This window comes from Niabella sp., from assembly GCF_030150205.1.
Classification (GTDB): Bacteria; Bacteroidota; Bacteroidia; order Chitinophagales; family Chitinophagaceae; genus Niabella.
The window spans coordinates 1-57,671 of the sequence record NZ_JASLGT010000024.1 but is presented as its reverse complement, the minus strand read 5'-3'; the positions used below and the strand labels follow the sequence as shown (position 1 = coordinate 57,671).

The 57,671-nt window shown below is 45.4% G+C and carries 46 protein-coding genes (1 of these 46 running past the window's edge); 36 read left to right on the top strand and 10 right to left on the bottom strand.

Annotated elements, in window-relative coordinates; genetic code table 11:
* Nucleotides 1-429, bottom strand: partial view of a VOC family protein gene (locus Q1V85_RS16965; protein ID WP_300601706.1) — the 5' portion only. Its footprint begins 12 nt before the window's first position; 429 of the gene's 441 nt are visible here — the first part of the coding sequence; the start codon lies at nucleotides 427-429; the stop codon falls past the left edge of the window.
* A 195-nt stretch (nucleotides 430-624) separates the two neighbouring features.
* Complete coding sequence (locus Q1V85_RS16960; RefSeq protein ID WP_300601705.1) at nucleotides 625-2,892, bottom strand: FUSC family membrane protein; 2,268 nt, start codon at nucleotides 2,890-2,892, stop codon at nucleotides 625-627.
* A gap of 272 nt (nucleotides 2,893-3,164) precedes the next feature.
* On the opposite strand from Q1V85_RS16960, the gene Q1V85_RS16955 reads away from it, so the two are divergent.
* The 7 genes from Q1V85_RS16955 (at nucleotide 3,165) to Q1V85_RS16925 (ending at nucleotide 9,527) form a co-directional block, all read left to right on the top strand.
* Complete coding sequence (locus Q1V85_RS16955; RefSeq protein WP_300601703.1) at nucleotides 3,165-4,640, top strand: histidine kinase; 1,476 nt, start codon at nucleotides 3,165-3,167, stop codon at nucleotides 4,638-4,640.
* 4 nt (nucleotides 4,641-4,644) lie between these two features.
* On the top strand, nucleotides 4,645-5,496 hold the full coding sequence (locus tag Q1V85_RS16950; RefSeq protein ID WP_300601702.1) for an alpha/beta fold hydrolase: 852 nt from the start codon (nucleotides 4,645-4,647) through the stop codon (nucleotides 5,494-5,496).
* Between the two features lie 73 nt (nucleotides 5,497-5,569).
* Nucleotides 5,570-7,069: a TlpA disulfide reductase family protein gene (locus tag Q1V85_RS16945; protein WP_300601701.1), complete on the top strand. Its 1,500-nt coding sequence runs from the start codon at nucleotides 5,570-5,572 to the stop codon at nucleotides 7,067-7,069.
* Nucleotides 7,070-7,133: 64 nt separating this feature from the next.
* The gene (locus tag Q1V85_RS16940) at nucleotides 7,134-7,385 is read left to right on the top strand and encodes a DUF6364 family protein (protein WP_300601700.1); all 252 of its coding nucleotides are present in this window, start codon (nucleotides 7,134-7,136) and stop codon (nucleotides 7,383-7,385) included.
* Nucleotides 7,354-7,800, top strand: coding sequence for a PIN domain-containing protein (locus Q1V85_RS16935; protein ID WP_300601699.1), 447 nt, complete (start codon nucleotides 7,354-7,356; stop codon nucleotides 7,798-7,800). Before Q1V85_RS16940 ends, Q1V85_RS16935 begins: the two co-directional genes overlap by 32 nt.
* 74 nt (nucleotides 7,801-7,874) lie before the next feature.
* Nucleotides 7,875-8,540, top strand: a complete 666-nt coding sequence (locus Q1V85_RS16930) for a LytTR family DNA-binding domain-containing protein (protein WP_300601698.1) — start codon at nucleotides 7,875-7,877, stop codon at nucleotides 8,538-8,540.
* 69 nt (nucleotides 8,541-8,609) lie between these two features.
* Nucleotides 8,610-9,527, top strand: a complete 918-nt coding sequence (locus Q1V85_RS16925; RefSeq protein ID WP_300601697.1) for a hypothetical protein — start codon at nucleotides 8,610-8,612, stop codon at nucleotides 9,525-9,527.
* Here Q1V85_RS16925 and Q1V85_RS16920 read toward each other — a convergent pair.
* Nucleotides 9,524-10,762 (bottom strand): pitrilysin family protein, encoded by a 1,239-nt coding sequence (locus Q1V85_RS16920; protein WP_300601696.1) that lies wholly within the window; start codon nucleotides 10,760-10,762, stop codon nucleotides 9,524-9,526. The genes Q1V85_RS16925 and Q1V85_RS16920 overlap by 4 nt on opposite strands.
* A 200-nt stretch (nucleotides 10,763-10,962) precedes the next feature.
* Nucleotides 10,963-12,249 (bottom strand): OmpA family protein, encoded by a 1,287-nt coding sequence (locus Q1V85_RS16915; RefSeq protein WP_300601695.1) that lies wholly within the window; start codon nucleotides 12,247-12,249, stop codon nucleotides 10,963-10,965.
* 206 nt (nucleotides 12,250-12,455) lie between these two features.
* Here Q1V85_RS16915 and Q1V85_RS16910 point away from each other — a divergent pair, with 206 nt between their 5' ends.
* Nucleotides 12,456-12,845 (top strand): DUF4488 domain-containing protein, encoded by a 390-nt coding sequence (locus Q1V85_RS16910; protein ID WP_300601694.1) that lies wholly within the window; start codon nucleotides 12,456-12,458, stop codon nucleotides 12,843-12,845.
* Between the two features lie 203 nt (nucleotides 12,846-13,048).
* On the opposite strand, the gene leuS is transcribed toward Q1V85_RS16910, so the two are convergent.
* Nucleotides 13,049-15,892: a leucine--tRNA ligase gene (gene leuS, locus Q1V85_RS16905; RefSeq protein WP_300601693.1), complete on the bottom strand. Its 2,844-nt coding sequence runs from the start codon at nucleotides 15,890-15,892 to the stop codon at nucleotides 13,049-13,051.
* A 330-nt stretch (nucleotides 15,893-16,222) separates the two neighbouring features.
* On the opposite strand from leuS, the gene Q1V85_RS16900 reads away from it, so the two are divergent.
* The 4 genes from Q1V85_RS16900 to hemL all read left to right on the top strand — a co-directional run bounded on the left by Q1V85_RS16900 (nucleotide 16,223) and on the right by hemL (nucleotide 19,143).
* On the top strand, nucleotides 16,223-16,474 hold the full coding sequence (locus Q1V85_RS16900) for a DUF3098 domain-containing protein (protein ID WP_300601692.1): 252 nt from the start codon (nucleotides 16,223-16,225) through the stop codon (nucleotides 16,472-16,474).
* 66 nt (nucleotides 16,475-16,540) lie between these two features.
* A complete protein-coding gene (locus Q1V85_RS16895) occupies nucleotides 16,541-17,377 on the top strand; it encodes an undecaprenyl-diphosphate phosphatase (RefSeq protein ID WP_300601691.1) in 837 nt (278 codons plus the stop codon).
* A 78-nt stretch (nucleotides 17,378-17,455) separates the two neighbouring features.
* Nucleotides 17,456-17,812: a four helix bundle protein gene (locus Q1V85_RS16890; RefSeq protein WP_300601689.1), complete on the top strand. Its 357-nt coding sequence runs from the start codon at nucleotides 17,456-17,458 to the stop codon at nucleotides 17,810-17,812.
* 38 nt (nucleotides 17,813-17,850) lie between these two features.
* Nucleotides 17,851-19,143: a glutamate-1-semialdehyde 2,1-aminomutase gene (gene hemL / locus Q1V85_RS16885; RefSeq protein ID WP_300601688.1), complete on the top strand. Its 1,293-nt coding sequence runs from the start codon at nucleotides 17,851-17,853 to the stop codon at nucleotides 19,141-19,143.
* Nucleotides 19,144-19,199: 56 nt separating this feature from the next.
* Here the strand turns inward: hemL and Q1V85_RS16880 are convergent, their stop codons facing one another.
* The gene (locus Q1V85_RS16880; protein WP_300601687.1) at nucleotides 19,200-19,778 is read right to left on the bottom strand and encodes an ORF6N domain-containing protein; all 579 of its coding nucleotides are present in this window, start codon (nucleotides 19,776-19,778) and stop codon (nucleotides 19,200-19,202) included.
* A gap of 150 nt (nucleotides 19,779-19,928) precedes the next feature.
* Here Q1V85_RS16880 and Q1V85_RS16875 point away from each other — a divergent pair, with 150 nt between their 5' ends.
* Nucleotides 19,929-20,393: an SRPBCC family protein gene (locus Q1V85_RS16875; RefSeq protein WP_300601686.1), complete on the top strand. Its 465-nt coding sequence runs from the start codon at nucleotides 19,929-19,931 to the stop codon at nucleotides 20,391-20,393.
* A 26-nt stretch (nucleotides 20,394-20,419) separates the two neighbouring features.
* Here Q1V85_RS16875 and Q1V85_RS16870 read toward each other — a convergent pair whose 3' ends face one another.
* On the bottom strand, nucleotides 20,420-21,109 hold the full coding sequence (locus Q1V85_RS16870) for an NAD-dependent epimerase/dehydratase family protein (protein WP_300601685.1): 690 nt from the start codon (nucleotides 21,107-21,109) through the stop codon (nucleotides 20,420-20,422).
* Nucleotides 21,110-21,366: 257 nt separating this feature from the next.
* Between Q1V85_RS16870 and Q1V85_RS16865 the strand changes: the two genes are divergently transcribed.
* The 6 genes from Q1V85_RS16865 (at nucleotide 21,367) to Q1V85_RS16840 (ending at nucleotide 27,206) form a co-directional block, all read left to right on the top strand.
* Nucleotides 21,367-21,585 carry a DUF4287 domain-containing protein gene (locus Q1V85_RS16865; RefSeq protein ID WP_300601684.1) on the top strand — a complete coding sequence of 73 codons (219 nt, stop codon included), beginning with the start codon at nucleotides 21,367-21,369 and terminating at the stop codon, nucleotides 21,583-21,585.
* A gap of 195 nt (nucleotides 21,586-21,780) precedes the next feature.
* Entirely contained in the window at nucleotides 21,781-22,101 is a 321-nt protein-coding gene (locus Q1V85_RS16860; protein WP_300601683.1) for a hypothetical protein, read from the top strand.
* A gap of 357 nt (nucleotides 22,102-22,458) precedes the next feature.
* Nucleotides 22,459-22,860: a nuclease A inhibitor family protein gene (locus tag Q1V85_RS16855; RefSeq protein WP_300601682.1), complete on the top strand. Its 402-nt coding sequence runs from the start codon at nucleotides 22,459-22,461 to the stop codon at nucleotides 22,858-22,860.
* Nucleotides 22,861-22,869: 9 nt separating this feature from the next.
* Entirely contained in the window at nucleotides 22,870-24,243 is a 1,374-nt protein-coding gene (locus Q1V85_RS16850) for a DNA/RNA non-specific endonuclease (RefSeq protein WP_300601681.1), read from the top strand.
* A gap of 234 nt (nucleotides 24,244-24,477) precedes the next feature.
* Entirely contained in the window at nucleotides 24,478-25,053 is a 576-nt protein-coding gene (locus tag Q1V85_RS16845) for a hypothetical protein (RefSeq protein WP_300601680.1), read from the top strand.
* An 89-nt stretch (nucleotides 25,054-25,142) separates the two neighbouring features.
* Entirely contained in the window at nucleotides 25,143-27,206 is a 2,064-nt protein-coding gene (locus tag Q1V85_RS16840) for a family 10 glycosylhydrolase (RefSeq protein ID WP_300601679.1), read from the top strand.
* Between the two features lie 68 nt (nucleotides 27,207-27,274).
* Here Q1V85_RS16840 and Q1V85_RS16835 read toward each other — a convergent pair whose 3' ends face one another.
* Together Q1V85_RS16835 and Q1V85_RS16830 are read right to left on the bottom strand one after the other, a co-directional pair.
* Nucleotides 27,275-28,000 carry a tRNA threonylcarbamoyladenosine dehydratase gene (locus Q1V85_RS16835; RefSeq protein WP_300601678.1) on the bottom strand — a complete coding sequence of 242 codons (726 nt, stop codon included), beginning with the start codon at nucleotides 27,998-28,000 and terminating at the stop codon, nucleotides 27,275-27,277.
* Nucleotides 27,987-28,637: a TatD family hydrolase gene (locus Q1V85_RS16830; protein WP_300601677.1), complete on the bottom strand. Its 651-nt coding sequence runs from the start codon at nucleotides 28,635-28,637 to the stop codon at nucleotides 27,987-27,989. Before Q1V85_RS16830 ends, Q1V85_RS16835 begins: the two co-directional genes overlap by 14 nt.
* Nucleotides 28,638-28,843: 206 nt before the next feature.
* Here Q1V85_RS16830 and Q1V85_RS16825 point away from each other — a divergent pair, with 206 nt between their 5' ends.
* The 4 genes from Q1V85_RS16825 (at nucleotide 28,844) to Q1V85_RS16810 (ending at nucleotide 33,622) form a co-directional block, all read left to right on the top strand.
* The gene (locus tag Q1V85_RS16825) at nucleotides 28,844-30,055 is read left to right on the top strand and encodes a DNA polymerase III subunit delta' (RefSeq protein WP_300601676.1); all 1,212 of its coding nucleotides are present in this window, start codon (nucleotides 28,844-28,846) and stop codon (nucleotides 30,053-30,055) included.
* Nucleotides 30,056-30,282: 227 nt separating this feature from the next.
* Nucleotides 30,283-31,614 (top strand): regulatory iron-sulfur-containing complex subunit RicT, encoded by a 1,332-nt coding sequence (gene ricT / locus Q1V85_RS16820; protein ID WP_300601675.1) that lies wholly within the window; start codon nucleotides 30,283-30,285, stop codon nucleotides 31,612-31,614.
* A gap of 127 nt (nucleotides 31,615-31,741) precedes the next feature.
* Complete coding sequence (locus Q1V85_RS16815; protein WP_300601674.1) at nucleotides 31,742-32,221, top strand: hypothetical protein; 480 nt, start codon at nucleotides 31,742-31,744, stop codon at nucleotides 32,219-32,221.
* 126 nt (nucleotides 32,222-32,347) lie between these two features.
* Complete coding sequence (locus Q1V85_RS16810) at nucleotides 32,348-33,622, top strand: pitrilysin family protein (RefSeq protein ID WP_300601673.1); 1,275 nt, start codon at nucleotides 32,348-32,350, stop codon at nucleotides 33,620-33,622.
* 93 nt (nucleotides 33,623-33,715) lie between these two features.
* On the opposite strand, the gene Q1V85_RS16805 is transcribed toward Q1V85_RS16810, so the two are convergent.
* Nucleotides 33,716-34,783, bottom strand: coding sequence for a DUF4421 family protein (locus Q1V85_RS16805; RefSeq protein WP_300601672.1), 1,068 nt, complete (start codon nucleotides 34,781-34,783; stop codon nucleotides 33,716-33,718).
* Between the two features lie 299 nt (nucleotides 34,784-35,082).
* Here Q1V85_RS16805 and Q1V85_RS16800 point away from each other — a divergent pair, with 299 nt between their 5' ends.
* The 13 genes from Q1V85_RS16800 (at nucleotide 35,083) to Q1V85_RS16740 (ending at nucleotide 57,452) form a co-directional block, all read left to right on the top strand.
* A complete protein-coding gene (locus Q1V85_RS16800) occupies nucleotides 35,083-37,068 on the top strand; it encodes a dehydrogenase E1 component subunit alpha/beta (RefSeq protein WP_300601671.1) in 1,986 nt (661 codons plus the stop codon).
* Nucleotides 37,069-37,217: 149 nt separating this feature from the next.
* Nucleotides 37,218-37,811 (top strand): Crp/Fnr family transcriptional regulator, encoded by a 594-nt coding sequence (locus tag Q1V85_RS16795; RefSeq protein WP_300601670.1) that lies wholly within the window; start codon nucleotides 37,218-37,220, stop codon nucleotides 37,809-37,811.
* Between the two features lie 373 nt (nucleotides 37,812-38,184).
* Entirely contained in the window at nucleotides 38,185-41,133 is a 2,949-nt protein-coding gene (locus Q1V85_RS16790) for a TonB-dependent receptor plug domain-containing protein (RefSeq protein ID WP_300601669.1), read from the top strand.
* A 30-nt stretch (nucleotides 41,134-41,163) separates the two neighbouring features.
* On the top strand, nucleotides 41,164-42,732 hold the full coding sequence (locus tag Q1V85_RS16785; protein ID WP_300601668.1) for a RagB/SusD family nutrient uptake outer membrane protein: 1,569 nt from the start codon (nucleotides 41,164-41,166) through the stop codon (nucleotides 42,730-42,732).
* 21 nt (nucleotides 42,733-42,753) lie between these two features.
* Nucleotides 42,754-43,428: a fasciclin domain-containing protein gene (locus Q1V85_RS16780; protein ID WP_300601667.1), complete on the top strand. Its 675-nt coding sequence runs from the start codon at nucleotides 42,754-42,756 to the stop codon at nucleotides 43,426-43,428.
* Nucleotides 43,429-43,449: 21 nt separating this feature from the next.
* Entirely contained in the window at nucleotides 43,450-44,493 is a 1,044-nt protein-coding gene (locus Q1V85_RS16775) for a DUF5007 domain-containing protein (RefSeq protein ID WP_300601666.1), read from the top strand.
* Nucleotides 44,494-44,521: 28 nt separating this feature from the next.
* Nucleotides 44,522-47,689 carry a SusC/RagA family TonB-linked outer membrane protein gene (locus tag Q1V85_RS16770; RefSeq protein ID WP_300601665.1) on the top strand — a complete coding sequence of 1,056 codons (3,168 nt, stop codon included), beginning with the start codon at nucleotides 44,522-44,524 and terminating at the stop codon, nucleotides 47,687-47,689.
* 11 nt (nucleotides 47,690-47,700) lie between these two features.
* Nucleotides 47,701-49,236, top strand: coding sequence for a RagB/SusD family nutrient uptake outer membrane protein (locus Q1V85_RS16765; RefSeq protein ID WP_300601664.1), 1,536 nt, complete (start codon nucleotides 47,701-47,703; stop codon nucleotides 49,234-49,236).
* A gap of 29 nt (nucleotides 49,237-49,265) precedes the next feature.
* Nucleotides 49,266-50,018, top strand: coding sequence for a hypothetical protein (locus tag Q1V85_RS16760; protein ID WP_300601663.1), 753 nt, complete (start codon nucleotides 49,266-49,268; stop codon nucleotides 50,016-50,018).
* Nucleotides 50,019-50,035: 17 nt separating this feature from the next.
* Complete coding sequence (locus Q1V85_RS16755) at nucleotides 50,036-51,706, top strand: DUF5008 domain-containing protein (RefSeq protein WP_300601662.1); 1,671 nt, start codon at nucleotides 50,036-50,038, stop codon at nucleotides 51,704-51,706.
* 114 nt (nucleotides 51,707-51,820) lie between these two features.
* Nucleotides 51,821-53,608 (top strand): DUF4983 domain-containing protein, encoded by a 1,788-nt coding sequence (locus Q1V85_RS16750; protein WP_300601661.1) that lies wholly within the window; start codon nucleotides 51,821-51,823, stop codon nucleotides 53,606-53,608.
* Between the two features lie 14 nt (nucleotides 53,609-53,622).
* The gene (locus Q1V85_RS16745) at nucleotides 53,623-55,668 is read left to right on the top strand and encodes a M60 family metallopeptidase (RefSeq protein WP_300601660.1); all 2,046 of its coding nucleotides are present in this window, start codon (nucleotides 53,623-53,625) and stop codon (nucleotides 55,666-55,668) included.
* A gap of 29 nt (nucleotides 55,669-55,697) precedes the next feature.
* On the top strand, nucleotides 55,698-57,452 hold the full coding sequence (locus Q1V85_RS16740; protein WP_300601658.1) for an alkaline phosphatase family protein: 1,755 nt from the start codon (nucleotides 55,698-55,700) through the stop codon (nucleotides 57,450-57,452).
* Nucleotides 57,453-57,671 lie beyond the last annotated feature (219 nt).

Below are 57,671 nucleotides of genomic sequence, written 5' to 3'. Positions count from 1 at the left end.
GATTGAGTGATGACCGATGGCATTATGCTTTTCATCTAAAGGGATGTATGTATTGTAAGCGACTTCAAAAATATTTCCTTCAATATCTTCAAAGTAAAAGAAACGGCCTCCAAAAGGAAGCGTGGCGGGCGCACCAAGCATTTTGACTCCTTTTGACCGGAGCTGTTCGTATAAGGATTCTACCTCATCTTCTGCCGGCACGTTGTAGCTGATAATGATCGGGCGGAACCCGGTGCCGGCCGGATCAACGCCCATGAATCCTGCCAGGTCTTTCCGCTTCCCGATACTTAGTAAAAAGCCATTCATTTTATAGAAGACAATATCCTGGTTCCCGGCCACCGGTTTCCAGCCTAGTTTTTCTTCATAAAATCGGGTCATAGCAGGCAGGTCATTTGCCGCGATGGTCAATACGCTGATTCTTTGTTCCATAGCAACTGGATTTATCCTTTTTATGATCAAACAAAATTATAGGGCTGCCAGGGATTGGCTTTGGAAAAACGCAACAATCTTAAAAACAGGGATGCCCGGCGTACTTTTATATCATTCTCTAAAAGGGATAGTCGCCACGGCCAGGCGTCCGAATGCTGTTCCAAAGCCCGTGAACCGGCAGTTCGCCGGGTATTGTTAGCCTGCTGCAGACAGCGATTCTATAGGCACTTTTTCTTTTTCCCCGGTCCTTTTAAAGCCGGTGATTTCTTCAGCCAGTTTGTTCAGGTCGCCCGAGGCGCGGCTGATCAGCAGGAACTGGTCAATGATGGGCTTTAATTCATTCAGGGTGATCTTGGTTTCGGTATCCAGCAGCCCCTGCTGAATTTCGTGCCGGCGTTTTTCCAGCAGCTCTTTTACGGCTGTTTTCAGGGATTGGGTATCCATATGTGCTGCAGGCTGTGTTATGTCTTCATCTGAAAGCATGCCGGCGGTATTTTCCAGTTCGTGGATGGTATTTTCAATAATGGGCAGGAAATTATAGGAACGGTATTTGGCAGCAAACTGGCGGGAGTAATGGGCGAGGGTTGCAATATGGGAGTTGATGGTAAAGATCATTACTACAAACTGGTGAATGGTTTTAATATTCCGCTGCTTGCTTTTGGGCTCGCTGAGCATCCGGGAAAAGGTGCCGGAAAGGTTGGCCTGGGCCACAAAGGCTTCCTTGCGGCTGAGTTTGTAATCCGGCGCCGGTTCATTTTTTACGTAGGGACCAGAAACCGTTTCAAAATAGATCCTGGTTTTTTCGAGGGCGGCGGCCATATAGCTTTTGACCTGTTTTTTCTCCCAGGATGGGATGATATAGGTGGTCATGAAGGCAATAAGGGATCCGATAATGGTATCCAGCACCCGGTTTTCGATCACCACATGAAAATTGCGGCTGTCCAGCAAAAAGAACATAATCAGTACATAGGCGGTCATAAACGTAACGCTTACCAGGTAGCGGGTACGCATAAAGCTGTAGGTGGCAATCATTAACAGGATCATGGCCGTAAAACGGCCGGTGCCCGTCTGGATCAGGAACAGCAGCCCGATGCCGCCCATTGCACCAATGATGGTACCCAATACCCGCTGGTAGTTCCGCTGTTTGGTAACGCTGTAGGTGGGTTTTAAGATCACCAGGGTGGTGAGCAGGATCCAGTAGCTGTATTCGAGTTTTAAAAGATGGGCTGTAATATAGCCCAGGGTCATGGCCAGGCTTAAACGCAGTGCATGCCGGAAAGTATTGGATTGCAGGGAAAGATTTTCGCGAATCAGCTCGCTGTCGAGGTCTGTTTTTTCCAGGAAGGATTGATAGTTCTCCGATAACCGGTATTCCTTTACTTCCTTCCGGTCGTACCGGGTATAATGATGGAGAGTATAGATGCGCAGGATCATGTCTTCGATCGACTGCATGATTTTGCGCATATTGATCAGGGCTTCCAGGTTTTCCGCGTTGCGATGGGTAGCCACAAAGCGTTCAAAATGCTGCTTCAGGTTCCGGAGCCCGTCATTCAGGCTTTTAGATACCCTGGAGCGGCGTCCTTCCTGTACCGAAACACCAATTTCATACAATTCGTCTACCATTCCCAGGATCACTTTTTGAAAATGCGGCAGGATATTGGTACCATCAAACCGCTTGTGCATCGATTCATAGTTGTAAAAGGTGGCATTGGCCTTTTCGAAAAGGTCGACCGATTCTACAAAGATCACCAGCAACCCGCGTCCGGTGAGGGTGGTAGATTTTACGATATTGCGGCTTTTAAACAGCATTTCCCGTACCAGGATCTGTTTATCCTGTACCTTTTGTTGCTGCTGCATCAGGTTTTTATAGGTTTTGTCGTAGTTGACCCCTTCGTTATAGAAATGCGAACGGGTTTTGAGATAGTCGGCCACGGAAACGATGGAGTCGCCCAGGGCCTGCTGAATTACTTTATAGGGACGAACGCCGTGCAGGGCCAGGCTTAAACCAATATACCAGAGCCCTCCGCATAGAAGGTATACGCCATCCAATACCACATTCCATCCCGTAGCTTTGTGATAAAGGGTGAGCACCATAATCAGCAGTCCGGCAAAGCCGATGGCATTGGTACGGGCATTGTAAACACCCAGCATGCTTAGGGAGAAACTAAAAGACAGGATAACGATCGCTGTAATAAAAGGGTTTACATGGGCAAAGCCGGTAATAAGGTCTACCAGGAAGATCAGCGCCAGGGCGGCCAACATGCCATTGCGCCGCTCCCTGATGGGACCCGGAATATCTGCTGCGCTTACCGCCATGGCTCCCAGGGAGGCGATCAGCCCGATTTCGAGCATCCCGAAAAAGTTCAGGATCACCGAAGGCAGGGTAATACCCACAGTGATCCTGATGGCCTCATTGAAATAATAGCTGCTTACAAACTGCCGGTATTCTTTTATATAATCCATGCCCTACAAATTTACAAACAAGAAATAGTTTAAGGAAATACGGTAGCACGCAACACCCTTTTTATGCGGGTGCATTCGGCCTTGGAAAGTGTCTGTGATGATCCGGCGCGGGAAAAATAAGCGATTCCTCGTAAGGCCGCTCCCTTTATCCGCCGGCATTCCCGGAAGGCGATTCCCGCAGGACAACCGGAAAATGAAAAATTCGCCCCAAAAAAAGCCGGTTCCGTAACAATTGTCCATATCCAATGCCGCATCTGTGTTAATCTTGTATTATGAAATCGAGAAGTATATTCCAAAAAGTGGAAATCCTTATAGCCACCCTGGTGGCGGGCTTTGTTATATTCATGATAGCAACGGACCGAACCTTTCCCCATCAGCAGCAATTGTTTGAAGACAATAACGTTGGGTATAGTTTTTATACCAACTACCTGCAGCCGTATATTGCAATTGTGCTGATCAGTTACCTGGTCTTTTTGTTTCTCACCCAGTATGTAGAAACAAAAACCCGGGGATTTTTTAAGATCACGCTGCTGATCTGCACCTACCTGTTCCTGGCTGTAGCGTTTTCGGTTTGTTTTACCTATACGTTTGCCTGGAAGTATGGTTTGGATTATTATCCTACGCAAAGAGATGTTACGGCATCCTTTTTTTCGCAGGGTTTTGCAGTGGCCGCCCTCTGCTACCTGTTTTACCTGATCTATTATGGCTTAAAAGCCCTGATCTTTAGCCCCTTGCTGAAAAAGAAATTAAAGGAAAGCAATGGTACCCGCCTTCTTTTTATCGGGTTAAGCGTGCTGGCCTGGCTTATTATCCTCATTATGCTGGTAAGCAGTAATGCGGCACCTTTTGCCATAATCCTGTGGTCCGTAGTACTGCCTTATGCGCTGCTGGTATTATATATCCATATTTATGTGCTGATCCCCGGACTGCCGGTAAAAAAAGCGTGGACGGGGTATTATTTATCGCGCATTATTCCCATTACGCTCCTGATCAACTTTATTGCCACGGTATTTTGTAAGGCGGCTTCCAACGGTGGGGCTCCTTTTCTGGGCATCTATGTATTGCTGCTTCTGTGGACCGGGATCGCGGTGATTCCGCTGGCCTGGTGGATCTATAAAAACCAGAAGGAAAAACTGGGTTTAAAAACGGCCCTTGGATCTTCTGAAGCCAACCTGAGCTTTCTACGTTCGCAGATCAATCCGCATTTCCTGTTCAATGCGCTCAATACCCTTTACGGTACGGCGTTGCAGGAACACGCCGACCGTACCGGGGAGGGCATTCAGAAGCTGGGCGATATGATGCGGTTCATGCTGCATGAAAATGTACAGGACAAGATCCTGCTGGTACGCGAGGTGGAATACCTGAATAACTATATCGATCTGCAAAAACTGCGTACGGTTAACTCGCCGGATATCCTTATCCAGGTAAAGGTCGACGAACCCGCATCAGGACTCCAGATCAGTCCCATGCTGCTGATTCCCTTTGTGGAAAATGCCTTTAAGCATGGTATCAGTCTGAAGGAGCATTCGTATATCACCATCGCGTTGCATACGCAGGATAATATATTGTATTTTGATGTACAGAACAGCATTCATCTGAAGCAGGATGGTGATCCGGAAAAATTAAAAAGTGGTATTGGACTGCCCAATGTGCGGGAACGCCTGTTGCTGGAATATCCCGACCGGCATGAACTGGTGATCCGTCAAACGGCGAAAGACTTTTTTGTACACCTTACCATCCATTTATAATTATATGCGATTTTACATCAAATCGCCCCTGTTGCTGCTTTTCATCCTGGTTTCATTTTGCAGGGCATCCGGTTCAACCATACAAAATGTAAAGTTTGTGAGCCAGGGAGACACCCTCGCAGGAACAATCATAAAACCGGATCATCCCTTTGCGGCCGTTGTAATGGTACATGGATCTGGCCAGGAAAAGCGAATGATGGAATTTGCGGCAGTTCTGGCCAAAAATAATATCGCTGTTTTAACGTATGATAAACGGGGCGTGGGGGCATCCGGCGGCGTATATGCGGGGCCTGAAGTTGGAACCAATAACATCGATTCTGCAAACCTTTCCCTTTTGTCTTTGGATGCAAGCGCAGCTGTAAATACATTAGTGAAGCATTTGGCAACCGACCAGGTTCCTGTAGGTTTGATCGGGTTTAGCCAGGCCGGATGGATCATTCCCTTGGCTGCGCGTAAAAATCCCAATGTGCGTTTTATGGTTCTCTTTAGCGGGCCGGTGGTAACCGCCCGTGAACAGCTGAGGTTCCAGTTTTTTACACAGGGAGATGCAGATTTTTGGGATACGCACACAGAAGCCGAAGCGCGTAAACACATCATCGGTGATGCAGACCGGTATTCATTTGCAGATACGGATCCCCGTGATGCGCTTTCCAAATTATCGATACCCGGACTTTGGCTTTTTGGGGGCAAAGACATCCAGATCCCGACAGGATTATCAATAGAGCGTCTGAATAAACTTAAATCGAACAACAAACGCTATGCATATAAATTGTTTCCTGCATTGGGGCATAACACCGCTTTTTCGGATGTGCAGGAACCTGTTCAAACAGCCATCCGGTGGATGAAAGCACATTAAAATACTTTAAAGGCAACGCACCTGATAAAAGTTTAGAGCGCTGTAAAAAGTTTTGTATAATATCTTTTAGACCATGATAAAAACAATTCAAATAGGATGGCTGATGCTGCTGGTGCTGCCGGCACAGGCGCAGTTTCGCCTGAGCGGGCGGATAGAGGGACTAAAAGAGCCGGTGATAAAGGTACAGGTTCCTTTTGTATACGATTTTTTTGCGCAGGAGCTGACGGTGCCGGTGAAAGCGGACGGCCGGTTCGATTGCCGGTTCCCGTTGAACGAGGAAAAACTGGTACGGGTGGAGTATGGGCGCAAAGCTGTTCTGATCTATGCCCGGCCGGGTCAATCGCTGCAGATCGGTAACCGCAATGCCGGTGGCAATTTAATGCCAACCGGAGGATCCCTGCTGCAGGAAAACCAGGTTTTGTTTAATGCTGATGTAATGGAATATCCGGGTTTCTTAACAGCACCGCCGCCCCGGGACTCCGTGATAAAAGATTCCGTGCCTGTAATTAATGCCACCTACATACGGCCCTGGATGCAGCACATAGAAGAAAAGGCCGCGGCCATCGCAAAGACGAACATTGCTCCGCGATTAAAGCAATTGTTTATCCAGGAAGTTCGTTCAGCCGCTTACTGCCGGGCCAATGAGTTTGCACGGGAATGTATGAATATGACGCAACTGCGGGCTTTTTACCCGGTACTCTACGGGTCTGTATCTCCAAAATCTGAGGTGGTGCATCCGGGCCCGTTTTATTACTGGTTTGTGCATAATTATACCGGATACCTTGAATCGGAAGCTATGGGACATATGAAGGCAACGGGAAATAAAAACACGGAGCCATTGCGGTATTATAATATCAGCCTCGATAGCGGAACGGTACTGATCCGGAAAATAGGAAAAGCCTATATTAACTGGCTGGCGGTAAAAAACACCAATAGTGCGGCTACTGCCGAGGCCTACCTGGCGCAACAGGTGTTTACCGCTGCTGCAGAAAAAGATCTGAAATATGCCGGTGCCCTGCTGAATGTATTGAAGAAAACATACCCGGCCAGCGCTTATTATCCGTTGCTAAAAAATAATGTAAAGGAGCTGGAAGCATTGCTGGAACAAAACCGGAATAATGCAGCGATACAGATCTGGAAAAACTATGATACCCTATCTTCTATTTACCCGGTTATTGACTCCTTAAAAGGAAAAGTGGTATACCTGGATGTATGGGGTACCTGGTGTATACCCTGTAAACATGAGCTGAAGTTTACCCCGCAGTTAAAAGACTATTTCAAAAACAAGGCAGTGGCTTTTGTATATTTGGATATGGATGATGATGAACGGGATGCTGCCTGGAAGGAGTTTATAAAAGTAAATGGATTAACCGGAATCCATTTAAGAAAGAACCGGCAGCAAATGGCTGCTTTTTGGAAGGAGCTGCTGGCCAATGCAGCGGATAAGGATGAATATTATCCGCAATATTTTATTTTTGATAAGGAAGGAAAACTGGTAGTAGCAAAGGCCGAACGGCCGAGTAAAAAAGAGGTGGTTTATAAACAGGTTGAGTCAGTGTTGAATGAGGAATAGACTATCGGATAACGACAAATAAGATGGAATGCGCATGTGATTTAATTATGCGTATATTTACAGTATGAAAGTAAGATTTAATACAACCATTGACGCGCAGCTTTTAGAAGCGGTAAAGATCGTTGCCATAAAGCAGCAGGTGAGTGTGTCTCAATTGATTGAAGATTATTTTAAAACCATTATCCGCCACAAACCGGCAAAAAAGAAAAACCTGCTGGATATGGTGGATCGATTGGTACCCAATGAAGCAGTAATAAGACAAAGTATGAAGAAAAAAGCATTTTATGAAGACCAACAGGAAAAGTATGGTTTCTAAGGTTTTTTTGGATGCCAATATTCTGCTGGATTTTACATTGAAACGGGCAAATTTTGATGTGGCCAGAAAATTGTTTGAATATATTGTAAACGGGAAATTTAGTGCTTTCATTACACCAGCCATCCTGCACATAGCGGCATATTGGCTTGCAAAAGCATACGGCGGTGAAAAAGCCAGGACCATTTTACAGGAATTATTGGTTGATATAAGAGTTATTGACGCCCCGCATGAAATTGCATTGATGGCGTTGAATTCAAAATTTGGGGATATCGAAGATGCATTACAATATTATACGGCCTTGCATCATGATATGAATGCTTTTGTAAGCGGAGATGCGGGACTGAAAAAATCCGCGATCAGCAGCCTGCCGGTTTATACACTAAAAGAGTTTATTTACCTGTTAGAAAATCAATAAAAAAGAGGGAGGTATAAAGGTCTTGATGACTTACAAAACTCCGGTGCTATTTTAACTATTAATAAACATTGCCCGTGAATGCAATTGCAATAGACGACGAACCCATGGCATTGGAGGTGATCAAAAACCTGGCCGTTAAAGTACCTTTTATAAAACTGGAAGGCAGCTTTACCAATGCGTTTGAGGCGATTGACTACCTGCAGAAAAATAAGATCGACCTCATTTTCCTGGATATTAAGATGCCGGATATCAGCGGGATTGAACTGTCTAAAAGCCTGGCCAATCCGCCGATGATCATTTTTACAACGGCGTATACCGAACATGCGGTGGAAGGTTTTGAAGTAAACGCAGTGGATTACCTGCTAAAGCCCTTTTCCCTGGCCCGGTTTATAAAGGCCTGTACCAAGGCCCAGGAGCTCTTCTCGCTTAAGAACAATAAAAGCCAGGAAATTGATGCGGTGTTTTTAAAGGATGGCTATGAACAGGTGCGGGTAATGCTGAATGATATCCTTTACATAGAAGCGGCGGGCAATTACCTGAACGTGGTATTGAAGCAAAAGAAGATCATGAGTCGCATTACGATCAATGAAATCATGTTGCTGCTGCCTGCCGAAAAATTTACGCGGATCCATCGCAGCTATATTGTGGCCAGGGATAAGGTGACGAAATTTAATAAACAGGCGGTATTTATCGATTTGCTGGAGTTTCCCATTGGTAATAGCTATGCGTTTGGAGGCTGAGATGCTTTTGAGAAGACCGTTTTGTAGTACAGATACCTTTATTTTGTACCATTATTAACAATGGGCATTATGGTAAAATACTACCCGGTTTCCTATGTGCTGAGCAAAATAACAATACGCGTTGTTCTTATACCCCTTTTGTTATTTTGCGCCGGGTCAGGGTGCGTTATTTATTTTGCTGATAAAAATAACGCGTCTCCTTTTATATGGATCTCCGGTTTGATACTTACCTGGATCCTCCCTTTCATTGTAGGGTCTTATTTGTATAACAAATGGCGTATATGGGCATACGGGCAGGTGGACGATCTGTTTGAGCTGATCCGCAGGGCCGATTCTGGCTTTGGATCTAAGCTTCGGGTGGTGCCGGGGAAATGGGCAGTGATCTCCGCAGAGGACCGGGAGAAGATCAATAGAATCCTTAGTGAGCGGGTACGCCATAACCGGGTAGTGGTTGATACGGAAGATGATGTTACGGTTCCGGAAGAAACGATTGTACAGGGATCGAAGAAACATTATCTGGGACTTTTTGCTTTCGGGATCCTGGTAATTCCATTTTTTGCCTATATCCGTTATGAGAAGGCTGGCCGGTTTGTTATTGATGGCGCAGCATGGTTTTCAGTTGCCGTATTTGTGCCGGTGGCTTTATACGGGCTGTTTAAATTTTTTAGTCCTACAGTAAAGTTTACGTTTTCGACGATGGGGTTTTGGATGCCGAAAAAAGGTTTTTTCCCCTGGAATACTATCGATAAGATCTATATTGAATATGATGATTTACTAAAAGATGTACACTCGAATCAACACCGGAAAGAATACCTTGTAGTAAGTCTGGCTGCAATTCCCGGGACCTCCGGGGAAGCATCCATTAATATTCTCCTGAAAGATAACAACCTCTCTCCGGCCGAAACGGAACGGCGTATAAAGGTTTGCCTGGCGCGGTATAACAAAAATGCTATAACCAAACTGACGTTTGGAAAAAAGACTGTTTAATGCTTTGCATGATAATACAACGTACTGCTGTTTTCCTCCCTGAAGATCTTTTGCGCGGTTTCCCGGATGGCCTGTGTGGTAACCGCACTATACCGGTCCAGCTCTGTATTCATCATGCCGGCATCGCCCAGCAGCTCATAAAAAGCAAGGCTGTTCGCGCGGTTCAGCAGGCTCATATCTTCAAAAGCCATCATGCTTTCGGTTTTGTTCTTTACCTTCTGTAATTCTGTTTCCTGGATGGGCTCCTCCTTTATCTGGCGGAGGATGGCTTCTACGGCAGCCTCTGCTTCTTTCATGTCGGCACCTTTTACCAGCTTGCCTTCGATGCAGATAATGCCCGGGTCGATACTGCCCATATGATAACACTGGATGTTTACAAAAAGCTGCTGTTCTTTTACCAGTTTTTCAAAGAGGCGGGATGATTCTCCTCCACCCAGGATATCGGTCAGCAGGTCTGCTACATAATATTCCGGGCTCAGGCGGTCGCCGATATGCCAGCATTTATAAAAGGCATCCAGCGGAACATCGGCCGTAACCGTTTCTTTCCTGGCTGCTGTTTGAGGTTGTTCAACCGGCACCTCCCGTTTTTTTGGGGCGCCTGCCGGTATATCGCCAAACCATTCTTCCGCCAGGGCTTTTACGCTTTCCGTGGTAATATTGCCGGCAATCACCATTATTGCATTGTTGGGGCGGTAATGTTTAAAAAAGAAGTTTTTTACGTCTTCCAGGCGGGCATTTTCAATATGGGATAATTCCTTACCGATGGTCATCCAGCGGTAGGGATGGTTTTTATAAACGAGCTCGCGCAGCTTGAACCAGGCATCACCATAGGGCTTGTCCAGGTAGTGCTCTTTAAATTCTTCACACACAACTTTGCGCTGCACTTCCAGGCTTTTTTCGCTGAATGCAAGGGAGAGCATGCGATCGCTTTCCAGCCAGAAGGCCGTTTCTATATTTTCTTTGGGGATCTGTATGTAATAATTGGTAAGATCATTCGTAGTGTAAGCGTTGTTCTCGCCCCCGGCCAGTTGCAGGGGTTCGTCGTACTCGGGGATATTTACCGATCCGCCAAACATCAGGTGCTCAAACAAGTGGGCAAATCCCGTTTGCTCCGGTACTTCATCCCGCGCGCCCACATCATATAAAATATTCATGACCACTGTTGGGGTTGCTGTATCCTGGTGCACAATCACGCGCAGTCCGTTTGCTAAAGTAAATCTGTCAAACCGTATCATTTGGCGAAAGTAAGATGAATTCCGTTTCCGGGAATAAAGAAAGCGAAGTATTCAAAATCCCGACATTGCCCGGCATGACGAAAAGAAAATGATTTCAAAATAATGGAGCATCTGTTATTGCCGGTGCAACAGGCTATAAGCGCTTCAAAAGAAAAGCCGCCTCCTTTGGAGAGACGGCTGTATTCAGGGTTTACATATAATTATTTTTTCAATAATCTTATGGAAGTTCTGCGGTCAGCTGCACGGGCTTCATCCGGGGCATTTTCATCTACCGTGGCCAGCTTTTCGCCATAACCTTCAGCTTCCGGAACCTGGGCGCCCACACCAGCAGCTTTTAAAGCTGCCTGAACGGCCTTGGCCCGGCCATCGGAAAGTTTCAGGTTTGCAGCATCGTCTCCTTTTTTATCGGTATAGCCGCCCACTTTGATCTTTACATCGGGGAAGGCTTTTAAGATAGCCGCAATATTGTCTAACTGGCGCCTCGATGAATCGGTAAGTTTTGTGGTACCAAATTCAAAGTTGAGATCATCAAAGTTGAACCATTTTTCTTTTAAGGTACTGTCAGTGGCATTTTTGTATGCATCCGACTGGATAAATTGTACCAGCTGGTCTTCAATACCACCGGGGTATGCCTGTAGTTTTACACCATTGGGTAAGGTGACTTCTGAAAGCGTTTTTACAGCAGGGGCCGGAGGTGCTTGAGGTGTTGTTGTAAGGGTATCTGCAGGTGCAACGGCTGTAGTATCGGCGCCCGTGGCTGTGGTGGTGGTTTTATTACAGCCCTTTCCAAGAAAATACCAGAGCGCCAGTGCTACAACGGCGAGCAGCAGCAGTGGCAACAGCCATTTGGCGCCACCGCCGGCATTTTGAGCGGTTTCATTTGCATAGTTATAAACGGGTGCAGCTCCTTCCTGAACATTGGAAACGGTTTGCTGTACTCCATCCCTGATGGAATTTAATCCCAGCGCCGTACCCAGGGTACCCAGTCCGGAGGGAAGTGCACTGAGAATATTGCTTTTCTGAGCGCCCATGAAACTGGAAAATGTGCTTGCATTCAGGTTATTGTCTGCTGCATGTTTTCCAAGCAGTCCCAGCACCAGGGGCACAATCATACTGATCAGCGATCCGGAAGAAGATGATTTGATGCCTGCAAAATTTGCGATGCTATCAATAATAGAATTCGTTTTGTCACCCAATAAGCCTTTAAAAAGACTGGTGCCTTTGGATAAAAGATCGGCATTGCCCAAAAGTGCATCGGTATTATTTAATATACCGCTGTTAGAAACCCCTTTGGCCGCATCGAGCACTTCAGCAGCTCCCTGCTCACTGGAGGAGGCTTTGGAAGCAAATAACCCCAGTACCGCAGGGATGATGCCGGAAACCGCGTTGGAAACATTTCCTTCGCCTTCGTTCAGAAACGATCCGGCCTTTGCAATCAAATCCTGTGGAACGTAGTTCTTCACAAGATCTACAATGTTGATTGACATAGTTTGAGTTTTTAGTTTGATTAAAAGACAGCGCCTTTGGTTTGCGCTATCCAATTCTATCTAAAAATATGCCATTTTTACAGAAGCACTCTATCCCGGCGTTTTGAGCGGAAATAGCATGTATGGAAAATGGCTATTTCTCCGTCTGCTCATAGAGCGCAGAAAAAGAGAAACCGTTATCTTTCAAGTATTAAAAATGTGCAATAATGCAAAAACGCTTCTTTTGGATCCCGGCAATTGTTTTGCTGATGGCATTGACTCCGAAGCCCGTTAACCGGTTAACCGGCATATGGGAATTGCAGATGGATGGGGCATCGACCGGTTTACTGAAGTTGTACAATACCGACGGCACCTCCACTAATATTGGTTTGGGCGATGACGGATTTGGCATTTCTATGGAAGGAACATATACGTTGCAATCGGAAAACAGTTACCTCGAAAAAACGGTTCGTTCATCTTTCCGCGAACAGGTAGGCGCAGAGAAACTGGTTCAGTTCAGGCTTGTGGGAGATAGCTTGCTGCATCTATCCTATAAAGTTTCCGGTGAAACCTTTACAGAGGAATATAAAAAGCTAAAGCTGATCAGCGGGCAGTAAACGGATGAATTCATAATGTGGCAGAACAACCGCTCCGGTTTTGAGGTTCCTTTTACGATTGCGGTTTAGAACAGTTCTGTCCCTGTTTTGTGTTTTTCGATCCTGCTATCCCGGGTTTTGCAGCAGAATGGCTGCGTAGCGTTGGGGATAAATTGAACAAATTAAAAGCCTGCAAGAAGCAGGCTTTTAAAAAGAAAGTGTATTTATACCACCAGGTTCACCATCTTGTTTTTTACATAAATGATCTTTTTCGGTGGTTTTCCGTCGAGCCATTTCTGTACGGTTTCGTTCGCCAGCACCAGTTGCTCTACTTCCTGCTGCGAGGCGTCCAGTGAAAGGATCATGGTGGTACGCATCTTCCCGTTAACGGAAATAGGATACTCTTTTTCAGATTCCTTTGTATACTTTTCTTCATATACCGGGAAGGGAGCGTCCAGCACGCTGGAGCTGTTGCCCAGTGCATGCCACAGTTCTTCTGCAATATGTGGGGCATAGGAAGAAAGCATAACCAATACAGGGTCCAGTACCTGCTTTTTATGACATTTCAGATCGTTGAGTTCATTTACAAGGATCATGAAAGCACTCACGCCGGTATTAAAGCTAAACCGTTCATTATCGTCCTCAATTTTTTTGATGCTTTTGTGCAGCACTTTCAGTTCGGCTGCGGTGGGCGTGTCGTTTGTCCAGATGTTGGTAAAGCTGCCATCCGTATTTTCCTTATAAAACAGGCGCCATAATTTTTTCAGGAAACGGTGCACACCTTCGATGCCCTTGGTGTCCCAGGGTTTGCTCATTTCCACGGGCCCCAGGAACATTTCGTACATGCGGAAGGTATCGGCGCCGTATTTGTTTACCAGGTCGTCCGGGTTTACGGTATTGAACTTGGTTTTGGACATTTTTTCGGTTTCCGTTCCACAGAGGTATTTCCCGTTTTCCAGTATAAAAGCAGCATCTGCAAATTCGCTGTTCTTCCACTTTTTAAAGGCTTCGAGATCCAGTTCCACTCCATCCACAAAATTTACATCCACATGGATCTTATCCAGCACCTGACCATTATAGGTATCATCAGCGGCAATCAGGCCCTGCGAAACAAATTCATTGGTACCATTAATCCGGTATACAAAGCGGCTGCTTCCCTGGATCATACCCTGGTTCACCAGCCGTTTAAATGGTTCGTCAAAACCGATATACCCCAGGTCATACAGGGCCTTTGTCCACATGCGGCTATAGAGCAGGTGCCCCACGGCATGCTCTGTACCACCGATATAAAGATCTACCTGGTTCCAGTAGTCTGTAGCGTGGCGGCCGGCAAATTCCTGGTTGTTTTTAGGATCCATATAACGGAGGAAGTACCAGCTGGATCCGGCATAACCGGGCATGGTATTGGTTTCCAGTTCCCGGGCTACCCATTCAGGAATATTAGCGAGGGGGCCTTCTCCTTCGGGTCCGGGTTTATAGCTGTCTACGGCTGGCAGTTCCAGCGGCAGTTCTGCCGCATCCATTGGGTAGGCCGTGCCGTTTTTCCATTGAATGGGGAACGGCTCGCCCCAGTAACGCTGGCGGCTAAAGGCGGCATCCCGCATTTTATAATTCACCTTCCGGGTTCCGATGCCTTTTTCTTCTATGGCCTTAATCACCCGTTCCATGGCTTCCCGCATGGGCACACCGTTCAGGAAGCCGGAATTTTCCAGCACTGCATCCTTGGTGGCGTTGGCGTCTTCGCCATTAAAATGACTGCCGATGATATTGGTGATGGGGATATTAAAATGTTTGGCAAATTTAAAGTCGCGCTCATCGCCACAAGGCACCGCCATAATAGCGCCTGTTCCATATCCCGCCAGCACGTATTCACTGATCCAGATGGGAATTTCGCGGCCATCGAAGGGGTTAATGGCATAGGCACCGGTAAATACACCGGAGATCTTTTTTTCCGCCATACGTTCCCGCTCACTCCTGCTTTTTACATAGGCGATATAAGTATCTACAGCCGCAGCCTGCTCCGGTGTTTTGATCTGGTCTACCAGGTCCAGTTCCGGGGCAATGACCATAAAGTCCACTCCAAAAATGGTATCGGGGCGGGTAGTGTAAACAGTAAGAGAAGCTTCTTTCAAAGATTGACCTGCTACATATTCTGAAGGATGCTCCTTCCCCTGCGGGGAAGGCTGGGATGGGGCCTGAATGCTGAATGTTATTTCTGCCCCGCTGGATTTCCCGATCCAGTTGCTCTGCATTTCTTTCATTGCTTCACTGAAATCCACGCGCTGCAGGCCTTCCAGCAAACGGTCAGCGTATTCCGTAATGCGCAGATACCACTGGCGCAGTTTCTTTTTTACCACCGGGTAGCCTCCGCGCTCGCTTACACCGTTTACTACTTCGTCGTTTGCCAGCACGGTGCCCAGCGCCTCGCACCAGTTCACTTCACCATAGCCGCAATAAGCCAGGCGGTAATCCATCAGGATATCCAGCTTTTGGGCTTCAGTATAAGATTTCCATTCATCGGCCGTAAAGCTGAATGCGGAAGGCTTAACACCGGGGGCTGCTGAGCCATGCTGCTCAAATAAAGCAACCAGGTTACGGATGGGCACTGCTTTTTGCTGCTGCCGGTCAAAATAGCTTTCAAACAACTGCAGGAAGATCCACTGCGTCCATTTATAATACTGCGGATCGCTGGTGCGTACTTCCCGGCTCCAGTCGAAACAAAAGCCAATATTGTCCAGCTGTTTCCGGAAGGTGGTAATATTTTTTTCGGTTGAAGCGGCCGGATGAATGCCATTTTCGATCGCATATTGTTCCGCCGGAAGGCCAAAAGCATCGTAACCCATGGGGTGCAGTACATTAAATCCCTTCAGGCGTTTATAGCGGGCATAGATATCACTGGCAATATATCCCAGGGGATGTCCTACATGCAGCCCTGCACCACTGGGGTAAGGAAACATGTCCAGCACATAATATTTGGGTTTCTTACTTTCATTCGAAACGGTGTAGGTGCCGTTTTCTTCCCAGAAGCGTTGCCACTTTTTCTCTATTTCATTAAAGTTATACTCCATAATTTCATATTGATCCGGTCCTTCCTTTACATGTGAAAAGGATGTTATTACTTCATTTTCAACAAAAAAAACAGGAAACCGTACTTGGGGGGCAAATTTAAGCATTGTATTTGCAAAAAGGCAGGTCTGGTGGGTATTTTGAGCGCAAAAGCCGCAGATTCGCAGATTGGGTTTACGGGTTGCGGCATCCAGGTAGGTTATGGAAGCCGCGGGCAAATGGCCGCTACTGGCCGTTTTTGTAAAAAATGATTAAATGAAGGGGCTTTTTGCTTCCCGGAATTCGGGCATTGCATATAATATATTATATTGCAACCCTAAAATTGTCAGCATATGGCTACTTCTACAAATGGTGCCCCTTCAATGTTTTCAAAGTCCAATTATACCTGGATGCTGATTGGAGCAGTTGTGATTGCGCTGGGCATGTTTTTAATGTCGGGCGGAAAAAGCGCCAATCCGGCGGTGTTTAACCGGGATGAGGTCTACAGCGCTACCCGTATTACCGTTGCGCCGATCATTATCTTTATCGGGTTGATCATTGAAGTGTATGCGATTTTTAAAAAATCAGCTCCCGAAAAAAAGTAAAAAAACTTCGATAAGAAATTTAAAGGCGACTACTTTTGTGTCGCCTTATTTTTTTAAAGATACTTTATGAGCATTATTCAGGCTATTATCATTGCAATTGTAGAAGGTATAACGGAATACCTCCCCATTTCCTCCACCGGGCACATGATTATTACCAGCTCTTTTATGGGCATTGAAAAAGAGGAGTTTACCAAACTGTTTGAAGTGGCCATTCAGCTGGGTGCCATCCTTGCGGTGGTGGTATTGTACTGGCGCCGGTTTTTTCCTTCAAAAGCCCAGGGTGGTATTAACTGGACGTTTTATTTTAAACTGATTGTTGGAGTTATCCCGGCACTGGTGCTGGGTTATTTGTTTGCTGATAAAATTGATGAACTACTGGAAAGCCCCACGGTGGTGGCTACTACACTGCTGATCGGCGGATTTGTGTTGTTGTTTATCGACAAACTCTTTAACCATCCAACGGTTAAAACGGTAGACCAGATCTCTTATCCAAAGGCCTTTATTACCGGGCTTTGGCAGGTAATAGCGATGATTCCCGGTGTAAGCCGGAGCGCAGCCTCTATTATCGGTGGTATGCAACAGAAAATGACCCGTAATATTGCAGCGGAATTTTCCTTCTTCCTGGCGGTACCTACCATGGCTGCCGCAACCCTGTACTCACTTTTCCTGAAAAAATGGAACCAGGGTGGTGTTACGCAAAAAGGCTATGAATTGATCCTGGCCTCAAAAGAAAATACCATTGCGTTTATAGTGGGCAATGTGGTAGCCTTTGTAGTAGCCATCCTGGCCATTAAATTCTTTATCGATTTTCTGAAAAAATACGGATTCAAAGCCTTCGGCTGGTACCGGATCGTTGCCGGTGCGGTGCTGTTGATATTGATTTATAAAGGCGTGATTGCATAAGTAAATAGGCAATGGTCAATGGTGAATGGACGCATTGTGAAGGAAAATTGACTATCTTAATGGTTAAATGCTAATCATATGTTCTTAAAATTAAATCACCAGGATCTTGAGGTCTACAAAAGTGCAAAGGGACTTCTCATTGAATGTTACAAATTCTCAAAAACGTTACCCGACTACGAAAAATTTGGGATGGCTTCGCAAATAAGAAGGGCTGCATTATCTAATGTATTAAATATTGCAGAAGGCGCATCCAGAAAGTCGGAACTTGAAAGGAAACGTTACTATGAAATAGCCAGGGGATCGGTAATTGAAATAGATGCCGCCTTTGATGCCGCTGCGGCGCTTGAATATCTAAATAATTACCCGATCGAGAATCTGGGAGAAAAACTTCAAAGTTCTTTCAAACTACTTACCGGTTTGATCAATTCAAAGTAGCTTTGCACTTTCACTATTGACCATTCACAATTCACATCATGTATACATACGAATCCAGCAGATCATTATTCGAACGCGCACAAAAGAGCATCCCCGGTGGTGTTAATTCACCCGTGCGGGCCTTTAAAAGTGTAGGAGGTACGCCCGTGTTTTTTGAAAGAGCAAAGGGCGCGTATCTGTATGATGTACAAGGGCAGCGCTATATTGATTATATCGCTTCCTGGGGGCCCATGATCCTGGGACACGGATACGAGCCGGTAGTAAAAGCCATTCAGCAACAGGTGGAAAAAGCCACCTCCTTTGGTGCTCCTACGGAGATCGAAATAGAAATGGCGGAGCTTATCAAATCGATGGTGCCTAATGTAGACCTGATCCGTATGGTAAACAGCGGTACCGAAGCCTGCATGAGTGCGCTCCGGGTAGCCCGTGGCTATACCGGGCGGAATAAATTTATAAAGTTTGAGGGCTGTTACCACGGGCATGCAGATCCCTTCCTGGTAAAAGCGGGCAGTGGTGTTGCTACTTTTAATATACAAACCGTTCCGGGAATCACTGCCGGCGCGGCCAATGATACATTAACCTGTGCCTATAACGACCTGGCGGGGGTAGAACAACTGGTTCAGGCACATAAAGATGAAATTGCGGCCATTATTGTAGAGCCGGTGGCTGGGAATATGGGATGTATCATTCCGGAACCTGGTTTTCTTGAGGGACTGCGCCGCATTTGTGATGAAGAGCAGATCGTACTGATCTTTGACGAAGTAATGAACGGCTTCCGCCTGGCACTGGGTGGTGCGCAGGAGCGCCTGGGTATTGATGCAGACCTGGTAACCTATGGTAAAGTGATCGGGGCGGGGATGCCGGTTGGCGCCTTTGGAGGTAAACAGCATATTATGGAAGTGGTGGCTCCGCTGGGAGGTGTGTACCAGGCCGGTACGCTCAGTGGCAACCCGGTAGCAATGACGGCGGGTATTACCCTGCTGCGTGCACTGAAGGAAACTCCGGAATTGCTGATGGAACTGGACGACAAAACCACCTACCTGAAAGACGGGCTGGATGCGGTTTTGAAAGCCTGGGGCCAGCCCTATGTGATCAACCAGTTTGGCAGTATGATCAGTGTTCATTTTTCCGGTCAGCCGGTGGTGAATTTTGCTACAGCAGCGGCTTCGGACCTTACACGATTTAACCGGTTTTTTCATGCCTTGTTAAAACGGGGTATTTACCTGCCTCCGTCTGCCTTTGAAAGCTGGTTTTTAAACAATGCGCTTACAAAGGATGATTTGGATCAGACCATTCAGGCTGTAAAAGAAAGCCTGGAAGAGATCGGCTGATCAATTGCCTGAACCGGCCAGATGATGGCACATCACCATTGCAAAGGATGCGATCGCTATTTTGCATGGAACCCGATCCGTTCCCGGTTGTCCCATTTTCGACGGGCTGCATTTTCGTCCAGCAAATTTTCTATGGCATCATAAATTGAGGAAAGCTGTACATCATGTTCTGTGATGCGCTGCTGGATCTGTTTTAACTGATCCTGTATATTGCCCTGCTCCAGTACGATGCGCCGGATCTCTACAAAGGCGCGCATGATGGCAATATTCATTTGAATCGCTTTATCACTGTTCAACAGGCCGCTCAACATAGCCACGCCCTGTTCCGTAAAGGCATAGGGCAGGGCAGTCTTGGGCCGTTTTCCCGGATATGTCATCACAATTTGTGATGACATATCCGTAATCGATTGATATTCATCATTATAAAGTTTATTAATTTCTGGTTTCAACGCCGCAAATTCTTGTCTGGTCAATTGAAACATAAAATCTTTTGGAAATCGCTTGTTGTTTCTTTTTACCGTCTGGTTAAGGACTCTCGTCTCAACATCATAAAGAACAGCAAGATCAAAATCAAGAATGACTCTTTCCCCGCGAATCTCATAGATGCGGTTTTGGATGCTTCGGATAATTTGCATAGGTTATTTATTTCATATAAAGATATGATAATTATATTTAACGTATTTGTTTGGACGCGGCTCCTGTGACTGGTGTTGTATAGCTGCCCGCCTGCCCTGTATCTTTGATACATCCATTTACTCCCAACCCTGATACACATGCCTGTTATAATGCTGGAAACAATAATCAATGCGGATATCGAAACCTGTTTCGATTTGGCAAGAAGTATTGACCTGCACAGCCTTTCAACGGCTCAAACCAGGGAAAAGGCTGTTGCCGGCAGAACCAGCGGATTAATCGGTGCTGATGAAACGGTAACCTGGCAGGCCACTCATTTCGGAATCCGCCAGCAACTGACCTCAAAAATAACAGCCTTTCACCACCCGTTTCATTTCAGGGATGAGCAGTTGCGCGGCGCCTTCCGGTTTATAAAGCACGATCATTATTTTAGCCGTATAGAAGGTGGAACCTTAATGAAGGATGTATTCTGTTTTCAATCGCCCCTGGGTATACTTGGCCGGATGGTTGATGCCATGGTTATGAAGCGTTATCTTACCCGTTTTTTATCAAAGCGCAACCAGATTATCAAAGCCGTTGCTGAATCCGGAAAGGACAGAAATTCATTCTTACTGTAAGCCAGAAATCGAGGGAGGAACGCCATTTATGGCGCTGTTTTATCCGCACTGGCGCCGAATTTGGAGAGCCGGGCAATATCGTTTACTTCAACTACCGGCCTCGGGTTGCCCTGAAGCACGATATGGATCATGGCCTTGCCCACTTCCTCAAGCGTTAAAAAATAAGTGCCGTTGAATGCCCGGAATAATGGAAACAGCAGGAGGATTGCCCGGTAAATGCCTTTTACATTCCGCGCACCTTTTGTGGGCCTCATAACCGCTGGCCGGAAGTTATACACTGCTTTAAAAGGTAGCTTCAACAGGTCGTTTTCTGTTTTCCCCTTAACCCTGGCCCACATTTGCCGCCCTTGTTCCGTACTATCCGTACCCGCACCGGAAACATAACAAAAAGTCATCTGCGGGTTTTGACCAGCCAGAGCCGTTGCAAAATTGAGGGTAAGGGTATAAGTAACTGCGTAGTAATCCGGTTCCTTCATACCCACAGATGAAATGCCCAGGCAAAAATAACAGGCATCATACCCTTTTATCCGGTCTGCAACCGGGCTGATATCATTGAAATTGCCGTGCAGGATCTCTTCGATCTTTGGGTGGGAATAACCGGTTGGCTTCCTGTTGATGAGCAGGATCTTTTCTACTGCCGGATTCTTTATGCATTCCTGCAGCACGCCCTCGCCTACCATACCGGTAGCTCCTGTTATGATGACCTTCAATTTCATTTTTAAAAAGCGATGAACCGGCTTTTCTATTTGCCGACCAAGCCGGACTTGTTCCTGTAAAAGTAAAACATCTGTGCAGCAATATAAAAAAGGATTGGAATCAATACCAGCAGCATGAAATGGACAGATCTGAAGCGGCAACGGGTCAATACGACGCAAATGCCCCCTGGAATTGTCTTTGGAGGCGATCGATGCATAAAATATTTCCTGTTAGCTTTGCAATGAATTCTATTATTCACCGGTTAAAATACCATAGCATGTCATTTCAGGCCTATATCGATAATATTAAAAAGAAGACCGGTAAAAGCCCGGAAGATTTTAAGCAGCTGGCGGAAAAGAAAGGGTTTCTGAAAGACGGCCAAATCGCTCCTGCTGTGAAAGCAACCGAAATTACCAATTGGCTTAAAGAAACATTTGAGCTGGGCCATGGGCACGCAATGGCTATTTATGCCACGTTTAAGGGAAAGACGGAATAATGAGGTTTACAAAACTGACAGCGCGCCCTGTCTGTTATTTAGGTGTAGAGAGCTATCAGACGTAGCTGTTTAAATATCCATCGTCATCGCTATTGGTTACATGCTTTCGCCTGAAACCGTAACGGCTGTTCAAAGATGGCGTAAAATTTGCATAGTGGTTTACGTTGTATATCTCTTCATGTAAAACCAACCACAATGGGATTTGATCAATACCATGAGCCACCGGAAGAGCTCTCACAACCGGTACGCACTTTTGCACGTATGATACAATCGCTGATTGAAGAAGCCGAAGCCATCGACTGGTATGAGCAACGGATCCACGTAGAAAAGGACCGGGACGCCAAAAAAATAATGCAGCATGCCCAGCAGGAAGAGTTCATTCATTTTGCAATGGACCTTGAATTTTTGCTGCGTAAAAAGAAAGAATGGCGGCTTGTTGTAAAGAACATCTTGTTCAAAGAAGGCGATATCATCGAAAATGCAGAAAAAGCAGAAGACAAGGTCGAAGACGCATAATTGATCACCGAAGTTTCAAAAATCGTTACCTGCCTAATCCGATCATCTGAGCCGGTAACCTGCTTCGCCCTGATTCAAATATTGTGCCGGCAGCGCTTTCCGGCACTCAGGAAAGCTATGTTGCCCCGGGATAGCAAACGGTTCAATGCGCTGATTCAATACAGCATTGTATACAGCGATTGCAATGATCCGGCACTTCAATAATCATGAATGCGTTACAGGTGATAACTGTGCGTCATGCAGGAAGCACTTTGCATTGTTGCCATATGGATCATTTCCCTTTTTTGAGCCGGGTTGCTGTACATTATCTTTCTGTTAACAGCATTGCGGCGCCGGGCATTTACCTACTTTAGATGTATGAATATATCCGATTTCGCAACCCGTTTACAGGAATATACCCAAGGCGTTTTTTTTATCAGTGAATCTGAATACCCTTTTGAAGCGCAACAACTGGGCGCACTGTCACCAGACGCAATAACAGCTAAAGTAGCGGCTCTGTCCGCCGCAGCAACTACCCAGGTAAAAATCCTAACTGCAGCACAATTTCTTTCTAAAATTGAACGCGGCGCAGATCCGGGAGATGCCATTATTGTGGCGAATGCAAAGAAGATAAAAGATCTCTTTGATTTTTTAGATACCCAGCTGACTCATCTGCAGGTATACCGCGTAGAAGCTGGTGTGCAGGTGCCGGTCTATATCCTGGGTGTTTTACCCGACCAAACCATCGCCGGTGTAAAGACCATCTCCATAGAATCGTAAACCCCAGTTATGAAAAAAATAAACGCCTTCTTATCGCTGCTGTTCATAGTGGCCCTCTACAGCTGTACCAAGTATCCACCGGTTGAACAACCGCCTGTTGCAAAAGACAGCAGTTACGTAGTTACGGAAAGCTTTGAATCGGGTAAAAAAGCCGCATATGCATTGGCAGATGTGGAACTGAAAACCGGCAGCTGGTCATTCAATGATGCCCTTATTGGCAATACTGCTGCCGATACCAAAGACAGCTCCTGGTCGGTGCGGCTGAGGAGTGGCAGCATTACCACTAATTTTAAAATCAATGGTCTGAAAAAAGTATATGTGCTATCTGCCACCTATGGATCGGATGGCCCTTCGACCTGGAATTTTCAGACGAGTATCGACGGACAAACATTTTCCGATGTTGGCAGCCCGGTTACCGTAAACAGTAAAACCTTCCGGTTAGACAGTTTCCTGGTCACCAGCATACAGCCCGTTCAGGTGCGTATCATAAAAACGGGGACCACCCGGATCAATATCGACAATGTTATTTTTTCGGGCGCATCCAATACCCCGGGGTTTAAAAATCCTTCAGATACCATACCTGGCGGGGGCGATACCACCTCCCCGGCTGCGGGCCGCTATGTGATCGCCGGGCCGGATGCTCCACCGCTTACCGGTGATAACTCCAATCTATTATTTGGTAATCCTTCAAACGCCGATTCGGTGCTTACTATGGCAGAGAACTTCCTCATTAACCAGCACTATTATATCGAATCCTATTCCAGTTCAAGAGCAACACCCAACTGGGTGGCCTGGCATATTGATGCCAGCAATATTACCGGGGTGGCAGACCGTCAGGATAATTTTGCTGCCTGGGCCGGTTTGTACAGCGGATGGTATAAGGTACAATCCAGTTCTTATATGGGATCCGGGTTCGACCGTGGACATAACTGCCCAAGTGCAGACCGTACCAGCAGCGTAGCGGCCAATTCTGCTACATTCCTGATGACCAATATGATTCCGCAAACACCGCAGAACAACCAACAGACCTGGAACAACCTGGAACAGTATATCCGCACACAGGTTACAGCGGGTAAAGAAGCCTATGTGATCATGGGTAGCTATGGCAGTGCAGGAACCATTGATAATGGCAAAATTACCGTGCCCACCAATGTATGGAAAGTAGTGGTGTTTATAGATAATGGCGACAATGATCTTTCACGGGTAACTGCCAGTACACGGGTGTTGGCGGTGAATACGCCCAATACCAATACGGTAAATGCAGACTGGAAACAATACATCACCACGGTGCGTGATATTGAAACGGCCACCGGGTACAACCTGCTCTCAAAGCTGAGTACCGAGATCCAAAACGCAGTGGAAACAAAAAAAGACCCCGGATAACACCGGTTATTTTGATTAATGGAAGAGGCTGTCTCAAAAGTCCGAGACAGCCTCTTTTTATTCGGGGAGGGATGGGAAAAGTTTTCATTTATGCGATTCCCAACGCCTTCATTTTACTTTTTATACATCCCCTTTTAAAATATTGTAGGGAGGGCGTTAAAAAACGGATTTTTTTATGCCAAAAAGAAGATCTTTGCCAGCATATGATACTGCTTCCAACAAAACAAAACGCATATGACCCCTTTCCTTAAAAAGCACTGGATAAATATTTTGACGTTAGCGATAGGGCTACTGGTGTTTTTTTACTTTTCTGATGAAGAACACCATTATCTGCATTATGATTTTCGTGCGCTGAGATCCCGGGCCAGAACGGCCTTTCTGTGGATCAATATCATTGGAGTGTTGCTTGTTTTTTTACTTGGTATACGGAGAGATCATAAACGTAACGAGATCTTTTATTGGGGCTTTAGGTGTATACTGGGAGTACTCTTTTCTCTTTTGGTTTTTGACAAAGCGTTTATATACACTACCCTGTTTGCAAATCGCTTTTCAAGCAAGGGTACAGCGGAAAAGGCATACGTTGTGATGCATGCTTATAAACATACGAATACAAAATGGCCGCTGCTTTTGAAAGACACCAGCCTGGATAAGCGTTTTCTGACAAGGCCGATCAACGGGTATGAACTGGCAAATGAGGGCGATACCCTGGTTATCCTCTTTTCTAAAGGGCAGTTTGATGTGAACGTTGATCCCAGGATTAAAATGATCAAAAAAAGAAATGAAGCGCTATTGTCAGTTGATGACCGGTAACCATAGGTATTAGGGCAGGATGTGGGCAGGTATTTGTGGCAGACAACCGGAATATTTGCCGTACATTTATCGCTCTACTCTAACATGCTATGTATAAAAAGTTCCTGCTGCTTGCAGCGTACACGATGCTTATTTTCTGTGAGGTTACCTATGCTTCGGACGGAACCGGTGTAACCATCGGCAGCATGCCGGACCGGGATGTTTCCCCAATTCCGCAGGTGCCGCGCGAATTCCGGGCAGCCTGGGTAGCCACGGTGGCGAATATCAACTGGCCCAGCAAGCCCGGTTTGCCGGTTGAACAGCAGCAAAAAGAAGCCATCGCATTACTGGACTTTTTGCAGGCCCATCATTTTAATGCGGTCATTTTCCAGGTACGGCCGCAGGCCGATGCCTTGTATAAAAGTGCGCTGGAGCCCTGGTCCTATTTTCTTACCGGCACTCAGGGAAAAGCACCGGAGCCCTTTTATGATCCGCTGCAATTCTGGATCGATGCTGCACATGCCAGGGGGCTGGAGCTGCATGTTTGGCTGAACCCCTATCGTGCGCATCATGTTTCCGGCGGCCCCGTAACGGAACGTTCCCTGGTGAAAACCAAACCGGGCCTGGTTGTAAAATTAAAAGAGGGCTACTGGTGGTTTGATCCATCCCTGAAGGCCACGCAGGACCATGGGGTGAATGTGGTGATGGATATTGTAAAACGGTATAATATCGACGGCGTTCATTTTGACGACTACTTCTACCCCTACCCTTCTTACAATGGCAATGAAGATTTTCCGGATAGCCTCAGCTGGGCACAATATCAAAAGGCCGGCGGTAAACTGTCCCGTGGCGATTGGCGGCGGCAAAGTGTTAACACGTTTATACACCGGCTGTATACCGAAATAAAAAAGGAAAAGAAGCATGTTAAATTTGGAATCAGCCCGTTTGGCATCTGGCGGCCAGGTTATCCTGAATCCGTAACAGGGTTTGATCAGTATGAAGAACTGTATGCAGATGCGAAGTTATGGCTCAATAAAGGCTGGGTAGATTATTTTTCACCACAGCTATACTGGCCCATCCGCCGGCTGGAACAAAGCTTCCCGGTATTGCTGGGCTGGTGGGCATCTGAAAACCTACAACGCCGTCATGTATGGCCCGGCATCAGTGTAGGCCGGGATACCAGCGGTGCCAACACTACGGAGGTGATCAATGAAATTATGGTAGACCGGGGCCTGCAGCCACAAAGCAGCGGCGTGGTACACTGGAGTATTTCTTCTGTTGCCAAAAATCCGGGGCTGGCCAATGCCCTGGTTGAAGGGCCGTATAAAAAACAGGCGCTGGTACCCCCCAGTCCATGGCTGGATGCTGTGGCTCCGGCAGCTCCCCGTGTATCCCTTACACAAAAGGCAGATGCGGTTACAGTACAGTGGTCCCATGTTAACGATAAAGATGTATTTCACTGGGTCGTATATTATCAATACGGAACCAGCTGGAGCTATAAGATCCTGAACCAGGACGATCGCTCGCTGTTATTGAATATACAGGAGAGCGGACGTGCCCTGCAGCGGGTGGCCGTAAGCGCTGTAGACCGCAGCGGCAATGAAAGCTCCGTAACAGAAACGCCGTTGAATAAGGTAGTGATCCTTCCGCGCAGCAGCTGGCAGGCTGCGGATGCAAAACCATATAAACAACATACACCGGTGCGCATTACCGTGCACCATGAAGGTGGTAAAGTACTTTCCGAAAATGCCAGTGCCACCACGCGGTTAAAGAACATACAAACCTGGTGTATGGGGCCCGATCGTAAGTGGACCGATATCCCCTATCATTACCTTATTGCCCCGGATGGAACGGTATATGAAGGACGTAACCCGCTTACAGTGGGCGAAACCAATACCGAATATGACCCTACCGGACATTTGCTGATCTGCTTTTTGGGTAATTATGAAGAGCAAACGCCCACCCCACATCTGAAAGTGGTACTCTCTCGGCTTATTGCACAGCTTTGTGAACAATACAGGCTATCTCCCGAAACCATTTCCACCCATCGCGATCATAGTAAGATCACCAGCTGCCCCGGCAAAAACATTTATCCCTGGTTTGAGAACGGATCTATAAAAAAGCAGGTAAAAGAATGGCTGAAAGAACCAAAGAACACTGCGGCACGCGGGTAACCATTGCTGCAATGTCTGCCTGGCAGGCATCAAAACTTTTTGGCAGCACCAGCCCGCTTACTCCTTCGTCATTTGCCGGTGAGATCGCGGATGGCTACCGATGCGCAAACTGCCCCAAATGTTGCGGGCAGGTATGAAATGGTGCCGTAAGCAGATTTTTTATAATTACTGCCATCTGTGTGAATTAATGATTCCTTGTCTGGTGCCTCCGGGGAATACACCGTTTTAATGCCTTTGTAAATACCGGCTTTTTTCAGGTTTTTCCGTACCTGCTGTGCAAAAGGACAGATCATTGTTTTGGAGATATCGGCCACTTTTAGCAGCGTGGGATCCATTTTGCCCCCGGCTCCCATAGCGCTTATGATGGGAATGCCACGATTGTAAGCGGTTGTTAAGAAGGTGATTTTCGGCGTTACACTATCAATCGCGTCAATGATATAATGATAGGGTGCTGCATCTAAAATAGTTGCAACCGCATCCGGGCTGATAAAGGTTTTTTGCACATGTAGCGTCAGCTCTGGGTTGATGGCCCGCAGACGCTCTGCCATAATATCGGCCTTGCTTTGTCCGTGGTTGGTGGCCAATGCGGGTAATTGCCGGTTCCGGTTAGTGGGGTCCACCACATCTCCGTCAATGATCGTCATGGTGCCTACCCCGCTTCTGCAAATAAATTCAGCCGCAAAAGAGCCTACACCTCCTAAACCAACAACCAATACATGCGCCTGAGTAAGTTTTAGTACATTTTCTTTACCGATCAATAAAGTGGTGCGCGACAGCCAGTCAAGATCCTGCATATGAGAAAACTGAATGAAAATTTTTTAAAAGCTGCAAAGCAATTTCATTTTCATCAATTTTCCTTATTTCGGCAGCAGATTTGTAAATGTTTTTTATGGAAACTCCGGAATCGTCTGTTTCCAGGAATAATTGTGAAAGCGGTACCGCATTTAATGTTGCCCGGATGGCGTCACCGGGTTTCAGCAGGGATTTTCCAAAAGACAGGTAGTAGCCACTGTTAAGCACTGGTGCAACTACAGATAACTTGTTGTTAATGCCGTGAAAAATTACCGGTACTGCAATCCCTTTTAACAGCGAGAGGATTTCGGGAAAAGCTTTTACACAATGAATGATCAGGGGTTTATGCAGGTCTGCTGCCAGTTGTACCTGTGCTTTGAAAAATTTTACCTGTAAATCCCAGTCCGTTTTAGCCAGTTTGTCGAGGCCGCATTCGCCAATGGCAACCACACCGGGCATCAGCGCAGCTTTTTGCAGGGCCGCCAGGTCTTTTTCAGCCTTCTGTAACCACCAGGGATGTAAACCGGCACTCACTATGCGTCCGGCAGGTATTTGCGCAAACGGCCCCTGTATATTTTGAATGCTGACTACCTGGGCATCCGTTTCTCCGGAATGGGTATGAACATCTGTGTAAACCATCAACCCCGTTTTTTTGATCAAAATAACATCTTTTTGATAAACAGCCCGGGGATGCAGGACCCGGATCGCATACAAAAATCAATAAAGAAAGACCAGCGGAGGTAAAAATCAGCATTAATTGTACCTTCTATACGGAAAATAAAAAGGTTATACACTGTTCCACTTTAATACGCTGTCAGCTGGCACCTTCTTCCTACTTTTGCCGCATGCAGTTTAAGCAGGTTATTGGCCAGCAGAACTTGAAAAAAGAGCTCCCCGAACTGATGAAGGAGAACCGGCTGGCACACGCGATTTTGTTTTTAGGAAAAGAAGGCAGCGGAGCCTTACCGCTGGCCCTGTCATTTGCACAATATATTGTCTGCGAACGGATCAGCCGTCCGCTTTCGGCGGCATCTTCTGGCCCCTCCCTGTTTGGCGATGCGGAGCCTGAACCGCCCCAGGATACCATTACGTATGATTCCTGTGGCACCTGTCCATCCTGTGTAAAAGCCGCGGCTTTTGCGCACCCCGATATTCATTTCAGTTATCCTGTGGTAACCAAAAAAGCAGGGTCACCGCCCATCAGTACCGACTATATTGTTGAATGGCGGGAATTTTTAAAAGGGTATATGTATGGAAACGCCTACGACTGGCTGCAGTTTATTGGCGCAGAAAACAAACAGGGGAATATAACGGCGCAGGAGTGCAACGACATTATAAAGAAGTTAAATCTAAAAAGCTTTGAAAGCGAATACAAAGTACTGGTGATGTGGTTGCCGGAATACCTGGGCAACGAGGGAAATAAGCTCTTAAAGCTGATTGAAGAGCCGCCACCAAACACTGTATTTTTATTTGTGGCGGAAAATGAGAGCCAGATACTGGCCACGATCCTCAGCCGGGTGCAGCTGGTGAAAGTGCCGTTGCTCGAAGACCGGGAAATTGAAGCCGCCCTGGTTGAGCGCAACAATGCCAACCCGGAAACAGCGGCCCGCATTGCCGCTGTAAGCCAGGGAAATTATCATATGGCGCTGCAAATGATGCAGCATGCCGATGAAGACTGGCAGGAACTGCTGCGCGATTGGCTGAATGCGATTATGAAAACCGGTCCGGTAGCACAGTCGAAATGGGTTGATGAGATCAGCAAGCTGGGCCGGGAGAAGCAAAAACAGTTCCTGCAATATTTTAACCACCTGTTGCAACTGGCGTTAAAAATGCAGGTATTTGAAAATGCCGGTGAGGGGTATCCCGAAAAAGACCGGGATTTTGCCATGCGTCTCAATAAGATCACCGGCATGGAACAGCAGGAAGCTATTATTACGGAGCTGGATAATGCGGCCTATTATATAGAACGGAATGCCAACAGTAAAATGCTGTTCATGGCGCTCACCATCAAAATTTATCATATCATTAAAGACAAAATCGTATTTTTGAATGAATGAGGTGTTTGGTAGGAGGAGGAATCGATTTTTTTAAAACAAATGGGGTGTTGAAGTTTTTGTGAGTTCCGTGAACCTGATTTTTGCCGTTTATTAGCCAGATATAGTATAACCGGCCGTTTTTGGCGGTTATTGTTCCTTTTAAGACCAATACATCTGTTTGGCCTGGTATAATAATATTACATCAAAAGCACACAGTTCCCGGGCACCCTCCCTATAAAAAATTCAGAATGGGTTGTTCAAGTTGCGGTACCGCCACTGGTGGAAAACCAAATGGATGTAAAAGTAATGGTGGCTGCAGTACAGGTGGTTGTAACCGGATGAATACGTACGACTGGCTGCGGAACCTGCCGGTAGCCAATACGGAAGATCAGTGTAACGTTGTGGAAATAAGCTTTAGCAAGGGTACCCGGAAGGATTTTTACCGGAATACGACCCTGCAATTATTTGAAAAAGGCGATCTGGTTACCGTAGAAGGTGTAAGTGGTTTTGATGTGGGAGAAGTTTCGCTTACAGGCGAAATTGTACGCTTACAGATGAAAAAATACGGGGTAAAGGAAGAAAACCCCGATATGAAAAAGATATTGCGCCTGGCCACGGACCGCGACCTGGATCAGCGCCGGATCAATAAAGAACGGGAGCCTGAGGCGGTTATCCGCAGCCGGGCAATTGCAAAACAGCTGAATCTCAATATGAAGATCAGCCAGGTGGAAATGCAGGCCGATGGAAGAAAGGCCACGTTTTTCTATATCGCCGATGGGCGTGTTGATTTCCGGGAACTCATCAAAGTATATGCCCAGGAATTTAAAGTAAAGGTAGAAATGCGCCAGATCGGTGCGCGGCAGGAAGCCGGTAAAGTGGGCGGAATCGGGAGCTGCGGAAGAGAACTTTGTTGTTCTACCTGGCTAACCGATTTTAAATCAGTGAATACCACTGTTGCCCGTTATCAAAATCTTTCTATTAACCAAACCAAGCTCAGTGGTCAGTGCGGCCGTTTAAAATGCTGCCTGAACTATGAACTGGATACCTACCTGGATGCGCTTCAGGGATTTCCGAATGACTGCGACCAGCTCCAGGTGGCAAAGGGAACAGCCTACCTGATAAAAAAAGATATCTTTAAAAACCTGATGTGGTATTCGCTGCCCGACAGCAATAAACAATACCCGCTGACCATCGAAAGAGTTCGCAAAATTAAATCACTCAACCGGCAGAATGTGGTACCCGATGAACTGGAGCCGGTAGAGGTAACAAGTTCCAAATCAATCGATGTGGAGCCGGAATTTGTGGATGTGGTGGGCCAGATCAGCCTTCGCAGCCTGGAACGGGCCGATAAGAAGAAGCGTCAGCAAAAGAAAAATCAGCAACAACAACAGCAACAACAGCCCCAGCGGGGGCAACAGGGTGCCGGCCAAAAGCAGGCGACCAGGCAGCAACCGCCGGCAAGGCAGGCGCAGTCTCCGCAAAAAAAAGCAGAAGGTACACGTCCTCAGCAACCTTCCAGGCATAAACCTAACCGGAATAAGCCGCAGGAAGTGAAAAAGCAGGGTAAAACGGATGCCTAATCTTTCCGGGGCTATTTGTGAACTCATTTTTGTGAACAAAAAAAAAGTTCACAAATAGCGGTTCACAAACTTTTTCAGATTCTCCGGTTGTTTAAGTTATTAACTTTGTCGCATAAAGGATCAAGACATGCTTAAGAGAATGCCCTTCGTGTTATTGCCGGTAACCGCTATTTTATTGTTTATAGCCGGGCTTTTTACCAGTAATAATGAATGGATCAATGTTCATTTGCCTGACACCGTATTCATGATGCCCCGGGGACATATGATGGGATTTTCCGCTTTTTTTCTTTTTTTACTGTGGTTGATCAACATTGCCACTTATAATATCCTTTTCTCAGATAAACTGATCTGGTTTCATATTCTTGCCACCCTGGCCATTCTTTCATTCGTCTTGTTGTATACCAATATCTATCCGGGTGAACTTTCGGGCGATCCGCCGCGCCGTTATATAGAGGGAGGCGAAGAACGGGCATCCGGTTCTCAGGATGTGAATACGATCCTTCTCTGCAGCAGCATTGTATTTGTACTGGTTCAGCTGGTTTTTATCGCCAACGTGTTGATCGGGTTGTATCGCAAAACCATTTCCGGAGCGTCTGCCCCCCTGTAATTGAGGACCATGCGTTGGCGTATCATCATTGAATGCCGCAGCTGTGCATTCGTTATACTATTATGATACATTTCGGGCCTGGGTCAGACCTTCAACCGTATATTTGCGGTCTAAAAGAATCATACAATGCCAGACAGAAGCGTGGCGCCTCCTATTGTGGATGCGGTGAACTTTAATTTACAGTTGCAACCCTACCAGAAGTACATCCTTAAAAACGGAGTGGAGGTATACGCGGTGGATGCCGGAACGGAAGAAGTATTGCAGGTAGAATGGGTATTTGATGCGGGTAACTGGTATGAAACAAAAAACCTGCAGGCGGCCGTAACCAACCATCTGCTAAAGAACGGAACCGAATCAAGGATGGCTTATGAAATCAACGAATATTTTGATTACTATGGAGCCTACCTGAACCGGAATTGTTATGCGGAAACTGCCACTATCAGCCTGCATTGTCTTACAAAACATACCCAGGAGTTATTACCCGCTGTAAAAGAAATTATTGCCGGAAGCACACTGCCTCAAAAAGAAATGGAAATTGCGGTGCAGAACATGAAGCAGAAGCTGGATGTGAACCTGAAAAAAAGCAATTTTGTTGCCGGACGCCTCATCGATGTGTACCTGTTTGGAGCGGAGCATCCCTATGGACGCTTTAGCCGGCATGAAGATTTTGATAGTCTCATAAGGGAAGATCTGCTGGCATTTTATGACACCTATTACCGGAACGGAAGACTGAAAATATTTATCGCCGGCCGGTTGCCGGAAAAGATTGATCAGTTATTAGACCAGTATTTTGGCGATTTGCCAAATAGCCCGGTAAAGGGCCAGGAGTTCCGCATTCAGCCTTCGGCAGAGAAAAAGCACATAATTATCAATGATGATAAAAATAACCAGGGTTCCGTGCGCATCGCCCGGCCCTTCTTTAACCGGCATCATCCCGATTTTTTAAAATGCCAGGTGCTCAATATCGTGTTTGGCGGCTATTTTGGCAGCCGTTTAATGGCCAATATCCGGGAAGAAAAAGGCTATACCTATGGCATTCACAGCTATTTGCTCAATAACCGCTATGACAATGGGTGGATGATCTCCACAGAGGCCGGCAGGGCCGTAAGCGCTGCTGCCATTGAAGAGGTTTATAAGGAAATGGAAATTTTAAGAGCGGAACCGGTAGATGAGGAGGAGCTGCTATTGGTAAAGAACTTTATGATGGGATCGATCCTGGGCGACCTGGATGGACCGTTTCATATCATTGGCCGGTGGAAGAATATGATCCTGAATGAAGTAGGCGACGATTTTTTTGAGCGTTCCATACAGAATATCAAAACCATTACGGCCGCTGATCTCCAGGAAATGGCCAATAAATATCTGAACCCCGAGGCGTTTTATGAGCTAACAGTAGTATAGCGATCAGCCATCAGCATTCAGCCTGCAGTTATCAGCAATTAGCCATCAGTTTTCAGTCCCCCTGGTGTGGGGTCTCATTTCCATATTTTCAAATTAATCCAGCAGCCATCCAAAGCCCAGTGTATTGATGGCTCGGCGCCCCCAGTTAACAACATCCGGAATAGCTTTGCCGGCATTGATCCGCCGGATATAGGCGAGGCGGAACTGGTCACTATAGTTTTGATACCGGATGTCTTTTTCAGTGGCCCCGATAAAGAAGCGGTTGGAAATTACAGAGGCCAATAGTTCCCAGTTATGGGCGTTATACCCAAGGGCACCACGCAAACTCAGGTTAGGCGTAAAATACCAGCGGGTTTTTTTATCACCGGAAGTGTTTTGCTCAAAGGTCTGTGCCGCATCACCATTTACAGAGGCAAGGGCCGTTACAAAAAAATGTTTTTTGATCACAAAGCTGTGAGCATAAGCAATGGTGGGCCCAAACATCAGGTAATGCATATTATTAACGGTGGCATCTGGAAAATTTGCGGCAAGCATGGAAGGTACAAAAGCACTGTCGCCTTTAGCACTTCCATAAACAAATTCTCCGCCGATCATAAATGAACCAGCCGATCTTTTTTGCCAGGTATCAAAGGCAAAAGGTGGTTTGATAGAAAACTGGTTGCTGTTGAGGATCTTTCGTACGGTAGCCCCAAAGATCTGCGTTCTCAGATCGGGGCGCACATAATAAGCGCCATTATCCGGAAGCAGGTCCTGCCCGTGTCTCAGGTAAAGGCTTTTGTTTACCTGGAAATGAAGATCGGCCAGTACAGACTTACCGGTAACGGTCCATTGAAAATTTATGGATTTGGTTTTTCCCTTCGCTTTTTTGTAATCCGGGTCCATGCTGCCCAACCCAACCGATGCGCTTACAGAGAGCCAATCGTAACCTAGGGACAATCCCAGCCGGGTAGCATTATTGGTAGAATATCTCAACGGAGCCGGAAGTCCCTTTGCGTTTGCCGAAAAGACCGTATTCTTTTTTGAAAGAACAGGGCCAATGGCCAGTTTGTGCGGGTAGCGTTCATAGTAAGAAGAATCGGATCCGTTTTTTAGCGCATCATCCTGTGCGAAAGTCTTAAGACAAAGCAGCAAACAGAACAGATAACATATGATTTGTTTCATGGACCTTTTCGTTTTTTAATAGAGGATCGGCGTTGCTGGTCAGCCTGCAGATATATCCTGTAAAAAAAGTAAAAATAGGGTTTATCACGGTTTTAATATAAAATAGGAGCGATCGATTTTAAATTTAGAAAGGATGCACGGATGTAGTGCTGCAGGGCCTTCAATTGCCTGCCTTGGCAGGTTCAGACGAAAAAAGCTGCATAATGGCGATTTGTTTTTAGAGGAAAAATTAAGCGCCGGGTCCCATGTTTCGGTACTGAAAAAGCCAAAAACAAAAAACGATTCATTAGGTTTGTAGTATGACAATGGATCGGAAAGGACTGCGCCCGGATCAGCTGAAGGACATGTACCGGCAACTGTTGTATCCGCGGCTGATCGAGGAAAAAATGCTCATCCTGCTGCGGCAGGGAAAGATCAGCAAGTGGTTCAGCGGCATTGGTCAGGAAGCCATTGCCGTGGGGGCCACGTTGGCGTTACAGCCGGATGAATGGATCATGCCGTTGCACCGGAACCTGGGTGTATTTACTACCCGCAATATGCCGCTGAGCCGGTTGTTTATGCAATGGCAGGGCATGCAGGAGGGCTATTCGATGGGCCGGGAACGCAGCTTTCATTTTGGAAGCCGGGAGCACCATATCTGTGGTATGATCTCACACCTGGGGCCCCAGCTGGCGGTTGCCGATGGTGCAGCGCTGGCCTACCGGCTGAATGCAGCACCCAAAGTGGCGCTGGCCTTTAGCGGAGAAGGAGGCACCAGCGAAGGTGATTTTCATGAGGCGCTCAATGTGGCCGCTGTATGGGACCTTCCGGTGATCTTTCTGGTAGAGAACAACGGCTATGCCTTAAGCACACCGGTTCAGGAACAGTTCCGTTGTATTTCCATTGCGGATAAGGCCCGTGGTTATGGTATGGAAGGCATTACCATTGATGGTAATGACCTGGTAACCGTTTATGATACCATAAAAGGAGTGCGGGAATATTGTATCCGGTATCAGAAGCCGTACCTGGTAGAATGTACCACCTTCCGGATGCGGGGTCATGAGGAAGCCAGCGGAACCAAATATGTGCCCGATGCATTGCTTGACCTGTGGGCGCAGAAAGATCCCATTGCCCAATATGAACAACAACTGGTAAGAGAACAAATGCTTACTGAGGACGCAATTATATCCATCCGGCAGGTATTGAAACAGGAGATTGAAGCTGAACTGGAAAAAGCAGCGGGTGGAAGTACATTGATCATTGATACCGCCAAAGAACTGGATGCCGTTTATGCCGCGCCCGGAGCAACCCATTTGCCCATAGTAAACAGCGAAATGCCGTCAACTGAAAAACGGTTTGTGGAAGCCATCCGGGATGCACTGTATCAAAGTCTCGAAAAGGATGCCGACCTGGTAATTATGGGACAGGATATTGCGGAATATGGGGGTGCCTTTAAAGTAACGGAAGGATTGGCTGCTGTTTTTGGCAAAGACAGGATCCGCAATACGCCCATTTGTGAAAGTGCTATTGTAGGCGCTGCATTGGGGTTAAACCTGGAAGGGAAAAAAGCAGTAGTGGAAATGCAGTTTGCCGATTTTGTATCAGTAGGGTTTAACCAGATCGTTAATAACCTGGCTAAGATCCATTATCGATGGGGGCAGCCGGCAAACGTAGTAGTTCGCATGCCCACCGGTGCCGGCGTTGGCGCCGGTCCGTTTCACAGTCAGAGTAATGAGGCCTGGTTTGTGCATACACCGGGGCTCAAAGTGGTGTACCCATCCACACCGGCCGATGCAAAAGGATTGCTGATGGCGGCGATTGAAGACCCTAACCCGGTATTGTTTTTTGAACACAAGGCATTATACCGGGGTATCAGTGGGCCGGTGCCCGATGAAGGCTATAGGGTGGAGATAGGGAAGGCCCGCCAGGTTCAGGAAGGAACCGATATTGCAATCATTACATACGGAATGGGAGTGATTTGGGCAGAAGACTATGCGGCAGCGCATCCTGAGATCTCCATCGAGCTACTGGATCTGAGAAGCCTTATGCCACTGGATTATACGGCTATTTATACTTCTGTTGAACGAGCCGGAAAGGTATTGGTATTACATGAAGACACGCTCACAGGCGGGATAGGGGCAGAAATTGCCGCATGGATCGGGGAGCACTGTTTCAGTATGCTGGACGCGCCGGTGTTACGCTGTGCATCCCTGGATACTCCTGTGCCTTTTAACACGGAACTCGAAAAGAACTTCCTGGCGAAACAGCGGCTGGAGCAATCGGTGGAAGAGCTGTTGAATTATTGAGATGAGGGAGGAGAATAGTGAAAGGTGAATAGCGAGAAGTGTAAAGTTAATGGTTAATATGAATGGCGCATGATGAATGCTTCACAGCCTCACTCGTAACAATGCAACAACGACATTTCTAACAACTTCTTACTAAAAAAATAAAAGATATGATGACAACGTCGATACAATTCTTGTTGGAAAGTATTCGGAAACATGTAACACTAACTATAGAAGATGAGCAAAAACTCGCTGCTGTTTGTCAGGCAAGAACGGTTAAGCGCAAACAGTTCTTTCTGCAGGAAGGTGAAGTACAGCGGAATCTTGTATTTGTGGTAGAAGGATGTTTAAGAAGTTATTCTGTAGATGAGAACGGTTTTGAACATATCCTGCAGTTTGCGCCGCCCGGATGGTGGATCAGCGATATGCGCAGCATGCTGGAACGGTCGCCTGCCTCTTTAAATATTGATGCGGTAGACGACAGCGAGATCCTTTTGATCAGCATTCCCGACCTGGATCGTCTTTATAAAGACATCGCCACCTTCGACCGTTTTTTTCGCATTCTTTCCGAACGGTCCCTTGCTACACACCAGCGCCGGCTCATCGATTCATTAAGCCTTACCGCCAAGGAGCGATATACCAGCTTCTGCCAGCAGTATCCATCACTGATCACCTGTCTTCCCCAGAAATACGTAGCATCCTATATCGGCATCACGCCCGAATTTCTAAGCAAAATGTTAAAGGAGCCAATAAAGAAAGGATAGACCTGATACGCCCTACTAAATCGCATGCCCCCTAAAAAGAAATTGCTTTTATCATAAAATTAACAGGAGCGCAAACGATTGCATAATGTTTTCTTAAAAAAATTATGATTTGAGCAACCGTTTGCACATCTGATTTTAACAAAATATCATTTCCAGACCAGTATCTTAGTAGCAGGATTGGAAAAGTAACCGAGCTTGTTTGCAGAGATTGATTGAAAGTTTAACGACTGTATTTTAGTAGACGGCTTCACAATTGTATTGTTAGTAAAAAAACATCATCTGTTTTTTTAAGTAAAAAAAATTGCTTAAAAAAACGGAAGGGATCTTTTTGGTAAAAACGAAAAATGAATAGCAAATAAAACTGGCTATAAAAATGAGAATAAAACGATTTTTAAGGTTAGAAGGCTTCTTTTTGTTTGTATGCTTTATGACGGCTTTAGGGCGTTTGCGTGCTCAGGACTCAACGGCAGCATCTGTAAATACAGAAGATAGCATTGTATCTTTTTTTGATAAACCCGGTGGTTTATATGACAGCTCGGTGATTGCTCCGCGGTTCCGCAATTCTACCATAAACTCCGCGCCGATGGCATTTGTACTTCGCCAGCCGTATATATCCATCCCGCAAATGATAAAAGGTAGTTTGTCCGGAGTTTATGTGCAGGAACCTAGCGGAGAACCCGGTACAATGGCGAATATTTTTATTCATGGTATCGGTGCACCATTACTAACCAGCAGAGAACTTTTTGATCAACAGGCCGTTGTGTTTATTGATGGGGTTCCGCAAATAAAGAGAAACCCGTTTGTATACGAGGTTCAAAAATATGATTTTAACCCGATCGGTAGCGCTACGGATGTGCTGGCCTTGCTTAACCAGGATAATATTGAATCGATTGAGGTGATCAAAGATCCCGCCCGGTTGGCAATTTTAGGACCCGTGGCAGCGAATGGAGCCATTTGGGTAGTAACCCGGCAGGCCGAAGCAAAAAATATAGGAATTAATGTAAACAGCTACTTTGGAGTTGTTACCACCCCAAAAGTGAATGTTACAAATGCGGCGTATGAGAATAATTTCAGACGTACGTTTTACAGCCGGTTTGGAACTGCGGGAAGTTTGCAAAATTATCCGGCATTTCTTAGAGACTCCACTAATACGGACTATTACGGTCCATCAAACTGGACAGATCTGTACTACAAAGGCACACCGGTTTATTCTGTGGATGCAAGTGTAACGGCGGGCGTAAACCGGGCAACATTGCGGGCATTTGTAAGTGCACTTAAAAATGCGAACAGCGCAGACGAAACATCCTTGCGGAGATATACCGGTGGACTTTCTATGAATGTAACACCTTTTAAATGGCTTGCATTTGACGCCAAAGTAGATTATGACTGGTTGTCCAGGAACCGTAATAAGAATATAACAGATCGATTGGCAGAAACACGCTATATCCCCAACCTGAGTAACCCTTTGCCTCCAAATAAAAGTTTATACGGCGCTTATTTGAATGCGTTTAATGGAGCAATTGATAATAACGTAAACCATGTAGTGAACGGAATGATCGGGATGCATATCCGGCTCAACCAGTTAGACTACCAGGGACGGCTGGCGCTGAATTACGGAGAGGAATACAGAGATGCCTTTTGGCCTACTACCCTGAATGAAGGCAATAACTTTGTTTCTAATTTTTTTGGGGCCACACAGCGGCTGCAGGTTACAAACGTATTGAAATATAAATTCGACCTCTCCGATAATAATGTTATTACAGTTAGCGCGGGGCAGGAGTATTACAGGGATAATTATAAGTTTAATTATGCGTATGCTTATAATACCCCGAATGATTTTATAAAAATTAATGTTGTAAACTTCGATGTAAATGCAGCGGACTATCTGCAATCCAATAGCGACAAGCCTTTCTTTTTCCCGAGCAATATGGGAACCAGCCTGGCCTCTTTTCATGGAAATGTTTTGTGGGAAGCCAACCGGTTTTTAAAAGCACATGTTTTGGTAAGAAGAGACGGATCTTCTACCATGCAGCCCGGTCAAAAATGGTTTACAGGATATGGAGGGGCCGTTGATTGGGATCTAAAGCAAACATTTTTGCAAGATGAATCATTGTTCAGTAGCCTGTATATTACAGGCGGCTGGTCAAAGCTGGGTAAACCATTTTCGGATGATCGCTATTCCTCCGGCCCTCAGTACCGGTCTGATCTTGGCTGGAGCAACGAGCCAACATTGGGATCTTTTAACGGAATAACCGGATTGACACGACCCTATAATTTTGGATGGATCGGCTATGATATCCCTTGGCAGTATGTAAACAATCTGAATGCGGGATTGGGTATGGGTTTGTTACAGGACCGGATAAAGCTGCTGTTGGAAGTTTATAAAAGAACGGATAAAAATGGCCTTTTTGCAATGCCCATTCCCTCTGAATATGGATATACCGGTGCGTATAAATCAGGACTGGAAGTCGGCAACCAGGGATTAGATCTTGGAGTAGATGCAACCATTCTTGCTCCTCAAAAGCATGTTATAGGCTGGATTTTTAATGCCAATTTTAACTATAACCGGAATAAACTGATTGCATTACCGGGTGGTGTGCAGGAAGTGGTAATTGGTAGCAACAAATTCGAAGTGGGTAAACCTGTGGATCAGTTTTGGGTGTATGAAAATACAGGAACGTACAAATCGGCATCAGAAATCCCCTCAAACCTGACCTATCAGGGGATGCCTTTTCAGGTTGGAGATGCCATCTGGAAAGATCAGAACGGGGACAATGTAATTGACGAGAAAGACAAGATTCTGAAAGGGAATTATTTACCAAAGATGTCCGGAGGCTTCGGAAGCAGCCTTACATACAAGGCCGTCAGTTTAGACTTTCAATTTTATATGGCATTGGGCAGGAAAGTGTTAAATCAGTATGCATCAAAGCGATTGGATTTTATTAATACTGAAGCTGCAAATGATATTTACTCAGTAAAAGAAATTACTTATTGGGAAAAGAAAGTGGATCTCATAAATTATCCGGTGTATAATCCATGGAGTGCTGTTATTCCTTATCGTTCAGAGCAGGATCTGTTTTTGGACAACGCATCATTTTTGAAATTGAAAACGGTTTCGATCGGGTTCGACTTTGCCAAAATGCAGGCGGTTCGGACAGGTGTTTTCAAAAGAGCACAGGTTTATGTAACAGGAACCAATCTTTTAACCATAACGAAATTTAAAGGGGATGATCCGGAGTTGGCAACGTATAATGGTATTTATATGGGCACTGGTTTGCCTATGCCCCGTTCAGTTATCCTTGGTTTAAGGTTAGCGTTTTAAAATTAAGCAAGAAATTATTAAAGGTTTACTATGAGTCGTTTAATAACTACCAGGATGGGAAGAGCGATATTGTTTTTTCTGGCGGCGTCATTGGCGGTGACCGCATGTAATAAAAAACTGGATATAGTGTCCAGCAGGATTGCAGATGAGGAAGGGCATTGGTCCACCTATGAAAATGCACGCAGCGGCATTACAGGGCTCTATGCCCTTACACGGGCGGCGCTTGCCCAAAATAATGCGCATTGGATATTGGGCGAGCTAAGATCCGGTGATTTTAAATCCTTATCCAGATCTGATCTGCAGGCGGTCATCGATGGGAAATTAAATGGGGGATTCCCTTTGTTGCAAAAAGCGGCGGACTGGCGGCCCTTTTATGCGGGCATTAATGCATGCAATTTGTTTATAGAAAGGGATTCCGGATGTTTAAAGGATATCCGCTATACGGAAGCTTATTATAAGCTGGACATAGCTCAGGCCAGAGCATTGCGTGCTTTTCTGTATTTTTATATGGTTCGCGTCTGGGGTGATGTCCCTTTTACAACTTCTTCAGGAGAAGGTGGAAATTTTGAAGAATTGCCAAAAACAGATAAGAACGCGGTTCTAAATTTTGCAACCAGCGAACTAATAGAGGTAGCACCTAAACTGCCGTTTCTTTATTCGGCATTGGACCCGGATCAGATTTTTCCAAGCAATTATTATAACAAAAGCACCGATTACTGGTTAAATGCACCGGTAACAAGACTGGCTGCTTATGCCTTGTTAGCGCATATTGCGGCATGGCGGGGTAACTATATCGATGCTTCGGTTTATACGGAGTTTGTGGTAAACAATTTCAATAAAAGTAATATTGATTATTCAACGGTAGCTAAAATAGTTAGTCCAACCGGTCTCTTCGCCGGAGGAAACTCTGGTAATTACAGCCAGATCATGGGGTTTAACTTTAACAAACAACGGGGCGAAACCACAACTGACGGACACATAGAAAATCTTACACTGGCAAATACGGTTAACTTCTTTATGTCCAAAGCCCTCCCTGATATTTACATCGATAAAGGCACGATCGGGTTTCTTTTTAATCCCACCGGAGGTAATGATGATCGGTTTGGGTATGACAGGCAGTATACTCCGCCATTGTTATATACAACATACTTTGAAAACTATAATGCCGAGATACCTGTATTTAAAAAAATCCGGATCGTTAACGGAGGTGCCAATACCGGTCAGTTCGCCGTTTATAATTCATCTATCGTATTTACAAGACTGGAAGAGATTTTGCTTTTAAGAGCGGAAGCGCTGGCCGCTTTAGGAAGGGAAGACGATGCCAAAACAATATTGAACACACTACGGTCAAAACGTTCTTTGAACTCTGTATCACCGCTGACTACCGGCGCTGCATTGATCGATGAAATTTTTATGGAACGGCGCAGGGAGCTGATGGGAGAAGGCTGGCGCTGGTATGATGTGGTTCGTGAGAAAAAACTGTTGAATAATGATCCGGCCTTCAATGCATTAATTGCCCGTGACGGTATTTACTGGCCAATAGCACAGGATGTGTTGCAAAAGAACACAGCCTTAAAACAAAACCCTTATTGGAATTAATCTCAAAAAGTATTTGGCGATATGAAGACGTTTGTAATAATTGTTTTATTCGTAGTGGGCTCTATGGGCTTTTATTCCTGTAAAAAGGTTGATACCACATACCGGGATTACACAAATAACCTGAATGTTTTTAATGGAAATGCAGTACAATATTTGCAGTCGCAAACCAATCAGTATGATTCCTTTCTCCTGGCGGTAAATCGTATTCCTGGGTTAATGGATACTTTATCGGGTAAGGCGATTACCTTGTTTGCCGTAAGCAATAAAAGTTTTTCACTGGCGCTAACCAATATCAACAAAGCCCGCGCAGATTCGTTACCTAAAATGCCGCCGGTATCCCTGAGTACTATAAATAGAGATGCTCTTGATTCTTTTTTATGCCGGTACATTGTACGGGGCAAATATGTATCTACCGACTTATTAACTTCTTCAGATGGCCTTTTGTTGTCTACCATAAAATATAATTATGGTATGTTCGGACGCTTTGTTTCAACGAATGCTTCCGGCTTTCTTGGAGGCGGCCCCCGGCAAATTAAATTTAGTGATACCAAACACTCAATATTTGAACGCTACTGGATCAGTGTAAATACCATTACCACCGACATAGAGTCAACCAATGCCATTATCAATGTACTGCCTCCGGGACACGACTTTGGCTTTGGAGATGATTTTATAAGGGCTGTTAACTACAGGTAAAAAAAACAAAAAAAGTAAAACATGTATTCGAAACGTAACTGGTTAAACATATTCATGCTTTTTGCATGTACTGCGATACTTTTTTCCTGCAGTACAAAGGGCTACCTGCCACAAAAAAGAGATAATATAGGAGAGGATGCCATATTCAATCAACAATTGTTTCAACCTGTATTGGGACGTACAACACAGTTTGGAGGAATATTTCAGCCCGGCAGCACTACCTTCCCGGCTCAGTTTAAGATTGTAAACGTACGAAGTGCCGCTTCCGGGCAGGCTGCACCTGAATTAACAACATTATATCCCGTAAGCGTGTGGACCAAAGCGTACACCGGAAATGAAACATCAGTAGGTGAGATCGAATCAAAGAAATCGATCCAATACCGTCCGGTGCTGGAGGTTGGCGCTTCTTCCGGCGACATTACGATGTGGAGCATGGGGAGTTCTTCTTTTATTAGAGCATTTCCGGATTCCGGGTATGTTTTTGATATAGAAGTGTCTAATACAGGAGGCAGAAGGTATTTTACCGGCTTTAAATTACAGCCATTGCGGGAGCGTTCTTTCGAACCTTCGAACCTGGATGATGTTACGGGCCAGCCACTCACCAACGGAATACATCCCAACAGTGTCTTAAATATTATCGGAGATTCTACCAATCTTCCGTTAACACCTTCCGATGTAGATGTTTTTATAAGAAAGGTAAATGACGGCACCAATGCCAAAAATAAACTTACGTTTCGCTTTTTTGATAAGGGATATAATCCGATCAACCCGGATAAATTTGGTGCAACAAACTGGCCCGGTTTAGTACACGGGTTTAATATGACAAAAACGGCCACCAGTGTTTCCTATGATGTTTCTTATCCGCTGCCTGCAATAAAAATGCCTACTAAATACACTACCAATATTGGCGATATGACGCATACTGTATTTTCCTATAACCGGTTAGATGCGTTCGGCATGCTTTCGCCCGCATCGCTGTATCTGGATTTTGCCATTTATGAAAATGCCAATTGGGAAGTAGTGGTGGTATTTACAAAAGATAACCCAAGGTTCCGTAACGAGTAATATAGCGACAAACAGAAAATTGACGAATATGAAATTATACAGATATATAACCCTTCTTCTTATCGTTTTTGTGTTAGGTTCCCTTGGAACGGCAATTGGACAAAGTACCGTAAAAGGGGTATTGGTAGACGAGCAGACAAAAGTTGCAGTAGCAGATGTTACCGTAAGTGCCGGAGGAAAAACGACAAAAACAGATAACAACGGGCATTTTACTATAACAGCAAAGGTGGGCGCCAGTATTACTTTTACACATATAGGTTATAAAGAACAAAAATGGAAGGTTCCTGAAGTACTCCCTGAAGCACTTGAGATTGCGTTAACTCCGAAAGATAATGCGATGGACCAGGTAGTGGTACAGGGTTTTAAGCAGGTAAAAAAATCGACAGTTACAGGTGCGTCTACTGTTATTAGTGGTAAGGATATTCAGGATCGCCCTACAGGAAACGTGATGGAGCTGATACAGGGAAGGGTTGCAGGTTTTAACGTACAGATTAATACCGGCTCTCCGGGAGCGGCACCCACTATGAACCTGCGTGGAGTTTCCACAACAAATGTTACTGCAAGCGGTAACCTGTCGCCCACTTCTCCTTTATTTATTATTGACGGGGTGCCGGTAGATGTAAATACAAATTATCAGTATGGTTTTGAGTCCGGTGGCGCAGGCATCAGCCCTTTATCGCTGATTCCACCGGAAGACGTAGAGAGTATAGAAGTATTGAAAGATGCGGCAATGACATCCCAATATGGTTCAAAGGCTACCTACGGAGTGGTGATCATTACCACCAAACGCGGACAATCGAAAGTGCCCATCATTTCTTACTCCGGTAGCTTTTTTTATAAAACGCCGCCCCGGCTTCGTTCTACCATTGGTGGTGAGCGCGAACGCCAGATACGGCTGAACACGATTTTGAATTATGATACCGCTTCCCGTCAGGCATCACTCGCATTGATCAGCCAGTATCCGGGTTTATCAGATAGTTTGAACGAATACTACAATAACTCTACAGACTGGCAAAGCTATTTTTATCGCAGTACAAGCAACCAGCAGCATAATGTGAATATAACGGGAGGTGACCGGAACTTCAATTACAAAGCGAATCTTAACTATTATAACGAAAAAGGTATCGTAGTGAATACGGGTCTGCAGCGCTATTCGCTGAACCTGTTAGGAACCTATAACCCAACGGAGAAGTTCTATTTAACCATGAGCCTGCAGCAGGATGTGGCCTATAAGCAAAATGCTTCGGGAGTAGGTGCGTTGCAGATGGGTATCGCAAAAAATGCCAATACCAGTTCCTTGCTGCCCCCGCCTTCGCTGTTTTCGAATGTAGAGGCGATGGAGGCTGCCAATGCAAAAAATGATGGTAAATTAAATAATACAAGTGGTAGTCTGAACGTGCAGTATGAGCCGCTCAGGGGACTGCGATTCTCTAATTTACTGGCATACTCTTATATCAGTAATACGAATGATTATGTAAGGTCTGCCTATCTGGCACAGGACTCTGCAGGTGTGTTTGCGTATAGCGACCGGTCCTACAGCCTGGACAACCGCAGCCAGGTTAGCTTTACCAAAGTAGTAAACGATAAGCATACCTTTCAGGCTTATGCCTTTAATCAAATTACCAAAGATGGATTCCGGGCAAATATGATGTATTTTAATCAGCCCGCAGATCAACAGATAACCGGTCCTATTGGTAATAACTACGGAATTTCTGCGGGTGGTACGCTCAGTAATATTAACGAAGGCCGGATTCATGGCTATGGCGGTAACGTCAGTTACAACTATGATGAAAAGTATGTGCTTGAAATGGCGTACAGGCTTGACAATACTGCAACCAACGGCCCGTCTCGTGGATATACCAAAAGCCCCACCTTCAGCGGACGCTGGAACTTTTTCAAGGAGAAATTTTTCAAGAGCGCCACCTGGCTTAGCTCTGGAGCGATAAGGGGGAGCTGGGGAAGAAATATCAAGCCTAATGGAACGATTTACGATGTATACGGGAAGTATGTATACGGTCCAAAATACAATGACGGATCAACCGTAATGATCGATTTCAAAACGCTGCCGAACGTTGAGTTCGAACCGGAAGTTGCTGCTACTACCAACCTGGGACTTGATCTGGCATTCCTTAACAACCGTATTACGTTTACAGCAGACGCCTATTATAAAGCTATCGACAACCAGCTGGTGGCTACCGATCTGTCTAATACAAATGGGTTCAGCCGTGTTTCCTTAAATGCACAAAGCATTGTAAACCGCGGATTAGAAGTGGCCACAAATTTCAATATCATTCAAAAACCCGATGTCAGATGGTCGGTTAATATGAACGGCGCTTGGAACGAGGCCACCCTGGCGCATCTTCCGAATGGCCTGCGATCCATAACCACGCAGGTGCAGGATGCCTATGGTTCCTTCGTTCCTGTGATCAGCCAGTTAGGTGGCCTGCCTCTTAGTAATCTTTTATACGTAACCAGAGGGGTATACGCAAATAATTCAGATATACCTGTAAACCCGGCTACCGGTTTGCCAATGCAATATGGCCGGGGAACGGGGCTTTATTTCAGGGCCGGAGACCCGATCTGGGCGGATATTAACGGAGATTACATCATTGACAACAGCAATACCGATAATGCCGACCTCGTGGCAGTGGGCAATCCTGTTCCCAAACTCGTGGGCGGTTTTGGAACCCAGGTAGTGTATAAAGCTTTTACGCTTAATGTGAATACTTCATTAACCGCATACCGGGATATTTTAAACCTGGTATTGGCAGATCAGTTTAATAACTACACACGGCCACTGGAGGCCCTGGCCCTGGTGCCGATCGATGGATACAATTATTGGAAACCCACCAATGCAGACCGTTCGCAAGGAACTGTAGGGGCTGTATATCCAAATCCCTACGATTTCAGAAGAGCTGGCGCGCTGAACCCATTCCGGGTCAACCAAACGCTATATTTGGAAAACGGTACGTATTTTAAAATCAACTCGGTAACCGTCTCTTATAACGTCGATAGAAATTTGCTGAAAAAGTATGGATTGACCTCTATGCGTTTTTCGTTGACAGGCCAGAACCTGTACAATTTTACGAAATACAGCGGCACCTCTCCGGAGCAGGTATCTTCTTTGGGTAGGGATATTTCTGGAGGATATCCTTTGGCCAAGACTTATTCGTTTTCAGTTAATGTTCAATTTTAAAAATCTGCGAAATGAAACGTTTTTTTATAATTTTTGTCATTATTGCTACACTATTCGGTGCATCCGGGTGTAAGAAGTTTTTAAATATTGATCCTCCCAGCGATCTTTCCGGTAATAACTTCTGGCGCAATAAAGCAGATGTGGAGCGATATATCAACGGATTGTATGAGCTTTTCCGTGAAGCGGTTTATCGTCCGGACATGACAGCTGCTGCCGGAGATGGAGAATTTCCATTTTTCACATGGAGTGGTGATCTGAGAGGTGCGCCACTGAAATCGAATGGCCGTCAATACATTACAGACCTGGTGAATAATAACATTCCCACAGTTGTATATCGGGAACCGTCCTATTCTTCTTTGTTTAATTCAATACGGTTTACACAATGGGATCGTTTTTTTAAGGCCATTGCTTCTGCGAATATTGCAGTAGATCGTGTTCCAACAGTACCTGATCCGTCTTTTTCTGATGCCGATAAAAAAAGATATACAGCAGAAGCCGTGTTTATCCGGAATATGTGCTACTTCTTTATGGTACGGCTTTGGGGAGACGTGCCTTATTATACACAGCCATACTTTGATGGAAAATTGGCGCGGACCAACCAGGTTACTGTTTTAAATAAGTGTTTGGAAGATATGGGGGCCGTAGAAAAGGATCTGCCCTGGACTTACTCTGATCCAACGCAAATTGCCGTAAGAGCAATGAGGGGATCAGCCATCATATTAATGATGCATATGAATATGTGGCTGGCCGGATTTGACGGAGGCAATGCTACCCGGTATTATACCAGCACAAATGATTTATCCAACGAACTTATTCAAGGTAATAACGGCGCTTATCAGTTACTGGACCTGTCGCAGACCAAGGTTATTTTTAAAGGAAGGAGTAAGGAAGGGTTGTTTGAAATTCCGCAGAATGTAAATTACGGAGAGTCTTTTGGCTGGTCGGCATTTTCTGATAATGTGCTTTATGCACCTTATAAAAACTATCAGATCACTTCCAGCTATCTCGCCTATTTGCCGGCATTTATGATAAAATTGTTTCCGCAGGGAACCAGCGATCTGAGGGCCACCACCTGGTACGATCCTGCAAATATGTACAATGGAGATGGTAAGTTCATTATGCTGAAATTTGCGAACGTGTATGCAAATCAAAATGCGGAAGATGTGAATCCCGATGATAACCAAACCGTGTTCCGTTTACCCGATGTGTATTTGTTAAAGGCGGAAGCATTATATAACCTGGGCAAAGAGGACTCTGCAAGGTTGTCGGTAAATGTAGTAAGGGATCGGGCGAAAGCCCCGCTGATTACGGCCGGCGGCCAAACGTTAAGTGACGAGATATTTTTCGAAAGATGCCGGGAATTTATGGGTGAAGGACTGTACTGGTATGATGTAGTGCGTACCAAAAGAATTGTGGATCCGAATTATCAGTTTGGCTATCACTGTACAGTATCGCAGTTTGCAGCCGGCGCCTGGACCTGGCCTCTGGATGCTGCATCTGTTCAAAAAGGAAATCCTTTAATTACGCTTAATAATTACTGGTTGTAAGAATGTCGTATATAAAAAAGTGAAAAGTTATGAAGAGGTATATTTATATGTTTTTTATGGTGGTGTTGATGGTTACTGCCTGTAAAAAGAACGATTATTATAAAGATTCGGGTGTTACTGACCCTAACTTTAACGGTACGATACTGGACTATCTGCATTCAAAACCCGGTCAGTTTGATTCGGTGAGTAAGATCGTAAAGCTGGCCGGCATGGAAGATGTCTTTCAACAGCAGCAAATCACATTTTTTGCACCATCCGATTCCAGTATTTCTGCTACAATGCATGACATTAACTCGTACCTGGCAGTATTGGGAATGCAGCCGATTAGCCGGATGGAACAAATTGACGCTTCTGTCTGGAAGAAATATTTATCGCTATATGTTTTTAATGGTGCAAAATCACTGAACGACTATCCACAGGTTGATTGGGCTAATTTCTCTGCATTTGGAGGACAGACCTATCCGTCTTATAACGGATACCCCATGCATATAGGGGTGGTATATACCGATGCCAAGGGTATCCAATATGCGGGATACCGGATGCTTGAGCTGTCTTATATCAGTTCTCAGGCCAGCCCGCGGGATATTACTACCTGGTTTACGATACCTGTGGCTTCAGCAAATATTCACCCAACTAATGGATATGTGCATGCATTGCGGTATTTATTTACCACAATCGTAATAAGTAGCGGCAGTGCTAGCGCCAGTACGATTACTGTTCCGTTTGGGTTTAATGTATTTCAGCTGTCCCTTGATGCAATACAGGCCGGGATAAAGTATTAATCTAATTGAGTACAACTATGTTTAAAATATATAAGAAACCGAATTTAAAGAGTATAGCCGTATTCATAATCGCCTTGAGTACATTCTCCTGTCAGAAAACCAATACAGGAATGGATAACGGGATCTATCCGAACGACCGTACGCCGGCTGCTGTTAAATTTTTATCACCGCGTGTATCACCCGTTTCTGGTGCACCTGGAATTACGGTAACAGTGCCTGTAAGCGGGTTAGAGGGTAAACAGGGGCAGTTCAAGGCCTTTATTGGAGCTACCGAAGCACCGGTAACCGGCGTTAGTGCCACCGCTATAACGATTCTGGTACCTCCTGCTGCAAGTACTGGTAATATTACCATTCAACTGAATAGTCAGTTCTTCTACGGTCCTAATTTTAATGTAGCAGGTAAGGTTTATATCGATCCCGATTTTAATATAAGTGCGAACCAGGCTACCGGGGTTTTTTCAAGTGTCCGGGGTATTGTACCTTATGGCGATTCCTATATTGTATACGGTACGTTTACAAAATATGGAAGCGTTTCCTGCCCGGGCCTGGCATACATCGATAATAATGGAACAACCGGATCTTATCAGCCATATTTTGGCCCCGAAAATTCATTGAAGCTTTCTCCTGCTAATATTACAAGCATAGCACCACTGGACGATGGAAATTTTTTAATGGGCGGCGGTTTTAACTCCGTAGTAGACAAGAGTGGCCGAACCATAGGAAACCTGAACGGTATTGCCCGGTTGTTTACCAATGGGGATGAAGACATGATTGAGGTTCAGCAATACAGGGTACCGAATGCGGATGCGTTTAATTTCCCCGAAAGAAGCTGGGTTACAGGCTCTTCGGTAAATGGTGGCGCTGAAGGAGGGGCCGTGCTTAAGGTTTTTGCAACGGATGATGGAGCACACTATATCGCAGTAGGAAACTTTAGCAAATATGTAACCACCTACTATCCCGGCTCTCAGTGGAACAGTCAGCAGCAGGACCGGATTGCAATGAAGCAGCTTTTTAGCATGGGTACAGACGGAAGCTTTGATTCTTCTTTTAATTATAATTATGCTACAAAGGCCAGCTATGCTGCTACAAATGCCCTTATTAATGACGCCACACAGGCGTCTGACGGAAACATTGTTATTGTTGGAAGTTTTACTACATATAACGATGCTGCGGCCAATCGCATCGTAAAAATTGACGCATATACGGGAAAGAAGGATCCTACATTTAATACGGGCAGCGGGTTTGACGGGTTGGTAACCTCTATAAAATACAATGCTAATACGCATCGTTACCTGGTAACGGGATTATTTAAAAGCTACAATGGGGTGCCGGCTAATAATGTAGTGATGTTGAAAGAGGACGGATCTGTGGATGTAACCTTTAGCGTAAAGGGATTTGGCAACGGGGCTCCAACCTTTGTAAAGCAGCTGAATAACGGACTTATTATTTGCGCGGGAACATTTACAATGTATGATGGTGTATCGAGGCCTGGCTTTTCGATATTGAATGTAGATGGATCATTAGCAGCGGGGTATAACAATACCGGTAACTTTAACGGCTCCATTACAGATGTTATTGAAACAACTTCAAAATTAACAGGCCAGCATGCTGTATTCTTAGTGGGCTCTTTCTCCAGGTTTGATGCAACAGCGGTTTCGAATATTGTTAAAGTAGTTATTGAAGATTAAAAGCGTACCGAAAAACAATACCAATGAATGCTTTCTGTAATACGAATTACAACACAGGCGCTCATTCGACTTGTAAAACTGTTCGCAATTTTCGGACAACAAAAAAAAATACTGATGAAGAAAAGTTTGACTCGGTTATTGAATAAAACGGGAGGTTTTGCAATGGTAACGGCTTTCATGTTGCTGCAAATTTCCTGTAATAAAACAAATGATGCGGCCCTTAAAAGCTCAGCCAACAGTGTTACACCGGCTTCCCTGCAGCAAAAGGTACTGTTTATAATTGTAGACGGTGCCATGGGAACAGAGGCAAAATTAATCGCTCCCCCTGTTTTAACCGGACTTACTAATCATGCCATTTTTTCCTGGAACGGATTAACCGGTTATACTAATACTGCAGTAACCAATTCCTCAACCTGGACAACGCTGTTGACCGGTGTAAACAATGATAAACATGGTGTAGCTAACTCAATGAGCAGCGCAAACCTTGTGGCATATCCTACTGTTTTTACGCGTCTTAAAACGGTGGCACCGGCTTTACGTTCAGTGGCGCTCACCTCTGTGGATAGTTTAAAAACAGCACTGGCGGGTGGTGCTACGGTGGCGAATTCCTTTGGAGGTGATGATGCGGCAACCAATACTGCAGCTCTGGCCGAAATAAAAAACAACAATCCGGATCTGTTATTAGTGCAGTTTCATGCAGTGGATGTTGCAGGAGCCAACGGGGGGTATTCGGCAGGCTCGGCGGCTTATAAAGCCGCAATGCTGCAAACAGATACATATATTGGCCAGCTTATCAACGCAGTAAAGTCAAGAGCCAATTATGTCAATGAAAACTGGTTATTTGTGATCACTTCTAACAAGGGTAGCAATACCGGTATACCCGATAATTCGTCCTGGTCAGCATTCGACGATAATCGACATAACACTTTTGCATTTTATTATAATCCACGATTCGTACCCAAAACAGCAGCAAGGCCTGTAGGAATATTGCCCTATGCAGGAGTAACACCGAATTATACTATTGGATCTAACGGAACAAGTAATAATGCAGCATATGTTCCCAATGCCCGACTAAATGGCGCACTCAATTTTGGTCCGGGTGCCGAATTTACGATGCAGTGTAAGATTAAGTTCCCTACGGGCGGCTACAACTACCCGGCATTTTTAGGGAAAAAACCATTATTTGACGATGCTTCAACCGGGTTTCTGTTTTTTATCGAAGGTTCGGATTGGCAGGTTACAACAAAAGGATCTATTTCGTCCCGGCAGCAATCAAGAGGTACAACGGTTATGGACGGTCAATGGCATACGCTTACCGGCGTGGTACGGTACGAAGCCGGCGTAAGACGACTGATCGCGTTTACCGATGGAGCTAAAACAAGTGCCGCCCAGATTAAAACCCTGAACGTTAACGATGATTTTACTAATCCTGCAGATTTTGTAGCGGGAAGTTTTTTAGGAAATGCTTCTACAGTTAATAATTGTTTAATTACGGATATCAGGATATATAGAACAGCGTTAAGTGATACATACATCGGAAGCAACTACTGTTCGGTTCAGGTACTACCAACCGATACAGCAACGAGCAAGCTGATTGCATATTGGCCCAGCACACAAATTATTACCAATACCGATCCGAATAATGGTTTAAAGGATTCTTTATATCTGCAGGATTACGGTCCCAATAATTTTAAACTGATCATGAAATCGAAGAACCAGTCTTCTTTTAATGATAAAACGGATAAACTTTGTCCTCCCATATCTGTGGCTAGCTATGTAAGTGTACCTAACAATGCAGATGCGTTACCTGTGATTTTTTCCTGGTTCAACTTTCCGATACCGGCCTCCTGGAATTTAGATGGTAAAGTGTGGATCCCCTCTTATAATGATCTTATCAACTAGTAAATGCGTTTTATATGAGCAACTTTTTTATAAAATATATACAATCCATAGCTGCAGTATTAGTGACGCTGGTCGTGTCCTGTGGAAAGCCAGATTTTCAGATAGCGACGGCGCCGCCGGACGTTGGGGGCAGTAAGGATAGTGCAAAGCAGTTGATTGATACACTTTTGAAGCTGGATGACAGTAAGATCGTGCAGGCTTCTGCTTTCCCGGGTGTTATTTGCAATTCAGAACCACGGCTGGCTTCGGTAACGCTTAATATGAACCTGAATTATAAAAGTGTGGGTGAGAATTTACGGATATCGGTACCTCCGGCTCCATTATTTAGTACCGGTTATTATGCGGCGCCAGGTGAATTGATCACAATAGAGATCCCTCAGGGGATTTATCAGATGTCCGTGCAAATTGGCGGCTGGACGGATAACGTAAGCAGCTATCCTAATCCACCGCGGGACGGAATTGTATATATTAAGCAGCAACTGGCTCCCGGACGTAATTATCTGAGAAATTTATATGGGGGAACCATCTATTTAAATGCGGCGGTACCGATTGTAAACCCTGTTTCCGTAACGATGGGCAACGTGGTAAAATCTCCGGATTTTGTGTTAGGAGAGAGCAATGACACGGAATGGAAGACTCGGTTGCAAAATTCCTGTGTGCCCTGGCTGGAGTTACGAAGCAAGTTTGTCTCCTTCCTGGTTCCCAGAAGTAGATGCCTGAATCCCAACTGGCCGTATGCGAGCATAGAAGCTTCTTTAAAACAATGGGACAGCATCATTGTATACGATTACCAGGGATGGGAAGGCCTTTCGCAGACTCCGGCAGATCCGATCGATCAGGCACCTATTATCCCTTACAGAATCGTATTTGAGGATGCAATGGCTCCCGGGGTAGGTGGGCATAGCTCCAATCCGGTAGTGGTTGCGAACAATAGCAGCTGGTTTGATGGTGTGGTAAATGTAATGGCTCCTCATACAGACGGACTTTGGGGATTGTTGCATGAAATAGGGCACAACAACCAGCAGGGTAACTATTGGAGTTGGTCTACACTTGGCGAAACTTCCAATAACCTTTTTTCTTTTAAAGTCGCAGACCGCATGTATAAAGCTGGAATTTTGAATACATGGAATCCGAATCATCCCGCCCTGGCAACCGATTTCCCCAAGGCACTCACCTTTGCGGCGGCCTCCGGGGGTAAAAACTTCGACGGAACCGATGCCAATATCAATTCGCCCTTTGCAAGGCTAGTGCCCTTTGTGCAGCTCTTTTCCTATATAAAACCCAATATGCCAGGTGTTAATAAAAGCAATAAAGATGGCTGGGCTTTTATGGGTGAATTATACAGCCAGGCAAGGAGAGCGGTTCGCGCCAATCTTTCAGACTTATCCATGCATGATTTTATGTACCGCGCACTTTGCAACATGACAAAGTACGACTGGCAGGCATTCTTTACCGCATGGGGTATTTCTATAAGTGATGTGGCTGTGGGCGATATGACTGCGTTGTATCCCTCCATTACCTACAGGGTATGGGAATTTAATCCTTTGACCAGAACTGGAGGTACCACTATCTACAATCCTGATCCTTATGCCAAATCTAACTGGTCTATTGCCGGATTTTCGAGTGAGGAACCCACAGGAGAAGGACCTCCCAATGGAAAGGCCATCAGTATGATCGATGATAATATCAGTACGTTCTGGCACTCGCAATGGGCGGCAGCAACGGCACAGCCTCCGCATTGGATTGCAGTGGATCTTAAGAAAAAACTGAGCTTTAGTAAGTTTACACTGGTAAACAGACAAAATAACACCGGGGTACGTCCCAAGAAAGTGTATATCGATTACAGCAATGATATCAGCAGCGGCGTATCAAACGCAGCAAACTGGACTACTGTTTCTGCTGCGGGGTATACAATGGATGTAGGTAGCTTATCGGTTCAGACGATCTCTTTGGGATCCACGATAAGTGCACGCTACGTAAGGGTTCGGATACAAAGTACGGCTGATATTAATAGCGGTGGTTCAGCAGCAGCCATAGCCGAATTCGCAATTTTACCTTAGACCATATAATGTTAACAAGAATTAAGAAGATGAAGCATTTATATATAGTAGCAGCAGTTTTGGTGGTTTTTGCGTCAGCGATCTTCAGCTCGTGCAAAAAATATCCGGATAATCCACCGTATTTTCAACCGTACGATTCATCGGCAATACCCAAAGACAGAAGGGTGTTGGTAATAGCCGTGGATGGTTTGCAATCGGACGCATTTAAAGCAGCCGCAACGCCCAACTATACGGCATTAATGGAACATGGAAAGTATACCTGGGATGCCAAATCCGATATTATATCAAAAGATGCATCTGCCTGGAAAACATTGACCTCTGGGGTTACTTATGGTTCGCATCATATAGCGGATAGTACTTTTCAACCCTCCGGTATTGATTATTCAGGTGATTTTGAAGGTGGTTTGAATACCCCGCTCAATTATCCGTCTTTCTTCTATTTCATTATGCGTTCAAAAATTTATAACGCACCCACTGCTATTTTATCCAGTTGGGGAACGATGGTAAGCAGCGCAGCGAATGAGGCGAAGCTCAAAGGTGTTTTAAATAATGATGCTGCAGTGAAAGATTCTGCAATAAAACTGCTTAAAGATGGAGATCCTAAAGTGTTGATGTTACACTTTAACGGACCGGCAAAACTGGTAGCGGATCCGGCGAGCGCAGCTACCTTTTCAGCTTCTTCCCCCGACTATGTGAACAGCCTGAAAACCATCGATAATTATATTGGGGATATTATGACCACACTGAAAGGCCGCCCGAACTATAATGCTAATGAAGAATGGCTAGTAGTGGTAACCGGTACGCATGGTGGTGTGAACAAAACATATGGTGGCACGTCTGATGCAGAAACGCTGGTACCTACCTTGTATTATTATAAATCCTTTAAGAAGCAGGAGTTTACCAGTGCGGGCTCATACAATGCTGTAAGACTTCAGAGTAACACGGTAAGCGCGTCCTTAGACGATCCCACAGATGACTATATGCCTAAAACAGGCCAGCTTACGGTGCAGTTCAAAGTTAAAGGGTCCTTACCTGCTTATGCGCATATGTTCTCCAAGTGGAATGGCGCCTGGAGTAGTGGTATTGGCGGCTGGAGCATCTTTACCAATGGTAGCGGCTGGGGTTTTAGTCTTAAAAGTGGCAGCTCGGGGGAAAGAAGAATACAGGCTTCCGCACCGAATAAAAATATCAGCGACAATAGCTGGCATACACTCACTTTTGTATTTTATGACAGCGCCTCCAAGCGGTTTGTTAAGCGGTTTACCGACAATATTCGTATTCCGGATACGAATGGGGATATTACCAGTATTTTAGGACCAGGTACATCCATCGTATCGCAGGGCGCACCGTTTACCATTGCTGTATCAAAAGACAGTTACGGAGGAGCCAGCTTTAACATTGCAGATGTACAGGTATTCAAAACGGCGTTGGCGGATACTACAATTGTAAACAATCTCTGTTTAAAGGATTATACCAAACATAGCCAGTTCGGAAATATGATCGCCTATTGGCCCTGTAATGATGGTATCGGTAATCTTATGACCAATCGCGTAAATACCAGTAAAAACTTTACGCTGTCGGGATCGTATAAATGGAATGTACTTACCGATTATCCCTGTACCTATGTACCAAATCCTCCTACAGGAAAGACTACATTGTTCTTAAAGAATGTTGATGTATCCGCTCAGATATTTTACTGGCTAGAATTGCCCATCCCCAATACCTGGGCAACAGAGGGCAATACATGGCTTACTACGTATGAGAATGAGTTTATAAAAATTTAAGTAGCCGCGCGTTTTATACAAACCGTTAAAAGCACGATTTTAAAGCCCATTCCGGTCAACATTTTACCGGAATGGGCTTTTATACCAATTAGACATTAAATTTATATTTAAAGGTTTTTAGGTAGAATTCATTTCCGCAGATTGATTTTGTAATGATTGTAGTAATGTTGTTAACGACTTGCGTTAGCCTTTGTTGTAAGTCTTCAATGTTATTGTAGG

Excerpts from the sequence above, each read along its gene's own strand:
- Q1V85_RS16870 (WP_300601685.1), bottom strand. The coding sequence starts at position 21,109 with ATGAAATTGAAGGTCATCATAACAGGAGCTACCGGTATGGTAGGCGAG.
- Q1V85_RS16840 (WP_300601679.1), top strand. The coding sequence starts at position 25,143 with ATGTATAAAAAGTTCCTGCTGCTTGCAGCGTACACGATGCTTATTTTC.
- Q1V85_RS16745 (WP_300601660.1), top strand. The coding sequence starts at position 53,623 with ATGAGCAACTTTTTTATAAAATATATACAATCCATAGCTGCAGTATTA.
- Q1V85_RS16845 (WP_300601680.1), top strand. The coding sequence starts at position 24,478 with ATGACCCCTTTCCTTAAAAAGCACTGGATAAATATTTTGACGTTAGCG.
- Q1V85_RS16910 (WP_300601694.1), top strand. The coding sequence starts at position 12,456 with ATGCAAAAACGCTTCTTTTGGATCCCGGCAATTGTTTTGCTGATGGCA.
- hemL (WP_300601688.1), top strand. The coding sequence starts at position 17,851 with ATGTATACATACGAATCCAGCAGATCATTATTCGAACGCGCACAAAAG.
- Q1V85_RS16830 (WP_300601677.1), bottom strand. The coding sequence starts at position 28,637 with ATGGTTTACACAGATGTTCATACCCATTCCGGAGAAACGGATGCCCAG.
- Q1V85_RS16770 (WP_300601665.1), top strand. The coding sequence starts at position 44,522 with ATGAAATTATACAGATATATAACCCTTCTTCTTATCGTTTTTGTGTTA.
- Q1V85_RS16785 (WP_300601668.1), top strand. The coding sequence starts at position 41,164 with ATGAGTCGTTTAATAACTACCAGGATGGGAAGAGCGATATTGTTTTTT.
- Q1V85_RS16740 (WP_300601658.1), top strand. The coding sequence starts at position 55,698 with ATGAAGCATTTATATATAGTAGCAGCAGTTTTGGTGGTTTTTGCGTCA.
- Q1V85_RS16915 (WP_300601695.1), bottom strand. The coding sequence starts at position 12,249 with ATGTCAATCAACATTGTAGATCTTGTGAAGAACTACGTTCCACAGGAT.
- ricT (WP_300601675.1), top strand. The coding sequence starts at position 30,283 with ATGGGTTGTTCAAGTTGCGGTACCGCCACTGGTGGAAAACCAAATGGA.
- Q1V85_RS16800 (WP_300601671.1), top strand. The coding sequence starts at position 35,083 with ATGACAATGGATCGGAAAGGACTGCGCCCGGATCAGCTGAAGGACATG.
- Q1V85_RS16950 (WP_300601702.1), top strand. The coding sequence starts at position 4,645 with ATGCGATTTTACATCAAATCGCCCCTGTTGCTGCTTTTCATCCTGGTT.
- Q1V85_RS16765 (WP_300601664.1), top strand. The coding sequence starts at position 47,701 with ATGAAACGTTTTTTTATAATTTTTGTCATTATTGCTACACTATTCGGT.
- Q1V85_RS16790 (WP_300601669.1), top strand. The coding sequence starts at position 38,185 with ATGAGAATAAAACGATTTTTAAGGTTAGAAGGCTTCTTTTTGTTTGTA.
- Q1V85_RS16860 (WP_300601683.1), top strand. The coding sequence starts at position 21,781 with ATGGGATTTGATCAATACCATGAGCCACCGGAAGAGCTCTCACAACCG.
- Q1V85_RS16955 (WP_300601703.1), top strand. The coding sequence starts at position 3,165 with ATGAAATCGAGAAGTATATTCCAAAAAGTGGAAATCCTTATAGCCACC.
- Q1V85_RS16780 (WP_300601667.1), top strand. The coding sequence starts at position 42,754 with ATGAAGACGTTTGTAATAATTGTTTTATTCGTAGTGGGCTCTATGGGC.
- Q1V85_RS16890 (WP_300601689.1), top strand. The coding sequence starts at position 17,456 with ATGTTCTTAAAATTAAATCACCAGGATCTTGAGGTCTACAAAAGTGCA.
- Q1V85_RS16760 (WP_300601663.1), top strand. The coding sequence starts at position 49,266 with ATGAAGAGGTATATTTATATGTTTTTTATGGTGGTGTTGATGGTTACT.
- Q1V85_RS16775 (WP_300601666.1), top strand. The coding sequence starts at position 43,450 with ATGTATTCGAAACGTAACTGGTTAAACATATTCATGCTTTTTGCATGT.
- Q1V85_RS16920 (WP_300601696.1), bottom strand. The coding sequence starts at position 10,762 with ATGATACGGTTTGACAGATTTACTTTAGCAAACGGACTGCGCGTGATT.
- Q1V85_RS16755 (WP_300601662.1), top strand. The coding sequence starts at position 50,036 with ATGTTTAAAATATATAAGAAACCGAATTTAAAGAGTATAGCCGTATTC.
- Q1V85_RS16940 (WP_300601700.1), top strand. The coding sequence starts at position 7,134 with ATGAAAGTAAGATTTAATACAACCATTGACGCGCAGCTTTTAGAAGCG.
- Q1V85_RS16880 (WP_300601687.1), bottom strand. The coding sequence starts at position 19,778 with ATGCAAATTATCCGAAGCATCCAAAACCGCATCTATGAGATTCGCGGG.
- Q1V85_RS16865 (WP_300601684.1), top strand. The coding sequence starts at position 21,367 with ATGTCATTTCAGGCCTATATCGATAATATTAAAAAGAAGACCGGTAAA.
- Q1V85_RS16810 (WP_300601673.1), top strand. The coding sequence starts at position 32,348 with ATGCCAGACAGAAGCGTGGCGCCTCCTATTGTGGATGCGGTGAACTTT.
- leuS (WP_300601693.1), bottom strand. The coding sequence starts at position 15,892 with ATGGAGTATAACTTTAATGAAATAGAGAAAAAGTGGCAACGCTTCTGG.
- Q1V85_RS16805 (WP_300601672.1), bottom strand. The coding sequence starts at position 34,783 with ATGAAACAAATCATATGTTATCTGTTCTGTTTGCTGCTTTGTCTTAAG.
- Q1V85_RS16835 (WP_300601678.1), bottom strand. The coding sequence starts at position 28,000 with ATGCAGGATCTTGACTGGCTGTCGCGCACCACTTTATTGATCGGTAAA.
- Q1V85_RS16900 (WP_300601692.1), top strand. The coding sequence starts at position 16,223 with ATGGCTACTTCTACAAATGGTGCCCCTTCAATGTTTTCAAAGTCCAAT.
- Q1V85_RS16855 (WP_300601682.1), top strand. The coding sequence starts at position 22,459 with ATGAATATATCCGATTTCGCAACCCGTTTACAGGAATATACCCAAGGC.
- Q1V85_RS16935 (WP_300601699.1), top strand. The coding sequence starts at position 7,354 with ATGAAGACCAACAGGAAAAGTATGGTTTCTAAGGTTTTTTTGGATGCC.
- Q1V85_RS16925 (WP_300601697.1), top strand. The coding sequence starts at position 8,610 with ATGGTAAAATACTACCCGGTTTCCTATGTGCTGAGCAAAATAACAATA.
- Q1V85_RS16795 (WP_300601670.1), top strand. The coding sequence starts at position 37,218 with ATGATGACAACGTCGATACAATTCTTGTTGGAAAGTATTCGGAAACAT.
- Q1V85_RS16960 (WP_300601705.1), bottom strand. The coding sequence starts at position 2,892 with ATGGATTATATAAAAGAATACCGGCAGTTTGTAAGCAGCTATTATTTC.
- Q1V85_RS16945 (WP_300601701.1), top strand. The coding sequence starts at position 5,570 with ATGATAAAAACAATTCAAATAGGATGGCTGATGCTGCTGGTGCTGCCG.
- Q1V85_RS16875 (WP_300601686.1), top strand. The coding sequence starts at position 19,929 with ATGCTGGAAACAATAATCAATGCGGATATCGAAACCTGTTTCGATTTG.
- Q1V85_RS16850 (WP_300601681.1), top strand. The coding sequence starts at position 22,870 with ATGAAAAAAATAAACGCCTTCTTATCGCTGCTGTTCATAGTGGCCCTC.
- Q1V85_RS16750 (WP_300601661.1), top strand. The coding sequence starts at position 51,821 with ATGAAGAAAAGTTTGACTCGGTTATTGAATAAAACGGGAGGTTTTGCA.
- Q1V85_RS16815 (WP_300601674.1), top strand. The coding sequence starts at position 31,742 with ATGCTTAAGAGAATGCCCTTCGTGTTATTGCCGGTAACCGCTATTTTA.
- Q1V85_RS16895 (WP_300601691.1), top strand. The coding sequence starts at position 16,541 with ATGAGCATTATTCAGGCTATTATCATTGCAATTGTAGAAGGTATAACG.
- Q1V85_RS16825 (WP_300601676.1), top strand. The coding sequence starts at position 28,844 with ATGCAGTTTAAGCAGGTTATTGGCCAGCAGAACTTGAAAAAAGAGCTC.